Origin of the sequence: Wolbachia endosymbiont (group A) of Volucella inflata (assembly GCF_947250665.1) — a bacterium.
Lineage (GTDB): Bacteria > Pseudomonadota > Alphaproteobacteria > Rickettsiales > Anaplasmataceae > Wolbachia > Wolbachia pipientis.
The window spans coordinates 1153431-1211101 of record NZ_OX366338.1; the positions used below are offsets into that span (position 1 = coordinate 1153431).

Sequence of the window (57671 nt, forward strand, 5' to 3'; positions counted from 1 at the left end):
CTTATTTCATGACTTTCTATTTTTTCCAAAAGAGTGATATTGTGATACCAAGTTAATTGTGCAAGAGGCTCCTGCACAAATTCAACATCAGGATATTCTTCGGCAAACTTACGCATATACTTCAGATTTCTCATGCTAAAGCCTTTCATTTCTGGAAATGTACTTCTCAAATCCTTACTTAATTGATCAATTACCTTAGCTCCCCAGGTATGTTCTTTTTGGCGTTTTAGGATCTCTGTACCAATATGGTGGTAAAGCAAAATAAGCTTACTATTTACTGCAAGTGCTGCTTTATAACGGTTTGTTGCAATATGATCCTTCAACTGCTCTAAAAATTCTGTATATTCTTTTGCTATAATTTTTGTCATACGGTTCCTTTTAATCCATTATACAATTCCTTTGTCTGTCGAGAAGACAATCTTTCGCTTGCCTTCAGCTTTGAAGGGATTCCTTATTGACTTCAAACTCGTCTATCAACTAAAATATATTGACTTTACGTGCAATATTAGCTTTAAACCAGTAAAACAAGCTGCTTAACATATGCGTTTTTTCTATTCGAATTATATTCTTTTTTTGTCTTTATGTTGTTTTTTGCTTTTTTCATTATCTTCAACAAAAGCCCAAACGAATGATACGTTAGCTGTTCCTATACCACAAAGGAAAAAAGAAATAGTTGAGCACACTGTTGTAGCACAACCGAGGCAAATTATCGAAATGCAAGAAGAAGTCATTATTAACGAGGGTAAAGAATTCATTCCAATTCCAAAAAGAAAAAAAAGTGTAGAGAAAAAACTAAGAAGGGATGTTAGAGGGGCAAAAAATGAAATAGGAAACGAAAAAAGCGTTGAGAGTAAAAAGGATGAATTAGTTGTAACAGAAATTATTAACTCTATAAGAGACAAGCTCACAAAATGCTGGAGCATTCCTGAAAGCGTAGCTTACAAAGAAAATTTTAATGTAAAAATTAACTTATTATTGTCCAGTCAAGGCGAGATAATTATGGCCGATGTAGCAGACAGTGATTCCTATCGAAATAATCCACTTTTCAGGTCGATAGCAGATAACGCAATGCGTGCAGTATATAAATGTAGCCCATTGACCGGCTTGCCTACTCAGCACCACCACATTTGGCGTGAAGTAACACTAGATTTTATTCTATAGCTAAAGTAATTCTATAATTTAATAAGCCCACTGTATCCGTTCAGGATAGCAGCAAGGTAGTATAACTATAGAGTAAAAGTGAGTTTACAACAAATGGTGTCATCCCAGTGCTTGACACTGGGATCCAGTTTTCTTTACAAATTCACCAAAAGTGCTTCATTCTATAACGCAAAACCCATACTTACCAAACCCAATGCATTACTTGCAATTAAGTTTCCTGGATTCCAGTGTCAAGCACTGGAATGACACCATAGGGGGGGCTACTTGGATGACGGGAGAAGGAGGTTGCTTGGATGACACCCTGACAACCGTCATCCCGCTACGTGTTAGCGGCTAAGAGATACCGCGGCGGTATGACGGTTAAATAATTCGTCATCCCGCTGCTTGTTAGCGGGATCTCTTGTTAGCGGCTGAGATACCGCGAATGAATCGCGGTATGACGGCTAAGTAGGGTGTCATCCCAGTGCCCAGATACTGGGATCCAGTTTTCTTTACAAATTCACCAAAAGTGCTTCATTCTATAACGCAAAACCCATACTCACCAAACCCAATGCATTACTTGCAATTAAGTTTCCTGGATTCCAGTGTCTGGGCACTGGGATGACGTTATACGGTTCTTGGATGCAAAGAAGAGTGAGAAAAACTCTATAGTTAGCAAACTTTCAATCAGAAACAGCCAAAGATCTCTCTAAGATGTCAGTTTCTTTTGTATCTGCAACTTTACCGTTCTGATCGAATGAAATTTGCAGAGACTTACTACTATACTTCCTTTTTCCTAAAAAGTTGGCTTGTTTAATTTTATATGAGATATAGTACCAAACATTGTCATCGAACTTTGATACTAATGTTGGTGATCCTAAAGTGTGAACCACTTTTTCTTTATCGTCACCTACTTTTATCTTGCTCCACAATTCAACACTAATGCCAGGAGCTCCGTGATTGTGAATAGTGTGAGTGCAGCTCACTGTAAATAATAAAATAAAAGATATTAATACTCGCATTTCTGTTGATAAATTACTTGAAGCTATAATACACTAATAAATTATCTGCCGTCAAATTTCAAAAAAGTTAAATTGACTGATTCTCAATATCACTTAATATAATATTTACTTTAGAAAATAATAGGTGTCTTATGTCATTGTTAGAAGCAGATCCAATATACAAACCTTTTAATTACCCTTGGGCGTATGATGCGTGGCTGCAGCAACAAAGAATCCATTGGATACCTGAGGAAGTTCCGCTTGCTGATGACGTAAAGGATTGGAAAACTAAACTTTCAAACGTAGAGAAAAATCTACTAACTCAGATTTTTAGATTCTTTACTCAGGCAGACATTGAAGTAAATAACTGCTACATGAGGCATTATTCAAATATATTTAAGCCAACAGAAATATGCATGATGCTTGCAAGCTTTTCCAATATGGAAACTATACACATTGCAGCTTATTCTTATCTTTTAGACACAATTGGCATGCCAGAAAGCGAGTATCAAGCATTCTTAAAGTATGATGCTATGAGAAAGAAGTATGAGTATATGCTAGAATTTGAGGAAAGCAAAAAACATGATAAAAAACATGTAGCTAAAACCCTAGCAGTGTTTGGTGCATTTACCGAGGGGTTGCAGTTATTCGCATCGTTTGCAATTTTGCTCAATTTCCAACGCTTTGGAAAAATGAAAGGAATGGGGCAGATAATCGCCTGGTCAGCCCGTGATGAAACTTTGCACACCAATTCAATTATTATGTTATTTAATACATTTATTAAAGAGAATAATGAAATTTGGAACGATGAGTTTAAAGAGGAATTATATTCTGCATGCCGCACTATTGTTGAGCTTGAGGATGAGTTTATAAAGCTTGCTTTTAATTTCGGAGACGTTGAAGGACTATCTGCAGAAGAAGTGCGCAATTACATACGCTACGTAGCAAACAGACGGTTAATGCAATTAGGTCTTGAGTCCATATATGATGTTAATGATAATCCTATTCCGTGGCTTGATGAAATACTAAATGGCGTGGAACATACGAATTTCTTTGAAAATAGAGTAACAGAGTATAGCCGTGCAGCAACTCAAGGCACATGGGAGGAGGCTTTTACTGAAAACGACACGAATAATAAGTGAGTGCTAATTTCACTCTTCTTTGTCATTCCAGTGTCAGCTACTTTCATTACACCATTTGCTGTGCAGTTTAGACAGTTTTGCTTTACTTAACAACTAACTTACCATATATATGTCCATAGGACATTGGTATATAAGAACGTGCTACAACTATTAATCTTACTCACGGTCATCACTTCAGTTGCATTCTTTGGTCATTTAGTTCCAATGGAAGCAAAAACCTTCTTGTACTCAACGAGCCTGAGTATAAAAGAGGTTTTGCTATTTATAATGCCTTTTCTTATTTTTGCGTTAATCTTTAGCAGTGTTAACAATCTTAAGCAGTCAGCTATAAAGTTCATATTGTTACTTATTATAATGATCTTCTTGTCAAATCTGGCTTCAAGTTTAATAGCTTATTCTGTTGGGCATTTCATCATACAAAACACTCATTCAATACAAGATATAACGTATGAAGAAACAATTGTTCCCTTATGGTCGTTTAGGCTGCCTGCATTGCTTTCTAATTTTTATGCCCTTGCCTGTGGATTTGTGTCCAGCATAGTAGTGTCCACACTGCTACCCAAGAAAAGCAAAGAGCTTTCGAACAAAATGTTAGATTTAACTCTCTTTATTTTGAAGACGTTTTTGACGCCGATTATTCCAATATTTGTACTTGGGCTTGCTTTAAAAATGCAGCATGATCAAGTTTTATCTATAATATTTAAGGATTACTCAATAATTTTCATTATTATAGCATCTGCAACCTACCTTTATGTTTTCCTCTTATATGGAGCAGCAAATTCATTCAAGATCACAAGCTGGATAGCTAGTATAGGCAATATGATACCGGCATTTATTACTGCGATGAGCACAATGTCTAGTAATGCAACTATGCCTCTTAGTCTTGAAGGAAGCAAAAAAAATGTAAAGCAACCTGACATAGCATCGTCTGTTGTGCCAATAACTGCTAGCTTTCATTTAGTAGGTGATTGCTTTTTTATCATAATATTATCAATGATAATTGCCTCCGGTTATTCATTGTGCACAACAGACTATGTAACTTTCCTTCTCTATTTTTTGTTATTTAAGTTTGCTATCGTTGCAGTGCCGGCAGGAGGAATTATGGTAATGCTACCTATTCTTGAGAAATACCTCAAATTTTCTCCAGAAATGCTTTCGTTAATCACAGCATTGTATATAGTGTTTGATCCAATAATCACTTCAGCAAATGTTATGGGTAATGGTGCCTTTACTATGATATTTTCAAAACTCTATGATAAGCTTAAGTAATGTCTATTTTAGCGATTGATACTGTAGGTATTGGTAGTTCAATAGCAATCGTTGATTATGATGGTAATTGTTTTGTAGAGCGCAATTCCGCCAGCAACAATCATGCAGAATCATTTTTTCAAATTCTGAATACTTTGTTTGATAAGCACAATTATAATTATGATAAAATAGATCATTTAGCGGTAGTAGTTGGCCCGGGAAGTTTCACTGGAATTAGAGTTGGTATATCAGCAGTACAGGGTATAAATCTTGTTACAAATAAGCCATTATACGGAGTTAGTGCGCTGGAAGTTCAAGCCTACGCAATATCTTTGCTTTGTACGAGCAGCAAAAAAAATATCAGAGCTATAATCAAAAATGCTCAAGGGTTTTATACGCAGTTATTTGATTTCAATTTATTGCCGCTATCTGGTCCAACTGCATCTGGATCCCAGTGTCACGCTACAAGCAGTACACATATGGATTGCAATTTAAATGCTGGCCATGCAGGACTATTGGTTCATTATAGACTGAAGAATAAGCAAAAATTAAATGAAGTTGAGGCTCTATATTTAAATGAGCCTCAGTATATGAAATCATTATAGACTATTCTTTCGCGTATATGCAATATGGCTAAGCTTGTGCATCTGGTTTACTATCTCTTGAGCTACTTCTTTTATACTCATATCTGAATTTTCTATCTCTATAGCACTCGGTGGTGTAAATAAATTGTTAATCCTACATTGCTCTATCATGCTATTTACATTAATCACCTTCCTATTTTTTCTTTGCCTTTTTAATGCAATACGCTTTTGTAATGTCGGTAGATCACACCTAAGTACCACAGGAAGGATTTCTGTGTTCATTTTTTTACTAAGCCTTACTATTGAATCATACATCCTCATGTTCTGGTCATTATTTTCCATCAACTCATCAATAAATATGTAATTTTTTGAGTGAATCGGATGATTTTCTATTACCTGAAGCATAATTTGCATAATGCCATATATTCTATCTTGAACTTCTTTAGGTATTTGATCACGTTCAAAGACACCATCGTATATAGAGCAAGCTTGAACATTGTTATAGAACTTACTATTTACAATTAATGCGTTTATCATATTAGATAATTCTATTGCTGTGGAAAGTTTACCACTTCCCGAAAGACCAGAGAGATATATGAAAAATCCTGCTGGCTGTTTTTTTGTGTTAATATTTACCATATTATTTTCAATCTTGAAACTTACATTTATAATAACATAAAAATGAAGCTTTAAAACATATGAAATATTATATAGAAAATTATTTTTGTAGTTAAGATATTATGTAATTTAAAAACATAAATTCTGTATATAAACTCTATAATAACGATAACTATTTTTAAGCAAGCTACAACACAAAAGTGTTTGGTATTCAGAAAGCAAGACAGAGTGGCATAGACTTATTAGTTTACTACAAGTCTCTTTTCGCGTATAAACCTTCAGAAGATTTTAACAGGGATGTTAACAGAAAGCAAAGTAAAAAGGGATCTGGTTTACGCCTATCAAATTTTGTCCTACCTTAAGTTCGATGATCATACATATACTCACCTTTCAGTGCGTTCTGAAGATCAAAAGTCGTTTTATATTTACCCATTTGGTATACGCTTTAGTGAAGTAAATGAGAATTCATTGATGAGAGTATCACTTGATGGAAATGTGATTGAGGGTGCAGAATATCAATATAATAAAACTGGCTATATAATCCACGGTTTTGTTTATCAAGCAAGGAAAGATATTCAAGCAATTTTTCACTTGCATACACCTTCTATTGTAGCGGTTTCTTCTCTCAAAGATGGGCTGCTTCCTACAAGTCAATGGGCACTGCACTTTTACAATAAAATCTCTTACCATAATTATAATTCCCTAGCACTTAGCGATACAGAAGGAAAGAGGTTAATAGCTGATCTGAAAGAAAATTTTGTCATGTTAATGCGTAATCATGGATCTATAACGTGTGGTCAGACTATACAAGAAGCAATGTTTTACACGTATCATTTAGAACGAGCGTGCAAAACTCAATGTTTAACGTTAGCAATGAATAAGGAGTTATCAATTCCAAGTGAAGAAATTTGCTCAAAAGCTGTAAAGGATCTCCTATCTTTTGAAAGCAATCTTGGTGAGAGGGATTGGCACGCATGGGTTAGACTAATTAAAAGTAAGTTGTAAGAGACTTTCGCACTACTATCTGTCATCCAAGTAGTGACCTTACCCAGAAAAAGTAGAGAGAAAGTTAAGACGTTTTTGGAGTAAAATAAAACGTTTTTTCAAAATATGACAAATAGAAGAGAATATACAGCAGAATTCAAATTAGAAGCTGTTAAGCTGGTTAAAGAAACAGGTCAAGCAAGTACAAAAATAGCAAAAGATCTAGGTGTATGGTCCCAGAGTGTGATGGTGTGGATTTAGTATAAATAATTCTGGAGACTGTGTCCACTGATAACATATAAATTCATAAGGAGTAAGACCCTTAAGAGTTTTGAGTCTCTTTGCATAATTATAAGCCATAACAAAGTTATAAAGGTGTTCTTTAAGTTGCTGGTGCGATTGATAGTAATACTTCTTAACTGTAGCATCCTTTAAAGTTTTATTCATACGCTCGACTTGCCCATTCGTCCAAGGATGGCTAACTTTTGTCAAACGATGTTCAATAACATTCTCTTCGCAAACTCTATCAAATATATGTTGGAAAGCATACTTATGACGCTTCTGGTTTGTAAATTGTATACCGTTATCTGTCAAAATAGTATGGATTTTATACGGTAAAATTCTAATCAAATTACGTAAGAACTCAGCAGCTATGGGTTTTGTAGCACTGTTACGCAACTCAACATAGGTAAATTTGGATGTCCTATCAATAGCAACAAACAAATGTAATTTGCCCTCCTCAGTTCTAACTTCAGCAATATCAATATGAAAGTAACCGATAGGATATTGTTTGAATTTCTTTTTTGACTTAACTTCTCCATCAACAGTTGGTAATCTGCTAATGTTGTGTCTTTGTAAACAACGATGCAAGCTAGAGCGAGTCAAATGCGGAATTGTAGACTGCAGAGCGTAAAGGCAATCATCTAGTGGCAGTAGTGTATACTTGCGAAATGTAACTATTATAGCTTCCTCTTCTAGCGTTAAAACAGTCGATCTTGGACGCTTTGGACCCATATCAGCATCTTTCGTAAATGAACGTTTTCTCCACTTAATAATAGTTTTTGGATTAAGGTTATAATGCTTGGAGAGTTTTGCTATGCTCTCTTTTCTATTTTGTATTGCTCTACGAATCGTCTGTGTTGTTTTGGCGCACCCATGTAATATTTGTCCCATAACTCCTCCTTTGATGGTATTTTTTTCTCATATTTTATCATACCATCACACTCTGGGACTGTACACCTAGGAATAATTGTTCTTCCTGTGTTTTTACGCGTGTTTCCACATTAGATATAAAAAATAACAATACTAAACATGCAATACCAATAATGCTAATATATTTTATAACTTTTCTCATAAGATATTTTACAATGCTTCTAATAATATTAGATATCATCTATAAAATTAAAAAATCCATGAAAGGGGATGAAAATATGTAAAAAAGTATTATTGATTAATTAAAAACAGATTTTGATTTGATAATACTAATAAAATCGATTTATCTTAAATTTACGTTGATTTTTACCTGTTATTTTTTGTAGTTTATCCAACGTAAATTCCAGGTAAAACAAAGTCGTTATCTCCAACCGTTACAACCAACTCTCCTTCTTTAATTTTTATTTGATTAGGTGTATGGTCCCATACCATCACACTCTGGGATCATACACCTAAAGTACTCCAACACTGGGATGACACCCCGGGGTTTCTGGGATGACAAAAAAGAGCCCCCTGAGCAAAAATCTTATAGCCACTTGAATGATAATTGACTTTTTGCCTAAAATAACTAAGAAAGAAACTTCTCATCAAGATAACTTAAATATATACTAATTCTCTTATTTTTAAACGATTTCTCATCATGAATTGCACGATCAAAAACCTGAATTTGACTTGTTATAATGCTACAATTATTACTTGCAACTTCTAATACGCCACTATCAATTACAACCTTCTTTTCTGTTTGGTTACTCATTTTAACAGTAATCATACCAGGCAATAAATAAATTAAGTAAGGAGCATGGTGAGCTAAAATCATAAGCTCCCCTTCGAGCCCAGTTACTGAAAGAGAAACCACTCCACTGAATGAAATTTGATCATCAGGAGAGAAAAATTGCACTTTAAAAGTATTCATAATCTTTAACTTTTATTTAGCTTCAGCTTGTATTAATTCAGCCTTTTTTATTGCTTCATCTATATTCCCCACCATATAAAAAGCAGCCTCTGGTAAGTGATCATATTTGCCTTCAACAATCCCTTTAAAACTGGAAACAGTATCAGAAAGTGAAACAAATTTACCAGGCATGCCAGTAAATATTTCTGCAACGTGAAAAGGTTGAGAAAGAAATTTCTGAATCTTACGAGCCCTATCAACAATAATTTTATCTTCATCAGATAGCTCATCCATACCAAGTATTGCGATAATATCTTGCAGTGATTTATAAGTTTGCAATATACGTTTCACCTCAGAAGCTACCTTATAATGTTCTTCACCAATGATTTCAGCAGATAAAGAATGAGAAGTTGAATCAAGTGGATCAACAGCAGGGTATATTCCCATTTCAGCTATTTGCCTTGACAACACTGTGGTGGCATCAAGGTGAGAGAACGTAGTTGCTGGGGCTGGATCAGTTAAATCGTCCGCAGGAACATATATAGCTTGCACAGAAGTAATAGAGCCAGAAGTTGTTGAAGCTATTCTTTCTTGCATTGCACCCATATCAGTTGCAAGGGTTGGCTGATAACCAACAGCTGACGGTATTCTTCCAAGTAAAGCAGAAATTTCAGAACCAGCTTGTGTAAATCTAAAGATATTATCCACAAAAAATAGAACATCTTGGTTTTCACGGTCACGAAAATACTCTGCCATAGTAAGTGCTGTTAAAGCAACTCTAGCCCTTGCTCCAGGAGGCTCATTCATCTGACCATAAACCAAAACAGCTTGAGATTTTTCATGCTCATTTATATTTATTACATTTGAAGTGATCATCTCGTGATAAAGATCGTTACCTTCACGCGTTCTCTCCCCTACCCCGGCAAACACAGAAAATCCTTTATGAGCTTTTGCTATATTATTAATTAATTCCATTATTAGGACTGTTTTACCAACACCGGCTCCACCAAATAAGCCAATTTTTCCTCCTTTAAGATAAGGTGCAAGAAGATCTATAACTTTTATTCCTGTAACTAAAACTTCTTCCTGTATTCTCTGTTCAGTAAAACTTGGAGGTGCTCTGTGTATAGGCTCTAAGTTATATTTTCCCTTCAGTGGACCACACTCATCTATAAGCTCTCCAACAACATTAAAAATCCTTCCTAAAGTTGAACGCCCAATTGGCACCGATATTGGTGCACCTGTATCAACAAATTCATCCCCCCTTGACATGCCATCTGTGCTATCCATAGCAATACAACGAACTATATTGTCACCTATATGCTGCGAAACTTCTAAAACCAGCTCCTTATCCTTATATTTTAGTTTGCTTTTTAAAGCATTAAATATTTTAGGCAATTCACCTTCAAATTTTATATCAACAACTGCTTGAGTTACCTTAATCGCTCTACCTATATTCATCTCTTTATTTTTATCACCTAACACTATAATTCCATAAAAGAACTTCTAAAGAAAATAAATTTTATATTATTAATAGAAATTTTGCAACATTAAAACGCTTACTAGTTACGCTTCATTACAAACAATGCAAATGCATTTAATAGCCAAGTAATAATAAACAATACTAAACTAAGCGCATAAGCAGCAAGAGTTTGTACACTATTGAAATCCTGATCTCCGGTAAGTAATGTAGCGATCTGCACGGTAATGGTAGTAACTGAATTAAGAGGGTTAAAAGTCAAATTTGCGTTGATTCCCACAGCCATTAGCACAATCATTGTTTCACCTATCACTCTTGAAATTGACAATAAAATTGCACTTAAAATTGTAGGCATTGCATAAGGTATTGTTATATGCCATATAGTTTCCGCTGGAGTTGCACCAAGTGCCATGAAGCCATAACGCAAGCTTTTTGGAACAGATCTTATGGCATCTTCGAGTAAAGAAATAATAAAAGGAAGAATCATTATCCCAATCGATAAACCGGCAACTAAGGCACTTTCTGAGTGTATACTTAAACCAAAAAAATTTGCTACCTGCTTTATAAAGAAAGACAAAAACACAACCGCGAAATATCCATATACAACCGTAGGAATAGCAGACAAAACTTGCAAAGTTGTATTAACAATATAACGCACTTTCTCACTCGCATATTCACTAATATATATTGCAGAAAATAAACCAAGCGGAACGACAACTAATATTGCTATAATAGTTATAAGTAATGTACCAACTAAAAGCGGCGCTATACCAAAACATCCTATCTTCTCTTCATTGATAGTGACTACATTGTGGCCCCATTTCAAGCAGAACAAGAATTCTGAAATAGCTACTTTATTAAAAAAACTAATGGATTGAATAAAAATAGACAGCATTATAAATAAAGTGATAAAAAATGATATGGCCAAAGCCACAAATAACGAAAGTTTTATTATCTTATTTCTTTTATTTTTAAAGATAAAAGCAAGCATGAAAAAAAGTAACGCTATAGAAATAAAAGTTACAAAACAATTATTATAGAATACTAACAACCAAGTTAGCATCCATACACAACTAAGATATAGATAAGATTTAACCTTATTTACTTCTTGAAACCTACTAAAACAAAATAAAAGGATTAGTAAGACAGGTATGACTATCACCAAATTCATTCTTCCATGCATCAAATTTTATTCTACGAAAATGTCATACAAGTTCACCATTATTTGACAATAAAGTAAAACAATTTAAAATAAATAATTATATTAATATAAAAACAATGAAGAGAACATTTCAACCAAAAAATTTGATAAGAAAGCGCAGACACGGATTTCGTTCACGTATGGCAACAAGAGCTGGAAGAAAAATCCTTAATAGGCGCCGTTCATTAGGGTGTAACAAATTATGCGCATAGTAAGTATAAAAAAAAAGATTTTTCTTCTGCTTTCAAAAATAAGTTAGCACTCAACAGTCTTTTTTATCGTGGGCTTTATATATCACTGTACGCTATAAAAGAAAGAGAACCTGAAAAGTACATTCATACTATTAGAGTAGGTCTGGCTATCAGTAAAAAAACCGAAAAAGCAGCAAAAAGAAATAAAATAAAAAGGCAACTACGAATGCTTGCTAAAATTAGCATTTTAAATATAAGTAATATAGGGCACTACTACATAATACTAACTCATAGAAACATTATGCAAGCAAGTTATAAAAACTTACAAAAAGATCTAACTATTTGCTTAAAAAAGATAAAATAAAAAAAATCTCAATTAAGGTATTTACAACTATATTTTTTATGATAATATAGGTAAAATTTTTAAAAATAGTTAATGGCTGTGGTGAATGGTAGAGCATATAAAAGAGGTAAATAACACAGGCTTTGGTCAGATGTATCAATTCTTATTTCTTCCTAAAGGAACAGGAACAGATTGGAGGTCAGCATTTCGCCAACAAGAAGAATTATTTAAAAAAGTGGGAGGTAATGTAATATTACCAGAAATCAGTAATTCTCCTTCAAAAGGGAATCAATTAGGGGAAGTACGAACAATGCTAAATAATGTAGAAAATGACCAAGAACATATAAGAAAAAAAAGATATCGTGGTTAAAGTAAAAACTTAAAGAATAGTAACAAAACAAGAAAGTTAAAATATAAGTACACCTACTGTCTAATTAACAAAGAAATTTTTATAAACTTGGCGGCGACCTACTCTCCCTTTTCAAGTACCATCAGCGCTAAAAAGTTTCACTTCCGAGTTCGAGATGAGATCGGGTGGTTCATTTTTGCTATAGCCACCAAGTCAATAAAAATTTCTAACTTAACAATTTTAACTTAATATTTAACACTGCATACACACATATAGAAAGCAAATAAATCAATCAGGCTATTAGTACTAGTTAGCTTCACATGTTACCATGCTTCCACACCTAGCCTATCAACGTGGTAGTCTTCCACGGCCTTAATTGGGAAATCTTTTTGAAGAGGGCTTCTTGCTTATATGCTTTCAGCAATTATCCCATCTATACATAGCCACCCAGTGATGCTATTGGCATAACAGCTGGTACACCAGAGGTATATCCATCTCGGTCCTCTCGTACTAGAGTCAGACCTTCTCAAATTTCCTTCACCCACGGCAGATAGAAACCGAACTGTCTCACGACGTTCTAAACCCAACTCACGTATCACTTTAATCGGCGAACAGCCGAACCCTTGGGACCTTCTTCAGCCCCAGGATGTGATGAGTCGACATCGAGGTGCCAAACGGTGTCGTCGCTATGAACGCTCGAACACCATCAGCCTGTTATCCCCGGCGTACCTTTTATCCGTTGAGCGATGACCCTTCCATACAGAATCACCGGATCACTATGACCGACTTTCGTCTCTGCTTGGCTTGTCAGCCTCGCAGTCAGGCAAGCTTATGCCATTATACTATCAAGCTGATTTCCGACCAGCTCTAGCTTACCTTCGCACGCCTCCGTTACTTTTTAGGAGGCGACCGCCCCAGTCAAACTACCCACCATACAATGTCCTAGTTCCAGATAATGAAACATAGTTAGATATCAAAAGTGTAAAGGGTGGTATCTCAAGGTTGACTCCATTATAGCTAGCGCCATAACTTCAAAGTCTCCCACCTATCCTGCACATCACACTTTTAATAGCAATGTAAAGCTATAGTAAAGGTGCACGGGGTCTCTTCGTCTAACCGCGGGTACCCCGCATCTGCACGGGGAATTCAATTTCGCTGAAGTGATGTTGGAGACAGTGGAGAAATCGTTACGCCATTCGTGCGGGTCGGAACTTACCCGACAAGGAATTTCGCTACCTTAGGACCGTCAGTGTTACGGCCGCCGTTTACTGGGGCTTCAATTCGGAGCTTGCACCCTTCCTATTAACCTTCCAGCACCGGGCAGGCGTCAGACCCTATACTTCCACTTACGTGTTTGCAGAGTCCTGTGTTTTTAGTAAACAGTCGCTACTCCCTATTTTGTGCCACCTACTCATAGTTGCCTAAAAGCAGGTTACCCTTCTTCCGAAGTTACAGGTATAATTTGCCGAGTTCCTTCAACATCATTCTTTCAACACCTTAGTATACTCTACTCATCCACCAGTGTCGGTTTGCGGTACGGCCTCATAAATATAAGTGCTATTTCCTGGAGCTTCTTTTAAGCATAGATCAATCCAATAAGATCTATACAAATACGAAACCCGTCACACTTAAGAGGTTTAGGAATATTAACCTAATTGCCATCGACTACTCCTTTACGGACTCGCCTTAGGAACCGACTAACCCTACGCAGATTAACTTAACGTAGGAACCCTTAGATTTTTGGTGAGAGTGTTTTTCACACTCTTTTACGCTACTTATGTCAGCATTCTCACTTCCGATATCTCCAGCAGTTTTCACAAACTACCTTCACAGACTTACGGAACGCTCCGCTACCGCGCCTATTGATCGAAATCAATAAGCACTCACATCTTCGGTATACAGCTTTAGCCCCGGTACATTTTCGGCGCAGAAAAACTTATTTAGACAAGTGAGCTGTTACGCTTTCTTTAAAGGATGGCTGCTTCCAAGCCAACCTCCTAGCTGTAATGGTTTTTCTACTTCCTTCCCCACTTAGCTGTAATTTTGGGACCTTAGATAGTGATCTGGGTTGTTTCCCTCTTCACCACGGACTTAGCACCCGTAGTGTGCCTGCTGTATAATTAATTGTTGGTATTCGGAGTTTAGTTAGATTTGGTAAGACGGTGAATCCCCCTAGTCTATCCAGTGCTCTACCCCCAACAACATACATACAACGCTCTACCTAAATAGATTTCGCGGAGAACCAGCTATTTCCAAGTTTGATTGGCCTTTCACCCCTAATCACAACTCATCCAATAATGTTGCAACATTAACTGGTTCGATCCTCCAGTGTGTTTTACCACACCTTCAATCTGGTCATGACTAGATCACTTGGTTTCGGGTCTAATCCATAAAACTAAAACGCCCTATTCAGACTTGCTTTCGCTACGCCTACACCTAACGGCTTAAGCTTGCTTCATAGATTAACTCGCTGACCCATTATGCAAAAGGTACGCTGTCACTCTAAATATCAATAAATTGATATAGAGCTCCAACTGTTTGTAAGCACTTGATTTCAGATTCTATTTCACTCCCCTCCCGGGGTTCTTTTCACCTTTCCCTCACGGTACTTGTTCACTATCGGTCGTTAAGGAGTATTTAGGCTTGGAGGATGGTCCCCCCATATTCAAACAGGATTTCACGTGCCCCGCTCTACTCAAGGATTTAAAAACTTTCTACTTATACAGGACTATCACCTTCTATGGTTACTATTTCCAGAGTATTCTAATTCTTATTCTTAAATCACTAGCCTTTTCCGCTTTCGCTCGTCACTACTAACAGAATCTCGGTTGATTTCTTTTCCTTTGGCTACTTAGATATTTCAGTTCACCAAGTTTGCTTTACATACTTAGTACGTAATAACTAGCTAAACTAGTTGGGTTTCCCCATTCGGAAATCTGCGGATCAAAATTTGTTGACAATTCCCCACAGCTTATCGCAGCCTGCCACGTCCTTCATCGCCTCTTAACGCCAAGGCATCCATCAAGTGCTCTTAATAATTTATTTATCCGACTATATGCAGAATATGCAGAGTTAAATATTATTAAAATTGAATTGAGATTAAATTAATCTCTACCATAAAACTTGTCAAACATCTAAAAGCTAAATTAATCTTTTATATATTATAACCTAATAAACAATATGTCAACGCCTTTTTGCACAAAACATTTACTTATATTATCAACAACAATATATTAGCAATCCTAAACAGTATAATCTGAGAAATATGTGGTAAACTTATATATACAGTAAAAATTAATAAAAAAGATATTTTGTAAGATAAAATGTGTTAAAATCAATTGCCTAAAAATGATAATAAACATTCGGAGTATTTCTAACGTATGAAAAGTAATCTCTCTTTTATAAAAAACGTTGCTTTAAATTGTATGTCTAAGCTCATTGGCGTATTAAATATTAAGAAAGTAAAACACTTCATTGTGAATAAATATAATACTCTTCATAAAGAAATGACAGTGCTTCTTAAAAAATCTAAGAACCTGTTAAACACCAACATTGAAATCGGTTTATATCACTTTTATAAAGGTAGCATATCAGATGCAAAATTACGATTTTGGTTAATTAGCATATTTTACCCCCATTTACCTATAGTCTGGTATAACATCGGAAGGTGTCATTTTGCGGTAGGGAATACTAACAAAGCTTATAATTATTTAACAAGGGCACTAAAATTAGATAATGACCACGAGGAGGCGTCTTACTATATAAAAAAAATGACAAACTCAGCGCCTATTACAGAATTGCCAAAAAACCTCATAAGACAATATTTTGATTACACAGGTGAATATTTTGTTGAGCATTGGTTGATTGCCAAACAATATAGAGGGCATGAACTTGTACACATGATAATTACAAAAATCTTCAACAACTCCACTTCTGAGCTCAATATACTTGACCTTGGTTGTGGAACTGGAATATGTGGTCATTTCTTGAAAATAAATAGTATTGGAAACCATATAACAGGAATTGACATTTCAAGTAGAATGCTAAATATCGCAAGAGGATGCTTTATAAAAGGTAAGCCTGTTTACAATGAATTAATACATATGGAAATGAAAGAGTTTCTTAAACAAGAGAAAAACCAGCAGTATGATGTAATTATCTTTGCTGAAGTGCTACATTATCTACATGACTTTCAAGAAGAATTGGAATTAGCAAAAAGATCTACGAGCAAAAAAGGAGTTATTGTATGTTTAATAAGAAGAAAGGAAGGTGAAGGTATTGACTTTGTAAACAAAGGAGACTATTTTCGTCACTCAGAAAGTTATGTTCAACATGTTGCAAAAGAAATAAATATGCAAATAAGTTATATGAGTTATTGTAAAATATATGGCAGTCAGGTTGACGGTATCTTGTTTGCATTACAGCATCAACAAGAAAGTCCGAAAAACCTAACTTAAAAATTACTCAAAGTGGCTTTTAAGTATCTATATATAATAAAAGAATAAAAGGATAAAAGGAATTTTATGAATAATATTACTATTGATTACGCAAAGGACAGCAAATTAACCGACTTTGGAAAAGCAGTTCTATCAGACAGGTATTTAATAGAAAATGAAAGTTATCAAGACCTCTTTGCACGTATTGCTAATTACTATTCTGATAATAAAGAACATGCACAGCGTCTTTATGACTACATGAGCAACTTGTGGTTCATGCCTTCAACACCAATACTCAGCAATGGTGGCACTAAGAGAGGGTTACCTATCTCTTGCTTTCTTAATGAAACCGAAGACAGCTTGCAGGGAATAGTTGATCTATGGAATGAAAATGTTTGGCTTGCTGCACGTGGTGGTGGAATAGGTAGTTATTGGGGAAATTTACGCTCAATAGGCGAAAGCGTAAAGGGTAGCGGCAAAACATCAGGAATTGTTCCATTTATTGTAGTGCAAAATGCTCTAACGCTTGCAATTAGTCAGGGATCCTTAAGGCGAGGAAGTTCAGCAGTCTATCTTCCTGTATCTCATCCGGAGATAGAAGAGTTTCTGGATTTGCGTAAGCCAACAGGCGGTGACCCAAATCGCAAAGCGTTAAATATACATCATGCTGTAATAGTAACAGATAAATTTATGCAGGCTGTTGAGAATGATCAAGAATGGAATTTAATAAGCCCTCACAACAATAAGGTTATTTCAACTGTAAAAGCGCGGGATATATCGATCAAAATATTAACAGCAAGAGTTGAAACTGGAGAACCTTACATTATTTTCCTTGATGCAACAAATAACAATAAGCCAGAATCTTACAAAAAGCTCAACTTAGACATCAAGATGTCAAATCTATGCAGTGAAATAACTTTAACCACAGGTTATGATCACCTGAATAAGTCACGCACTGCTGTGTGTTGTCTATCATCCGTAAACCTTGAGTACTACGAAGAATGGAAAGACAATAAACTCTTCATAGAAGATATAATGCGCTTTCTTGATAATGTATTGGAAGATTTCATAAATAAAGCACCGAATGAAATGCAGCGAGCAAAATATTCTGCAATAAGAGAACGCAGTATTGGTCTTGGTGTGATGGGCTTTCATTCATTTTTACAAAGCAAAATGGTTCCTTTTGAATCAGTAACAGCACAACAATGGAATAAAAAAATATTTAAGTATTTACGCGAGCAAGCAGATATAGTTTCTAAAAAATTAGCAGAAGAAAAGGGAGCATGTCCTGATGCCAAAGAAGTTGATCTAATGGAAAGGTTTACACACAAGCTCGCTATTGCTCCTACTGCTTCGATCTCCATTATTGCAGGTAATACCTCTCCTGGAATAGAACCATATGCAGCAAACGTATTCATACAAAAGACACTTACAGGTTCATTTGTAGTGCGAAATAAATTCTTGCAAAAACTATTAGCAGAAAAAAATCAAGACAATGATAAAATATGGTCTTCAATTTCAACAAACGAGGGTTCCGTTCAGCATTTAGATTTTCTTAGTGAGCATGAAAAATTGACATTTAAAACAGCGTACGAGCTTGACCAAAGATGGATTATAGAACATGCAAGTGATAGAACTTCGTATATTTGTCAATCTCAATCAGTAAATCTGTTCTTACCTGCCAACGTACATAAACGTTACTTGCACAAAATACACATGCTTGCTTGGAAAAAAGGATTGAAGAGCTTATATTACTGCAGATCACAATCAATGCAGAGAGCCGATAAGGTCTCGCATGACATATTCAAAAAAAGTGAAATATTGCAACAAAAAACAGATATTGACTACGATGAATGTCTGTCATGCCAATAGCGGCCTTACTCAGAAAAAGTAGAGAGAAAGTTAAGCAAATGGGTAAATAGACTTCTTGCATAACCATATAACGCACTTTTATTGGGAATAGAAACGAAAAAACTTCCTTGACAAGCTTCGCCAGCCCCCTTATCATGATAATGAAGGTATTCATTTATCTTCAATCTGTGCAGATTAAACGACAACAGTATTACGTAGTTGGCGTCTTATTTTTAATTTTTTGCACTATGCACACCTTACGTCTTCACAACATTTTTAGGTTTTTACCTATATAAGCTGAAACGCGCTTATAAGTCGTTTAAGACAGTATAGTACGCCGATTTGCAGGATTAGAGAGTGACAACTAGCTAACACGGGGTTTTTTTGCCTTTTTCCTGCTTAGTAAATTTCTTAAACATTTAAACTAAGGTGAGTTGCATTAAAAAGCAGCTAAATTGCAGCGTTTAAGACTTAAAAAACGCCAATACTAAAAATAGACAATGACTAGGGTTTCTTTTGCCTTTTTTTTATTTGGTAAATTTTTTAATATTTATACGGAAGGTGTCATTCCAGCGCGTGACGCTGGAATCCAGCCTTTCTGCAATCTCATCGAAAACGTTTTTCTATGCTAATTTGCTTGCTCACAAGCAAACTTTCCTGGATCCCAGTGTCAAGCACTGGGATGACAGCTAGCCTGACAACCGTCATCCCGCTACTTGTTAGCGGCTGAGATACTGCGGCGGTATGACGTAGATTGCTGTCATTCCGCTACTAGTTAGCGCCGCAGTGGTATGGTGTAGGAAAATTAGCTATATAGCTAACTTGCACCACACGTTAAAGCTTTTAAAGAGGTCTTGGTTTACTTACTCCATTATTTTCTTTATTATCAGATATCACTTTTAAATAACATGGAGGAGCAAATTGTCAGCAATTGCCATTATTGATTTTGGTTCACAGTTTACACAGCTTATTGCAAGACAAGTAAGAGGAATGGGCGTTTATTGTGAAATATTTCCAAACAACATCAGTTTTGAAACAATATCAAAATTCAATGGGTTTATTCTCTCTGGAGGACCACAATCTGTAAATGATGATTGTTCTGAAACAAGTAGAGTAGTACATGAAATTATAAAACTTAATGAAGCAACAAACGTTCCTATACTTGGAATATGCTATGGACAGCAACTCATTTGTCATTATTTTGGAGCAAAAGTAAAAGAGAGTTTCAAACAGGAGTTTGGCAGAACTAAAATCAGGATACTAAAAGAATCCCCCATTATAAAGGATACCTGGGATGTTAATTCTGAAGTGGATGTATTAATGAACCATGCGGACAGTGTTGATACTATACCACAGGGATTTACTGTTATCGCATCAGGTGTGATAAATCAAACAATTGCAATGATTGTTAACGAACAGCGGAAGATTTACTGTACTCAATTCCATCCTGAAGTGAAGCCCACAACAAATGGCAGTAAATTGCTCTCTAACTTCTTGGATATTGCAAATTGCGAAAGAGACTGGACAATGAAGTCGTTTATTGAGGAGCAAAAGGAAAAAATCAAAAATGTAGTAGGAGAGAAAAAAGTAATCGCTGCAGTAAGTGGTGGGGTTGATTCAAGTGTTGCAGCGGCTCTCACACATAAAGCTATAGGAAAACAATTGAACTGTATTTTCATTGATACTGGGTTATTACGCAAGAACCAAACCATTGCTATGTTGAAAGAGATTCCGATAAATTACGTTGATAAATCAAATTTATTTTTGAGTAGGTTGAAGGGAATAACTGATCCAGAAGAAAAGCGAAAAATTATCGGTAACACTTTTATTGCAGTGTTTGAAGAAGAAGCAAAAAAAATAGGTGATGTGGATTTTTTGATGCAAGGTACCATCTACTCTGATGTAGTTGAGTCAGGGCATGCCTCAGACAACACTAGTACAATTAAGTCTCACCATAATGTTGGTGGGTTGCCAGAAAAGATGAATCTGAAGTTAGTGGAGCCTTTACGTTACCTCTTTAAAGATGAGGTAAGGCTACTTGGAAAAGAAATTGGGCTTTCAGATGAGATAATATTTCAACATCCATTTCCTGGACCCGGACTTGCAGTGAGGATTATAAGTGAAGTCGATGAAGAAAAGGTGCGAATATTGCAAGAAGTAGATGAAATATATATTAATACGATGAAAAATTACGATCTATATGACAAGATATGGCAAGCTTTTGCTGTATTATTACCAATAAAAACTGTAGGCGTTATGGGAGATGGTCGTACGTATGGATATGTTTGTGCTTTAAGGGCTGTAACATCATCTGATGGTATGACAGCCGATGCATTTCCATTTGAAGATAAGGATCAACACTTGCTAGTATTTTGGGATTTTTTACGCAATGTCGGCAGTATAATTGTTAATAATGTTCCCGGAGTAAATAGAGTTGTTTATGATATCACTTCTAAACCACCCGCAACTATTGAGTGGGAGTAAATCAAAAAGATCCCGCTGCTTGTTAGCTGGATCTAGAGATACCGCGAATGAATCGCGGTATGACGGTTCGCGGCAACATGACGATAACCTCGTCATCCCGCTGCTTGCTAGCGGCTGAGATACCGCGAATGAATCGCGGTATGACGGTTAATTTTCTTTATTTTGCTTATAATTTCCACAAGCAGTGCAAACATAAATGAAGAATACAAATATCCTTTTGGTAATTCTATATGAAATCCATGAAGTATGAGGTACACACCGACAAGTAAAATAAATAAAATGGCGATTATTTTTAACCCTGGGTTAGATTTGATTAACTGGGCGGTATAACTTGATAAAAACAGCATTGCTAGTATGGAAAATGTAAATGCTGTAGCAATTATTACCATGTTATAAGTTAGTGCTATAGCAGTTAATATCGAATCAACCGAAAAAACTAAATCTATTAATATAATTTGTAGCACAACTAAAAAAAATTTTGATTTAACGTTTGCTTTCTTTTTATTTTTCTTACATACAAAGATGTCATCCCGTAACTCCATAGAGCTTTTAACAATAAGGAATAATCCCCCTGCGATCATAAGTAAATCCCTTGCTGATGCAGTGTGAAATATAGGTTTTTGCATTGACAATATAGATGATGTAAAAAATAGTATTATAAAACGCATTAATAGTGCTAATCCAAGGCCCATAAGGCGCACTCTTTCTCTCAGCGCATTTGGTACCTTATCTATTGCTAGAGAAATAAAGATTAAATTGTCTACACTAAGTATAGTTTCAAGTAGTGTAAGTGTCAGTAAAGTCCAAGCATCAGTTAGCATTTTTGTTTCAAATTCGGTTCTTCTTACTCTACAATAGATGTGTAAAAATTAAGTGACTTCACTCAGAAGTTTTATAGCAGTTCTCCAGAAAAACAGGATATATAAAGTTCAGCAGCTTCTTCTATTTTCGTTTTTGAGCAAAATCAATAATAAGAGAGTTTCTTATTTTCATGCACGCAAATAAGATAAAGCCTTATTTTCATTTTTGACTTTATTTGAAAATAATATATACTATAAAAATAGTGTGCTAGGCTCTGTGGACAAAAAATATGAAAAGAGAGAAAAAGATGGTAGTTTAGCCTAATAGGTAAAAAATGGAGAAACTACCATATGCAATATTACATCAAAGAGGAAAATTGGAAACAAATTTTAGAGTTCATAAAAAGCGTAAAAGGAATGCACAGCAAAGATGAAAAACGTTTAAGAATATTCATAGAGGCAGTGTGGTACATAGTGCGAAGTGGTTGCCAATGGAGACTTTTACCAAAAACTTATGGTAATTACAGGAGTATACATAAGCGATTTAAAAGATGGTGTGAAAGAGATGTCTGGAAAAAATTGCTTGAATATACTAAACAAGAGCCTGATTTAGAAGTTGCTATAATCGACGGTACGATCATCCGAGGCCATCCATGTTCATCTGGATATACAAAAAACTCCAAGGATCAAGAAGCTTTAGGGAGGAGCAAAGGTGGCTTTACAACTAAAATACATGCGCTTGTCGATGCACTTGGAAATCCACTTAAATTTACTCTGACTCCTGGTCAAAGAAATGAAATTACGCAGGCACAAGTGTTGACCGAAAGTATCTATAACTCTACTGTAGTAGCTGACAAGGGCTACGATAGCAATGCCTTTGTTATAAGTCTTGAAGACAAGGGATGTACAGTAGTTATTCCGCCAAAACGGAATCGAAAAGTGCAAAGGTATTACGATGAGCATATCTACAAAGAACGTCATTTGATTGAGTGTTTTTTTGGTAAAATTAAAAATTTTAGGCGCATTTTTTCCAGATTTGATAAAACTGCTGAGGTTTTTATGGGTTTTCTCAATTTTGTTGGAGCTCTTGTATGGCTTCTCTAAAATTTTGTCCACAGAGCCTAGTTTCTGTATTTATTTTAAATTGAAGGAAGCTCAAATGAAAGATCGTGTTTTGCTAAAAATCACAGAATGCAGTCTGGTTACCTTAATTAGAAGTTTAGCTTTAACTTTAAATGGACTACTCAACCGTGACAGACTTAGCTAAATTTCTTGGACAATCTGCATCTAACCCTTTTTTTGCTGCAGTAAAGTAAGCAAGGAATTGCATAGCAACACTGTAGATGATTGGAGAGATAAAATTATCAGTGTCTGGAAGTTGCACCACATCTGCGCAAACTCCCCTTAGGAATGGCGCTCCTTGTTTATCACTGAAGGCAATTACTTTGCCTTTTCTTGCAATAATCTCTTGTATATTAGATAGCGTTTTAAAGAATAAATCATCATAAGGGATAATTGCTATAACAAGCACAGTAGAGTCTATTAAAGCAATAGAACCATGCTTCATTTCTCCCGCTGCAATACCAGTTGTATTGATATATGAAAGCTCTTTTATTTTCAATGCGCCTTCCATTGCAACTCCGTATGAACTTCCTCTGCCGATTAAAATAACGTTATTGTGTTCTAATATACTGCCCGATATATGTTGTATTTTCATCACATTCAAAACGTGCTCAACATACTCGGGAATAGAATTGATAGCACTGCTTAGCTGTTTTATTCTCTCTCCACCCAGTATACCTTTTATTTTTCCAAGCTCCACGGCAAAGCATGCTAAAGTTGCAAGTTGCGCAGAAAAGGTTTTTGTTGAAGCAACACCAATTTCTTGCCCAGCAAGAGTATGTAACACAATATCTGAGATCTTTTCAATGCTGCTGCTAAATGTATTAATTATACTTATGATTGTTTGCTTCTGTGATTTCGCATAACGCAGCGCTTCTATGGTATCTGCAGTTTCGCCAGATTGAGAGATAAATAACCCAATGCTGCCTTCTTCCAGCTTGACGTTGCTATACCTAAATTCTGATGAGATTTCTAGATATACTCGAACTTGAGCGACACTTTCCAGCCAATACTTTGCTATTAGCCCAGCAAAATAAGATGACCCGCATCCAACTATAGTAATGTAACTCAGCTCAGAAAACAATTTTTTGTTAGCAAATATTACCTCTTTATATTGCTTGTAAAATTGATTTATTGTTTTGTTTAATGCAGGCGGTTGCTCAAAAATCTCTTTTAACATGAAGCTAGGGTAACCATTTTTGCTAATTAGAAAATCACTTGGACTACTATTTTCTATACTACGTTTAACTTGTGTACCATTGTTGTATATACTAACTCCACTAGATTTTATCACTGCAATGTCATCATCTTCCAAATGCGATATTTTTTCCACAAATGCACTTAAAGCATTAGAGTCAGATGCAGCAAACACTGTGTTACAGTTATAGCCTATTGCTAAAGGCAAATTTCTCTTCGCAACAAATAAGGCGTCTGGATATTCTGCAAATAATAAGACCAAGGCAAATGAGCCGTGTAGGTTGTTTAAACACTTAAATAGAGAATCAACTGGCGACAATCCTTCATCAAGATATAAGGTTAGCATGTTTGGTATGATCTCTGTGTCAGTGTCAGTATGGAATGACATTCCCCTTTCTTCTAGACCCTTTTTTAGCAGATTGTAATTCTCAATTATGCCGTTATGAGCAACAACAACATTATTTGTACGAATGGGGTGAGCATTTTTAAGGCCTGGAACTCCATGTGTAGCCCAGCGAGTATGTGCTATACCAACTGTACTGTGAGACATCTTGCTATCATCAACAACTTCACATAACCTTTCGACTTTACCTTCTGATTTTTTGACTTCTATCTTACCTTCGTTATTTATGATTGCTATACCTGAAGAGTCATATCCCCTATATTCCAATTTTTGCAACCCAGTTAGTAAAGTTGGTACTACTGAATCACCGCTACTTACTACACCAAATATTCCGCACACAACCAAATGAACCTTTTTTTAGAGTTATGAGGCATTTTTACCTTTATCGTCTTTTCCCTTTATACTTTCCTCTGGTTGATTTTTATTTTTTCTATCATTCTTTTCGATTTTGCCTTTTTCAATTGGTTTAGCTGCCACTTTTTGAGTTTCTTTGTTTAAAACTTCAGATATAGCGGACTTTAGGACTTTTATCTCAACTTTTGGTGCTATTTCTATTATAAATTGTGCACTTGCCTCATCAACTTTATTAACTTCACCTATTATTCCACCAGAAGTAATGACTGTATCACCACGTTTTATTTGATCTATCATCTTTCTATGTTCTTTTAGTTTTTTGTGGTTTGGGCGAATAATAAGAAAATAAAATACTACAAATATTAAAATCAATGGAATAAAACTAGCAAAAGATGCGCCGATACTTGATGCATTGCTAGTTGCATCTGCTGCAAAAACTTCAGAAATGAACATATTTAATCCTAATTGTTAACGATAAAAATAAACCTATTTAAGTATTAATTGCAATACCATACCATGTCAAGTTTGGTGAAAGCATTTCTCAATACCGGTTGCGAATTCTAAGTTATGCTAAAACTAATATGGCGGGAGTGATGAGACTTGAACTCACGACCTCATGCGTGACAGGCATGCGCTCTAACCAACTGAGCTACACCCCCCTAATTTCTTTTTAGCGTTTTCGGGCTTCAACTTTAAAGCTAATAAACATGTTGCCCTTTGTCAATATTTTTTGTTTGCGCTTTGCTGTCTTTTCTATTACTATGTAAATAATTTAATTTCACACATGGCTTGTACAAGTAGTCCCATTAGGGTTATGCCATGGAAGATAAACTATTTGGAGGAATGATATATGACAAATTTGCCTAAGGTCACTGTACGTGATTTAGCCGAATCTGGTGTACATTTTGGTCACAAAATTAGTCGCTGGAACGCAAAAATGGCTCCATACATATATGGAGTGCATCAAGAAAATCGTATACATATAATTGATTTGCGAAAAACACTACCATTGCTACAGGTGGCCATGAAGGCTTTATATGACGTTGCATTTCAAGGTGGTCGCATTCTATTTGTTGGTACAAAGTTTCAAGCTTTTGATATTATTGCAAGTGAAGCGATTCGTTGTGGTCAATATTATGTGAATCATCGTTGGCTTGGTGGTATGCTTACTAATTGGGGCACTGTTTCTTCTTCGATAAAAACCTTGATGCAATATGAGAAAATATTAAATGACGAGGATAGCATTTTAACAAAGAAAGAATTGGGAAACATTGAAAAGAAAAAGCAAAAGCTTGATAAGGCGCTTGGCGGTATTAGAGAAATGGGAGCAATTCCTGATATCTTATTCATCATTGATACTAATAAAGAGCATATAGCGGTTAAGGAGGCTAAGAAGTTAGGAATTCCAATAGTTGCAATACTTGATACTAATTCTGATCCAGATGGTATTACTTATCTAATACCTGGAAATGATGACTCAAGAAAATCAATAGAGCTCTATTGTAAATTAGCTACCGACTCTATATTAGCTGGAATAGAGTCTAGTCTAGCAAAATCTGGAGTTAAGATTGATGATATAAGGGGTGATGAGTTTATTCAAGAAAAAGAGGACGGTATTGTGCAAACTAAAAGGAGACGTAATAAAGTTTACAAAGAAGAAGAAAGGGAGGTAGTAACAAATGAAGATGAATCCAGATGATATAAGAGAATTACGTGATAGAACAGGGCTTGGCTTGAGTGACTGTAAAAAAGCATTAGAAGAATGTGATGGTGACATCAAGAAGGCTGTTGATAAGTTACGTACAATAGGTCTTGCTAAAGCTGACAAAAAATCTGATAGAATAGCTTCAGATGGACTCGTTGCTATGTGTTTGACTGAAAATTATGGTGCATTGGTTGAACTCAATTGCGAAACAGATTTTGTTGCAAGGAATGAGAAATTTATAGAGTTAGTTTCAAATTTAGCATCAATTGCTCATCAAGAACGCTGTACTAGCGTTGATGAGTTAAAAAATGCCAAGTATGAAAGCATTGGCACAGTGCAGGAAGCTATTATGAATGGTACATCAGTTCTTGGTGAGAAGCTAGAGTTAAGCAAGCTTTGTTACTTAGAAGCTAAGGATGGAGTTATTGCTGGCTACGTACATGGTGATGTGTGTGGCTTAGGTAAGATTGGTGCTTTAATTGCATTGCAATCATCTGGTGATAAGGCGAAGTTACAAGAGATTGGGAAACAAATAGCTATGCATGTAGTTGCTATGAAGCCTGAAGCTTTGTCTATAGATGATTTAGATCAAATGAAGTTGAAAAATGAACGTTCTATAATTGAAGAGCAAGTGAGGGGCTTAAATAAACCTGAAGAAGTAGCAAAAAAAATAGTAGATGGACGAATGGCTAAGTACTATGAAGAAGTTGTTTTACTAGAACAAAAGTTCATAAAGGATGATAAAATGAAGGTTTCTGATTTTATAAAATCAAGCGAGGTGAGTGCTATTAAATTATCTAATTACAAGTTACTTGTTTTGGGTGGTGCAAACTAAATGGTAAAAAATGTTTCCCTCAACAAATGAAAAAAGCGAAATAAAATATTCCAGAGTGTTATTTAAAATCTCTGGTGAAGCTTTAATGGGGTCACAGTCTTTTGGCTATGATATGGGAATAATAAGCCAATTGTGCAAAGATATAGCTGATATTAACAGGCTTGGAGTTCAGGTATGTATTGTTGTTGGTGGTGGTAATATCTTTCGTGGCACATCTGCGTCTTTAAGTGGCTGTGAAAGAGCAAGTAGTGATTATATTGGAATGCTTGCAACTATAATCAATGCTTTAATTTTACAAAACTTTTTAGAAAAAAATTTAATAGCTTCTAGGGTATTATCTGCAATACCCATGGCCACTGTATGTGAACCTTACATAAGAAGGAAAGCTATTCGTCATTTAGAAAAAGGTAGAGTGGTAATTTTTGCAGCAGGCACAGGCAACCCATTTTTTACTACAGATACAGCTGCAGCCTTACGTGCTGTTGAAATGAATTGTGATGTTATTCTAAAGGGTACGCAAGTAAATGGTGTATACTCCGCTGATCCGAAAAAAAATGAGGATGCTGTAATGTATGATAGGCTTTCTTACACGGATTTATTGACTCGTGATTTAAAAGTTATGGATGCATCAGCAATTTCACTTGCTCGTGAGAATTCTATTCCAATTATAGTTTTTTCTTTGAAGGGAGAAAAAATAGTCAATATTATTAAGGGTCAAGGTACTTATACTATAGTTTCAGATTGTAAACAGTAGGTAATTTATGTTAAATGAAATAAAAGCTAAAACAAAAGAAAGAATGCTAAAAACTATTCAGTCCTTTCATGATGATATTAAAGGCGTACGCACTGGTAGAGCTAGCGCATCGTTGCTTGATGGTATAGTTGTAAATATCTATGGTGGACATCAAAAGTTAAATCAGGTTGCAGGTGTTTCGGTTATAGATAACAAAACTCTATCAATTAAAATTTGGGATATTAATGTTGTCGGTGAAGTGAAAAATGCTATATTAAATGCCAACTTGAATTTAAATCCTGTTGTTGAGGGCAATACCATACGTATAGCTCTTCCGGACTTAACACAAGAAACCCGTGAAAAATTAGTGAAATTATTGCATCAGTTTGCTGAAAATGCACGGATTGCCATTAGAAATATACGTAGAGATATTATGGAAGAAACAGAAAAAATGAAGGAAAATAAAGAAATCTCAGAAGATGATTTTCATGGTGCTAAAAAGGAAATACAAAATATTACTGATGATAATATAAAAAAGATTGATGGTGAATTATCCATCAAAGGAAAGGATATACTGAATCACTAAATGATATGGAGAAAGCTTACATAGCAAATGATGTCATTCCAGTGCTTGACACTGGAATCCAGTCTTTACTATACAACTATCTGATGCACTTGTTTGAAATCAAATTTCCTGGATCCCAGTGTCGGAGCACTGGGATGACACCAATTTTGCATTCAAGTATCAACTATTGGTGTCACTACAGTAACTCTCTTCCTGTCATGCAAGTAGCTGACACCTTCCAGGTGTCCATTGAAATCCAAAAAATTTCACTCAAGTCAAAATTAGGTTAAATTTAAATGTTGAATCAAGAATCTTTACCGAAACATTTAGCAATTATTATGGATGGTAATGGTAGATGGGCGAACAATCAAGGAAGGGTAAAAATTGATGGTTATAAAAAGGGCAGTGAAGTTGCATACGATATTGCCAAGTATTGTACGGACTTAACCATACCCTACTTAACTTTGTATGCATTCTCTATGGAGAATTGGCTTAGACCCAAAAACGAAACTGACTGTCTATTTGATTTATTTTACTCTGTCTTAACTAATGAAGATAAAGTCAATTTTATTTGCAACTGTAACATTAAGTTGAATTTTATTGGCAATTTAAGTCTGTTATCCAGTAAAATATTGGATCAAATTAAAAAAGCAGAAGAAATGACACATAAGAACGATGGTTTATTACTCACTGTGGCAGTCAGTTACGGAGCAAAGCAAGAAATTACACAAGCTATAAGCAATATTATAAAAGAAAATATTGCTTATGTATCAGAAGAGGAATTTGAAAAATTTCTATATACTAAAGATTTGCCAAAATTGGATTTATTAATTCGCACTGGCGGCGAAAAAAGGTTAAGCAACTTTTTATTATGGCAAGCAGCTTATGCTGAATTGTATTTTTGTGATACTTTATGGCCTGATTTTTCTTGTCAAGATTTGAGTAAAGCATTAGAAGATTATACAAAAAGAGAGAAAAAATATGGTAGATAATAATTTTATAATTAGAATGTTGTCCTCAATAGTAATATTATTCATATTTTCCTTTGCTACATATTTCAGTGATTTATCGTTTTACCTATTGATTTTTTCAATAGCAGTTTTATCTTCTTTTGAATGGTATAATCTAACCCAAGGAAATAAAATTTTATACGTTTTTGCATTATTATTGATTGCACTACCAAGCGCCTCATTAATATATTTATATAATCTACCACAGGGAAAATACGCATTAGTATGGTTCGTCTTAACCATTTGGGGAATTGACGTTACTGCCTACCTATTTGGTAAGAATTTTGGTGGAGCTAAAATTTGCCCAATTATTAGCCCTGGAAAAACTTGGGCAGGGCTTCTTGGTGCGATTTTAGCTGGAGTAGTGTGCACAATTTTTGGATCAATATTTTTTGGTCTATTTTCAATTTTTTATTCTCCAATCATTGGCCTTGCAATTGCTATTCTAGCGCAACTTGGCGATTTCACTGAGTCGCTTGTTAAAAGAGCTTACGGTGTTAAAGATAGTGGAAATATGATACCTGGCCATGGGGGAGTGCTCGACCGTATGGACAGTTTCATTTTTACTGCCCCTCTTATTGCTATTTACATAAGCTAAGTCTGCAGAAGTGCCATTAGAGATCATCCCTAGTCAGCTCCCCAACCGCTTCTACAGTACAGTCATGGACAAACGTCTTTTCACAATAAGGGCAGGCTATTTCCTCTTCTTCTCCCATATCTAAATATATTAATGGATGGCCGGAACCATCATCATTTTCATCACCATGACAACAAACTTTTCTATTATTAACCCTCACTTTTGACATGCTACTCCTTTAGCTTATAACATTTATATATTAAATATACTCATTCAGAAATAAAAGACAACAAGCACTATTCTCCATTTTTTACCCTATTCAGGTTAATCAATTCGTTTTGAACGCCTTTTGATACAAATTTGCTAACATCTTCTCCTAATCTTGCTATCAACTATGTTTTTTTAAATTTTTTGAATTTAGTCTTATTACAACTCTTGTTTATAACTTTGTATTTTTATTCAATTAAAAAATGTATTTTTGGCAATAAAAACCCTAGGCTCTGTGGACAAAATTTTAGAGAAGCCATACAAGAGCTCCAACAAAATTGAGAAAACCCATAAAAACCTCAGCAGTTTTATCAAATCTGGAAAAAATGCGCCTAAAATTTTTAATTTTACCAAAAAAACACTCAATCAAATGACGTTCTTTGTAGATATGCTCATCGTAATACCTTTGCACTTTTCGATTCCGTTTTGGCGGAATAACTACTGTACATCCCTTGTCTTCAAGACTTGTAACAAAGGCATTGCTATCGTAGCCCTTGTCAGCTACTACAGTAGAGTTATAGATACTTTCGGTCAACACTTGTGCCTGCGTAATTTCATTTCTTTGACCAGGAGTCAGAGTAAATTTAAGTGGATTTCCAAGTGCATCGACAAGCGCATGTATTTTAGTTGTAAAGCCACCTTTGCTCCTCCCTAAAGCTTCTTGATCCTTGGAGTTTTTTGTATATCCAGATGAACATGGATGGCCTCGGATGATCGTACCGTCGATTATAGCAACTTCTAAATCAGGCTCTTGTTTAGTATATTCAAGCAATTTTTTCCAGACATCTCTTTCACACCATCTTTTAAATCGCTTATGTATACTCCTGTAATTACCATAAGTTTTTGGTAAAAGTCTCCATTGGCAACCACTTCGCACTATGTACCACACTGCCTCTATGAATATTCTTAAACGTTTTTCATCTTTGCTGTGCATTCCTTTTACGCTTTTTATGAACTCTAAAATTTGTTTCCAATTTTCCTCTTTGATGTAATATTGCATATGGTAGTTTCTCCATTTTTTACCTATTAGGCTAAACTACCATCTTTTTCTCTCTTTTCATATTTTTTGTCCACAGAGCCTAGTTGTATGGTCCCAGAGTGTGATGGTGTGGATTTAGTATAAATAATTCTGGAGACTGTGTCCACTGATAACATATAAATTCATAAGGAGTAAGACCCTTAAGAGTTTTGAGTCTCTTTGCATAATTATAAGCCATAACAAAGTTATAAAGGTGTTCTTTAAGTTGCTGGTGCGATTGATAGTAATACTTCTTAACTGTAGCATCCTTTAAAGTTTTATTCATACGCTCGACTTGCCCATTCGTCCAAGGATGGCTAACTTTTGTCAAACGATGTTCAATAACATTCTCTTCGCAAACTCTATCAAATATATGTTGGAAAGCATACTTATGACGCTTCTGGTTTGTAAATTGTATACCGTTATCTGTCAAAATAGTATGGATTTTATACGGTAAAATTCTAATCAAATTACGTAAGAACTCAGCAGCTATGGGTTTTGTAGCACTGTTACGCAACTCAACATAGGTAAATTTGGATGTCCTATCAATAGCAACAAACAAATGTAATTTGCCCTCCTCAGTTCTAACTTCAGCAATATCAATATGAAAGTAACCGATAGGATATTGTTTGAATTTCTTTTTTGACTTAACTTCTCCATCAACAGTTGGTAATCTGCTAATGTTGTGTCTTTGTAAACAACGATGCAAGCTAGAGCGAGTCAAATGCGGAATTGTAGACTGCAGAGCGTAAAGGCAATCATCTAGTGGCAGTAGTGTATACTTGCGAAATGTAACTATTATAGCTTCCTCTTCTAGCGTTAAAACAGTCGATCTTGGACGCTTTGGACCCATATCAGCATCTTTCGTAAATGAACGTTTTCTCCACTTAATAATAGTTTTTGGATTAAGGTTATAATGCTTGGAGAGTTTTGCTATGCTCTCTTTTCTATTTTGTATTGCTCTACGAATCGTCTGTGTTGTTTTGGCGCACCCATGTAATATTTGTCCCATAACTCCTCCTTTGATGGTATTTTTTTCTCATATTTTATCATACCATCACACTCTGGGACTGTACACCTAGTGGCTACTATAAGTGGACCACAAGAAAAATAAGCAGTAGAGAATCAGCAAATAAAGAGCTACTCGCAGCTATTCAAAAAATATATCAAGTTTCTAAATGTAGATATGGAGCTCCTAAAATTCATGCTGAATTGAAGGCTTTGGGTAAAAGTTGCAATTTGAAAACGGTGCAAAGTATTATGCAGAAAAATGACATCAGGGCTATACTGAGAAGAAAGTTTAAAATTAAAAAACAACAAACAGATAATAGAGCTGTAGCTCCCAATATACCAGATCAAAACTTTATTGTTGATCAACCAAATAAAGTATGGGATTACTTACATCAAAACCAAGGAGGGATGGCTATATTTGGCAGCAATAATTCTCACGTATGGTAGTTAATGAGTAGTGCAATAAATAAACAATTGGTTATGAACTCTTTATTAATGGCCATTAATAGGCGTAAACCTGTTAAAAATCTACTGCTGCACAGTGACCAAGGTTCACAATATACTGCGCAAGGGTATCAATATCTCTTAGCTGTAAAGAATATAGATGAATAATAAAGGCTGTTGTTACGACAATTCTGTTGCAGAAAGCTTCTTTAGCTCATTGAAAAGAGAAATACTTATTGATACTTCACAACACTCTGCTCAACAAACTAGAACTGCAATATTTGAATACATAGAAATTTTTTATAACAAACAACGTCACTATTAACTATTGCATTCCAGAACAATTTGATGCATCATTCTTTTTGTAAAAAACATTCCAAACTTTCTCTCCACTTTTTCTGGGTAAGGTCAATCTTCACATGACCAGTAATAGCAGCTAAAATAAATAATGTTCTATGATGGATTTCCACTTGGTTACGTATGGATGGTAAGCCAAAAAATCCAGGTTCTGTGCAACTACTAGTATACTCTATATTTAAGCAGGTGAGACTCGCATCAAAACTAGTTTCGCTCAACTGAGTATATTCATCTGAATATCGTGACAATTTCTCTCTAATTTTCTCAATTACATTGTCCTTACTTAAATTCCCTTCTTCATTAACTGTACTTAATATTCTTTTTCACTGATCATATTTAATCGCCATAACTTTACTCCTACTTTAACAATATTTTAATTATCATATATTATGGCAAGAAAGTCAACCCTACCTAATTTTGCTTAGTGAGCACACTAACTATGAAACAATCTATATTACCATCAAAAACAGAATTTATATTGCCCACTTCATGTCCGGTTCTTAAATCCTTCACCATTTGATATGGATGCATAACGTACGATCTGATCTGATTGCCCCAGCCTATATCGCATTTTTTACCATATTCTTCAGCCATTTTCTGTTCTTTTTTTTCCAGTTCAATTTGGTATAAACGTCCTTTAAGTAATTTTAACGCCTCATCTTTATTTCTGTGTTGAGAACGACCATTTTGGCATTGAACTATAACACCAGTTGGAATATGCGTAATGCGTACCGCACTTTCAGTCTTGTTCACGTGCTGACCGCCTGCTCCAGAAGCTCGGTAGGTGTCGATCTTTAGATCCTTTTCATCCACAGCAATATCAATTGAATCTTCTATCACTGGAGTTACTCCTACACTTGCAAAACTGGTATGACGTTTACCATTTGCATCAAACGGAGATATTCTAACCAGCCTGTGAATTCCACTTTCACTTTTTGCCCACCCATAAGCTTTTTCTCCAACGATTTTTATCATTGCAGACTTTATACCAACCGCATCACCATCTAATTTTTCTACAACTTCAACTTTAAAGTTGTGATAAATTTCTGCCCACCTTGTATACATGCGCATCAGCATTTCAGCCCAATCATTGCTCTCTGTTCCACCAGCTCCTGAGTGAATTTCTAAAAAGCAGTCATTATTATCTGCTTCGCCAGTAAATAAGGATTCTGTTTCTTTACACTTGATTAATTTCTCTAGCTTAGCTAATTCATTTTCAACTTCAGAGAAAAATTCTTCATCATTTTCATCAATAGCAGACTTCATTAAGCTGATGGCATCGTTGTAATCGCTTTCCAGCTTTAAAAACGACTCTACGTCATTCTTAATTTTAGAACGTTCTTTTAAAACTTCTTGTGCTTTTTGGTTATCTTGCCATAGGTCATCATTCGACGCTTGGGAGTCAAGCTCTTCAAGACGCAACTTTAATTTTTCTATGTCAAAGACACCTCCTGATAAGAGAAATACTTTTATTTAAGCTTTGAAAGTGTTCAAGAATTTCTGGATAAGTTTTCATTATACTTTAGATTTTAATATATTTACTATCAATAACAATAACAGTAAACAAAATAGAAATTTAACCATATGATAGTTAATTTAAATAATTTCATTATACTTTAATGTTTAAGGAAATCAAGCGCGTATATTTATTAAAAAATAAGGTAAAGTAATGAATATTAAAATAAGTTCTCATTATGGTTTAGACAAAAAGGCTATTGATGACTTAATAGAGTCACTTGATAACGATGAGCTAGAAAATGTTCGTAATATTGTAAAAACGATAGATAGCGTTCAGTTAGCTTATTTTTTATCTACTTCAATCAGTGATCACAGGGAGAAATTAGTTAATATCCTCGATCAACATTTGTTAAGTGATGCCCTAGTGCATGTAGTGCCAGATTTACAAATAGAGATCATAGAAACATTGGGAATAGAAAATACAGCAAAGTTACTAATGCTCCTTGATGTAGAAGATATAGTAACCATAGTGAAAGATTTAGATAGAAAGTCTGTAGAAAATATACTTTACTATTTGCCCAGCAAAACTCAGAAATCGGTAGAGGAGTTGCTATCATATCCAGAAGAAAGTGCAGGAAGGTTAATACATAAAGATATGGTTATAGCTCCATATTATTGGACAATAAATCAACTGACAGAATTTGTGTGCAACTATAAAAAAATACCAGAAAGATTTCACCAGATATTTATTATCAACTCAAAATTAGAGCCTATAGGCAGTGTTAATTTAAATAAGGTAATATCTCACTCAGGAGACACAATAATAAAAGAGATAATGGATCATGACATAAAAATCATTAAAACTGGAGTAGACCAAGAGGAAGTAGCAAGAATATTTAAAGACTACTCTCTATTATCAGCTCCGGTCGTAAATAAGAATGGTAAAATTATTGGTGTGATCTTAATTGAAGATGTGATAAAAGTTGTTCAACAAGAAACAGAAGAGGATGTACTCAAAATAAGCGGTGTATCTTCTAAAGCCGATATAAATGCCCCTATACATAAAACTATAATTAAAAGGCTACCTTGGTTACTGTTTAACCTCTTAGCTGCAACAATGTGTTCCATAGTAGTTGGCTTTTTCGATGATGTAATAAAAAGTTTTATAGTACTGCCAATAATCATGCCGATAATTGCATCAATGAGCGGAAATGCAGGATCCCAAACAGTAACGTTAACCATCCGGGCAATCGCAACAAAATATCTAACTGAGCAAAATGCAAAAAGAATACTGATGAAAGAATTTTTAATAGGTCTTATAAACGGGGTGATCTTATCTACTATTTCATTAGTAGTGTTAGCAATAAGGTTTCACAGCTTCAAAGTGGAGATGATTTTTGTGGTCTCCATGATTATGATGTCAATTATTGCAACGTTTATCGGAACTTTCATTCCTATAATGCTTCATCGCTTAAAGTCTGACCCTGCCGTTTCTTCTTCAATCCTAACATCGGCAACAACTGATATTCTCTCAGCTCTTATATTTCTTGGTTTAGCTACGATCTTTTTATTAAACAGTTGACACTATCTATAGCTATACCGCGATTTATTCCAGTTATCTAAGTGGAGAAAGTCACCTCTCCCCACTCGACTTCAAAACCGGACTTGTGACTTTCACCACATCCGGCTTCTCTCTAACTTGGTGTTTGTCATACATACTTCTCCATGTAATTAACATTTCAAAGCTTGGTAAATTTGTTTTTATAGCTTAAATACAGCATTCTCTATATTACTAGGCTCTGTGGACAAAAAATATGAAAAGAGAGAAAAAGATGGTAGTTTAGCCTAATAGGTAAAAAATGGAGAAACTACCATATGCAATATTACATCAAAGAGGAAAATTGGAAACAAATTTTAGAGTTCATAAAAAGCGTAAAAGGAATGCACAGCAAAGATGAAAAACGTTTAAGAATATTCATAGAGGCAGTGTGGTACATAGTGCGAAGTGGTTGCCAATGGAGACTTTTACCAAAAACTTATGGTAATTACAGGAGTATACATAAGCGATTTAAAAGATGGTGTGAAAGAGATGTCTGGAAAAAATTGCTTGAATATACTAAACAAGAGCCTGATTTAGAAGTTGCTATAATCGACGGTACGATCATCCGAGCCCATCCATGTTCATCTGGATATACAAAAAACTCCAAGGATCAAGAAGCTTTAGGGAGGAGCAAAGGTGGCTTTACAACTAAAATACATGCGCTTGTCGATGCACTTGGAAATCCACTTAAATTTACTCTGACTCCTGGTCAAAGAAATGAAATTACGCAGGCACAAGTGTTGACCGAAAGTATCTATAACTCTACTGTAGTAGCTGACAAGGGCTACGATAGCAATGCCTTTGTTACAAGTCTTGAAGACAAGGGATGTACAGTAGTTATTCCGCCAAAACGGAATCGAAAAGTGCAAAGGTATTACGATGAGCATATCTACAAAGAACGTCATTTGATTGAGTGTTTTTTTGGTAAAATTAAAAATTTTAGGCGCATTTTTTCCAGATTTGATAAAACTGCTGAGGTTTTTATGGGTTTTCTCAATTTTGTTGGAGCTCTTGTATGGCTTCTCTAAAATTTTGTCCACAGAGCCTGGTGTACAGTCCCAGAGTGTGATGGTATGATAAAATATGAGAAAAAAATACCATCAAAGGAGGAGTTATGGGACAAATATTACATGGGTGCGCCAAAACAACACAGACGATTCGTAGAGCAATACAAAATAGAAAAGAGAGCATAGCAAAACTCTCCAAGCATTATAACCTTAATCCAAAAACTATTATTAAGTGGAGAAAACGTTCATTTACGAAAGATGCTGATATGGGTCCAAAGCGTCCAAGATCGACTGTTTTAACGCTAGAAGAGGAAGCTATAATGTTACATTTCGCAAGTATACACTACTGCCACTAGATGATTGCCTTTACGCTCTGCAGTCTACAATTCCGCATTTGACTCGCTCTAGCTTGCATCGTTGTTTACAAAGACACAACATTAGCAGATTACCAACTGTTGATGGAGAAGTTAAGTCAAAAAAGAAATTCAAACAATATCCTATCGGTTACTTTCATATTGATATTGCTGAAGTTAGAACTGAGGAGGGCAAATTACATTTGTTTGTTGCTATTGATAGGACATCCAAATTTACCTATGTTGAGTTGCGTAACAGTGCTACAAAACCCATAGCTGCTGAGTTCTTACGTAATTTGATTAGAATTTTACCGTATAAAATCCATACTATTTTGACAGATAACGGTATACAATTTACAAACCAGAAGCGTCATAAGTATGCTTTCCAACATATATTTGATAGAGTTTGCGAAGAGAATGTTATTGAACATCGTTTGACAAAAGTTAGCCATCCTTGGACGAATGGGCAAGTCGAGCGTATGAATAAAACTTTAAAGGATGCTACAGTTAAGAAGTATTACTATCAATCGCACCAGCAACTTAAAGAACACCTTTATAACTTTGTTATGGCTTATAATTATGCAAAGAGACTCAAAACTCTTAAGGGTCTTACTCCTTATGAATTTATATGTTATCAGTGGACACAGTCTCCAGAATTATTTATACTAAATCCACACCATCACACTCTGGGACCATACACCTAGGTTGAATTAATGTATATTAAAGGATCACCATCAGGCAAAGTATTCGCTGGTTATCAGGCATTTATACCAAGCCCCTTGCCACCAAAATTTGAATGGGACAATGATTTAGTTAATAGTCTTTAAACCCTTACTTTACTATAAGGAAAGTGGTTGAAAACTTAGGTGTCGTATTTACAACAGCCCAAAGAGCAATCGTAAAGCTTGAAGATTTAGGCATCGTTTCACAAACTTCTCAAGGAAAGAGAGATCGGTTTTATTGTGCAACTGATATTTTGAATATTCTAGAAGAACCAACTAAGATTACAGAGAACTTCGATAGCACATTGTAGCTATTGTGATGAATAAATTCAGCAAACAGCAAGCTTAAAGAGTCTGATCCAATGGACATGCTGAACAAAAAGTAAGGAGCTCCTTTTGGAGGATTATATTAACTTATTAATCAATTGCTTGACTTTTAGCAGGATTTATTATATTATTTATTAATGAGCAATGCAATCAAACCAAGGAGGATAGCATGACTGGTGACAATAACAGAAAAACTTTACAATCGATAATTACTAGCGAAAATAACAGTATAAATAGAGTTAGAAAGTTAAAAGATTTCCTTAAACAAAACAAAGAAATAACTATTAATAAAGACACATTTGCATGTGCTTTACGATGCCCAAAAACTACAAAGGAAGCGATAGTACACGAAATTCTGCTTCATTTTATACAAAATCCTGGCGAGCAATCACTAGAACAAGTAATACAATACTTAGATGGAGCAATACAATCTAGGATATATGCAAAAAACAACCCAATAAGAAATCTAGATGAAGAATTTCGTACTCATATAAACTTTAAAGATGAAGAGGGAAATACATTACTACATCATGCAGTTATAGGTAATAAAACTGAAGAAATAACCACCCTTCTTGTTACATATAGTGCAAATCCTTTGATACAAAACGCGGATAATAAAATTCCTTCAGATTTAGCTCAAGGAAAAACAAAAGAAGTGCTTATTAAAAGTATGAAAAAACAAGCTAATACGAAAAAAGAAAGCGCTATGGTAGGCAGTTTGGTGCCTGGCATAATGATTGGTGGTTTTCTTGGTGTTGTACTTGGAGCTGGTGTGTATGTTGCAGTAAGTCTTTCTAGTGGTATGATACTAGGTGTAATGATAGCATCTGTTCTTGTTGCTAGTATAGCTGTTGGGCTGGCCATGTATTTTTTGAGTCAAGACTATGAACAGGCTAAAGCGATAGAAAAAACTATTAGCACTGTTAGCTCTGAAATATCTGTTGATGATACAACTGCCGCTAATAAAAATAATAAAGAAGGGCCACAACTTACATATAGCTGACCCAAGCAACACGTCATACCGCGATTCATTCGCGGTATAGATTCCGCTAACTAGTAGCGGAATGACGAATGTGTCGTTTTTCAAATTGTCGTAAGTCACTTTAGCTATAATACACACAAGGAGGGTGTCATCCCAGCGCCCCTATGATGTCATCCCAGTGCTTGACACTGGGATCCAGAAAAGTTTGCTTGTGAACAAGCAAACTAGCATGGAAAGTAGCTGATCTTACACTAAATGAATGTTTTTGATGAGGTTGCATAGAAGCTGGATTCCAGCGTCACGCGCTGGAATGACAACTGCGTTTTTTGTTTTTTTGTCATCAAATACTCCTACTCTTTATGTCATCCAAGTGTCCTGACTACTTGGATCCAAGAAATTTAATTGTTTTAAATTTTTCCCTCTATACACCTATTTAAAATTTATGTTATCCACATGTGCAATATAATCTATAATAACGTTTATCAATACAATATATTAAAAAATATTATGAGCTTCGTGAAAGAAAAAAACACCCCTGTGATGGAGCAGTATTTGAACCTGAAAGCTCAATACAAGGATCATCTGCTATTTTATAGGCTAGGAGATTTTTATGAATTGTTTTTCGATGATGCTATTAAAGCTGCGAAATTGCTGAATATAGTGCTAACCAAGAGAGGTAATTCGTGTGGGCAGGACATACCAATGTGTGGAGTGCCAGCACACAGTAGTGAATCTTACCTACACAAGCTAATAGATTTAGGATTCAAAGTAGCAATCTGTGACCAATTAGAAACTGCTGATGAAGCAAAAAAGAGGGGCTATAAATCCATAGTAAAACGTGATGTAGTGCGAGTTGTAACTCCAGGTACAATTATAGAAGATTCACTACTGGAGGATAAAAGCAATAATTATCTCGCGTCCATAGTTGAACAAAATGACGAATATGCTATTAGTTGGCTTGAATTATCGACGGGAAAATTTTTTCACACTTTAACGAGTTTGAAAGCTCTAGATAGTGATTTATTGCGTATATCACCAAGAGAATTATTAATTTCTGAAAAATTCACTGAGGACGAAAAAATTAGATCGATTTTAAAAAATTATAAAATATCAATTACGCAACACGCACAGAGCTTTTTTGAGTATAGTAAATCTCACAGAACATTATGCGAGTTTTATAAAATCAGGGAACTTGGGAGTATAGGAAATTTCAGCAAAGTAGAAATCATGGCGTGTGGTGCACTGCTTGAATATGTCAGAGTAACACAAAGGGGCTCCATTCCAAGGCTTGAATTCCCAAAAACCTATAAGCAACAAAATTTCATGCTTATTGATGCTTCAGCAAGGAGAAATCTTGAGTTGTTTTCAACTCAATTTGGTGAAAAGAAAGGTTCACTAATTTCAGTTATTGATCATACAGTTACAGCTTCTGGTGGACGCCTGCTCAAACAAATGCTCGCTTCACCCCTTGCTTGCTCCAAGGCAATCAATTTGAGGCTCAGCACCGCTCAATTTTTTGTAAATAATCATGAGCCACGCAGAAAAATACGAGAGATATTATCTAACATTCCGGATATTGAAAGGTCTTTATCGCGCTTAATACTAGGGCGTGGTTCACCAAAGGATATGAACCTATTGAAAATAGGCCTAGGAAAGACTTTAGAATTGTCTGAGTTCTTATGTAAAATTGAATCAGGTGAAAATGGATCTCTCCCCCAACAATATGTCATCCAAACTGAGATCCAGCCAGCGTCACGCGCTGGAATGACAGTAAAATCAGACGAGAGTGAACTAAGCACAATACATAAAAGCCTTGGCAATGATAAAGACCTATTTGAACTGTTAAATAGTGCTATACTCGATAATAACCTCAGTTCCGTGAAAGAAGGAGGATTTATTCACTCAAAATACAACTCAGAATTATCTGAGTTATCCTACATATTAAATAATAGTAATAAACTAATAACCAAACTCCGTGAATCTTATCGCGACCTAACTGGCATTGCCGCACTCAAAATATTACACAACAACATACTTGGTTATTACGTTGAAGTGTCGGCAAATCACAAAATAACTTCGGATATATTTATTCATAGGCAAAGCTTAGCAAATAGCATGCGCTACACTACTAATGAATTGAAAGAACTAGAAAATAAAATTCTTACGGCACGTGATGCTGCAATCGGCTTAGAAATGAAAATTTTTAGTGAACTGTGTAGTGAAGTCGCTAAAGAATCTGAAAAAATTGCTCTTGCTGCAAATGCTTTGGCAAAACTTGATATTAGAACCGCATTTGCAGAGCTTGCAGTGCAAAATAATTACGTAAAACCCATTATTGATAACAGCAAAGAGTTCAATATCTGTAGCGGAAGACATCCAGTGGTTGAAGTTAACGATAAATTCATTGCAAATAGCATCAATTTAGCTGGTATACATCTAATTACTGGTCCTAATATGGCTGGAAAAAGCACTTTCTTGAGGCAAAACGCTCTCATTGCAATTTTAGCTCACATGGGGTCATTTGTGCCAGCAGAGAGTGCACATATTGGAGTGATTGACAAGATATTCAGCAGGGTTGGCGCAACGGATAATATAACAGCTGGTTATTCTACCTTCATGGTAGAGATGATCGAAACAGCAACGATAGTAAATCAGGCAACGGACCGTTCCTTGGTGATACTTGATGAAATTGGTAGGGGCACAGGGGTGTATGATGGATTATCTATTGCACAGGCAGTGATTGAACATATTCACAATGTAAATAAGTGCCGCGCCATTTTTGCAACTCATTATCATGAATTAACTAAAGTAAGCAAATACTTGAAGAACGTGAAATGTTTTTGTGTAAAAATAAGAGAGTGGAACGGAGAGGTTATTTTTCTACATGAAGTAATTGAAGGCATTGCAGATGAGTCATATGGAATACATGTAGCAAAACTTGCTGGTTTTCCTGATTCTGTTTTAAATAGAGCAAGTGAAGTGTTTGAGGAGCTGAAGGCTTGAATCATTATTATAAGTGAAGAATTACCTATACAATCGTGGTAGTAGCTATAGAAACGAAAAACTTACTTGACACCCTTCGCCAGCGCCCTTATCATGATAGTGAAGCTATTGTATTTGCTTTCGCCAATCTGCAGATTAAAAGGTAAGGATTACTTAATGTATCGGCGTCTTATGTTTAATTTTTTGCAGTATATAGATACTGTATGTCTTTACAAAACTTCATCTACATCTAGATTTTTATCTAAATAAGCTGAACGCGCTTATAAAGCGTTACAAGACATCAAAAAATGCCAATACTCGACAGAGATAGTAAAAGACTAGCTAACTCGGGGATTCTTTGTCTTTTTTTCTGCTTAGTAAACTTCTTAAACATTTGCAGCGTAAGTTAGTTGCAATTAAAAGCAGCTTAATCTTGCTTGTCAAGCGTTTAAAACATAAAAAACGCCAATATTTTAAAGCGGATAATAACCCCAGGGCTTCTTTTGCCTTTTTTTTTATTTGGTAAATTTCTTAATATTTATAGCTAAACGACAATCGTCATCCCGCTACTTGTTAGCGGGATCTAGAGATACCGCGGCGGTATGACGTAGGACTGCTGTCATCCCAGTCTGGGATCTATTTTGCATGTAACTCCAATTGTGTTTTGGCATAAAACGCGACGCGTATTAGACTTATTTGCAAGCAAAGCTTGCTAGGCTCTGTGGACAAAATTTTAGAGAAGCCATACAAGAGCTCCAACAAAATTGAGAAAACCCATAAAAACCTCAGCAGTTTTATCAAATCTGGAAAAAATGCGCCTAAAATTTTTAATTTTACCAAAAAAACACTCAATCAAATGACGTTCTTTGTAGATATGCTCATCGTAATACCTTTGCACTTTTCGATTCCGTTTTGGCGGAATAACTACTGTACATCCCTTGTCTTCAAGACTTGTAACAAAGGCATTGCTATCGTAGCCCTTGTCAGCTACTACAGTAGAGTTATAGATACTTTCGGTCAACACTTGTGCCTGCGTAATTTCATTTCTTTGACCAGGAGTCAGAGTAAATTTAAGTGGATTTCCAAGTGCATCGACAATCGCATGTATTTTAGTTGTAAAGCCACCTTTGCTCCTCCCTAAAGCTTCTTGATCCTTGGAGTTTTTTGTATATCCAGATGAACATGGATGGCCTCGGATGATCGTACCGTCGATTATAGCAACTTCTAAATCAGGCTCTTGTTTAGTATATTCAAGCAATTTTTTCCAGACATCTCTTTCACACCATCTTTTAAATCGCTTATGTATACTCCTGTAATTACCATAAGTTTTTGGTAAAAGTCTCCATTGGCAACCACTTCGCACTATGTACCACACTGCCTCTATGAATATTCTTAAACGTTTTTCATCTTTGCTGTGCATTCCTTTTACGCTTTTTATGAACTCTAAAATTTGTTTCCAATTTTCCTCTTTGATGTAATATTGCATATGGTAGTTTCTCCATTTTTTACCTATTAGGCTAAACTACCATCTTTTTCTCTCTTTTCATATTTTTTGTCCACAGAGCCTAGATCCAAGTAGTCAGGGCACTGGGATGACAGGAGAAGGAAGCACTGGGATTGGGATGGAAAAGGCTATTTGTGTGATGCCAATGAGTGATAGAAAGTTCTGCAAGAAGTCATTAATTGCAAAAATTTAATATAAGTGGTAAAGTAGAACCACTGAATAAAAAACATATGTTAATTAATACAACGTCGGAGCTGGAGGACATATGTGAGGGGTTGATAGCAAAAAAGCCAAAATTTATAGCAGTTGACACGGAGTTCATTAGAAATAATTTAATCTACTACCCAAAATTATCGTTAATTCAAATTTCTTACGGAGAGAAGAGTTTTATTGTAGACGCATTAGTGCCAGAAATTGATTTATCATTCATTAAGAAAATAATGCTAAATCAGGGGATAACCAAAGTGTTTCATAGCTGCCGGCAGGATATAGAATCCTTACTCACTGTGTTTAAATGTATTCCCACTCCCATTTTTGATACCCAAGTTGCTGCTATGTTTTGTCATTATTATCATGACTTTATTGGTTACTCAAAAGTAGTGGAGCAATATCAAGGAATAGCACTGGATAAAATTAAAGCTAAAAATTCAGATTGGTTAAGGCGTCCGTTGTCCGAAGATCAGTTAGATTATGCAGTAAACGACGTGGTACACCTATATGACCTATACCAAATATTGTGCAATAAACTTGAAGAAAATAATAGGATGGGTTGGTTTCAAGAAGAGATGGAATCAATAGTTGATATAAATAAGTATTTACATAGCCCAAAAGATGCATGGAAGAGGATTAAATTTAATTATGGAGTAAATCCAAGATTGATACTAACTGTTAAAGCAGTTAGTGAGTGGCAAGAAACCTTAGCACAGCGCTATAATATGAACCGTAATAAAATAATCAATAATGCTGTAATAGCTGATTTTATTGAAAAAAATGTAGAGCATGTTGATGAGATTTTAGATGATCTCAAGAGGAATACAAAAAATATAAAAGATGCGGATTTACTAGAGTTTGTGAATATTTTTAATGAAAATGAGAGAAATTGGATGCAGCAAAACAACACCTTATCGAGTAATTATGACAAATCTGTACTTGATATACTCTCAATTATTTTAGATAGTAAATGTAAAGAAAGTAACATATCAAGGAAATTAGTTTCTTCAAAAGATGAGTTAACCGGGTCAATATCTGGACAGACAGATAAATTATTCAAGGGATGGAGATATGATTTTTTTGGCAGGTCAGTTGAATCATTTTTGAACACAAGCTCAAAATTTGAGATTTCAGCAGTGAAATCCGCAAATAATATAACCAAAATTCAGAGTAATTTAGTGGAGAATAACTGTTGCTAAAGTAACTTAGATTTATCGACAATCGTCATCCCGCTACGTGTTAGTGGCTAAGAGATACCGCGGCGGTATGACGGTTAAGTAGGGTGTCATCCCAGTGCCCTGACTACTTGGATCCAGGAAAATTGATTGTGCACTATACAACATAAAAGCTAGATTCCAGACTGGGATGACACCACCTACAAATTGCAATGTTCGTATAGTTAGTGCGACCCGAAAGTCGTGATTTTGTGATGGTTAAATTCCATCTTCCCTAGACATCGGGGATAATGTATGTCTCACATTTTAGAGAGTGGCAACCTCTAGGATGCAAGCATGAGATAAAAGCAGGTAACACTAAACCTTATAGTGAATCCCTGCAAACAGAGTTAGATATGGTTACGAGAGGAACCAATGCCTGAATTGTCGTAACGAACGATATGCGAAATAAGGTTGGTTAACGCATAGACCAAAAGGTACGGAGAAAGTGGATAATTAGAACTTGACTGGTCTGATTAAGATGTTTCCCATCTCCCGGCAAAAAGTTGGAACCTAAGTCTAACATGAAACAATTTCATGGAACGGAGTAACATTATAGATGCTCTTATTCTTTAAGCAGGGAGCCACCCGTATGCACCTATAATGAGGGATTGTCTAAGAAGCCAAGGCCTAAAGTAATGTTTAGGATATGCTGACGTGGACACTGTAATTTGGAAGGTAAAGTTGTGAGTAGTGGTTAATATGTTATGAGCCAACATTAAGTGTTAGGTATGAATGAATACGACTTCTCTAGGCTCTGTGGACAAAATTTTAGAGAAGCCATACAAGAGCTCCAACAAAATTGAGAAAACCCATAAAAACCTCAGCAGTTTTATCAAATCTGGAAAAAATGCGCCTAAAATTTTTAATTTTACCAAAAAAACACTCAATCAAATGACGTTCTTTGTAGATATGCTCATCGTAATACCTTTGCACTTTTCGATTCCGTTTTGGCGGAATAACTACTGTACATCCCTTGTCTTCAAGACTTGTAACAAAGGCATTGCTATCGTAGCCCTTGTCAGCTACTACAGTAGAGTTATAGATACTTTCGGTCAACACTTGTGCCTGCGTAATTTCATTTCTTTGACCAGGAGTCAGAGTAAATTTAAGTGGATTTCCAAGTGCATCGACAAGCGCATGTATTTTAGTTGTAAAGCCACCTTTGCTCCTCCCTAAAGCTTCTTGATCCTTGGAGTTTTTTGTATATCCAGATGAACATGGATGGCCTCGGATGATCGTACCGTCGATTATAGCAACTTCTAAATCAGGCTCTTGTTTAGTATATTCAAGCAATTTTTTCCAGACATCTCTTTCACACCATCTTTTAAATCGCTTATGTATACTCCTGTAATTACCATAAGTTTTTGGTAAAAGTCTCCATTGGCAACCACTTCGCACTATGTACCACACTGCCTCTATGAATATTCTTAAACGTTTTTCATCTTTGCTGTGCATTCCTTTTACGCTTTTTATGAACTCTAAAATTTGTTTCCAATTTTCCTCTTTGATGTAATATTGCATATGGTAGTTTCTCCATTTTTTACCTATTAGGCTAAACTACCATCTTTTTCTCTCTTTTCATATTTTTTGTCCACAGAGCCTAGTAATATAGAGAATGCTGTATTTAAGCTATAAAAACAAATTTACCAAGCTTTGAAATGTTAATTACATGGAGAAGTATGTATGACAAACACCAAGTTAGAGAGAAGCCGGATGTGGTGAAAGTCACAAGTCCGGTTTTGAAGTCGAGTGGGGAGAGGTGACTTTCTCCACTTAGATAACTGTGCTTGACACTGGGATCTAGAAAATCTAGTTAATATATATAGAGAAACCTTAGCTATAGTTTCAAAAGAAGTCGAATGTATTTTGTTATATGATTATAAGTCTAACAGGCGGAATTGGGGTAGGAAAGAGCTTTGTAGCTAATTGCTTTCAAGAGTTTGGTGCTGTTGTATTTGATGCTGATTCTGTTGTACACCAACTTTATAAAGTGGATAAAAACATAATAAGTTATGCAGAGAAAAATTTTCCTGGAGTGGTAGTAAATGGTGAAATAGATAGAACAGTACTGTCTAAATATTTCTTAGCCTACGATGAAAATTGGAAACAATTTCAATCTTTGGTTCACTCTGCTGTGCTGCGTGAATTAGAATTTTTTATTGCCAAGGAAAAAAAGATCGATAGAAAACTTTTAGTTTTAGATGTGCCACTTCTATTAGAAACAAAATTTTATTTATATTGCGACCTTATTGTTTTTGTTCATGCAGATAGCGTTGTGCAAGCTCAAAGACTTAACGAACGCAACATAGATAAAGAAAAGCTTAATCTAATCTCCGATGTTCAGTTATCTATTGAGGAGAAAAGGAAGATGAGTGACTTTATTATCGATACCAGTGTAAGCAAAGAGTATGTTTTTTCTCAAGTAAAAGATATAGTGGATTCATTAAACCTAAACACGTAGCTCTAGGTGTATGGTCCCAGAGTGTGATGGTGTGGATTTAGTATAAATAATTCTGGAGACTGTGTCCACTGATAACATATAAATTCATAAGGAGTAAGACCCTTAAGAGTTTTGAGTCTCTTTGCATAATTATAAGCCATAACAAAGTTATAAAGGTGTTCTTTAAGTTGCTGGTGCGATTGATAGTAATACTTCTTAACTGTAGCATCCTTTAAAGTTTTATTCATACGCTCGACTTGCCCATTCGTCCAAGGATGGCTAACTTTTGTCAAACGATGTTCAATAACATTCTCTTCGCAAACTCTATCAAATATATGTTGGAAAGCATACTTATGACGCTTCTGGTTTGTAAATTGTATACCGTTATCTGTCAAAATAGTATGGATTTTATACGGTAAAATTCTAATCAAATTACGTAAGAACTCAGCAGCTATGGGTTTTGTAGCACTGTTACGCAACTCAACATAGGTAAATTTGGATGTCCTATCAATAGCAACAAACAAATGTAATTTGCCCTCCTCAGTTCTAACTTCAGCAATATCAATATGAAAGTAACCGATAGGATATTGTTTGAATTTCTTTTTTGACTTAACTTCTCCATCAACAGTTGGTAATCTGCTAATGTTGTGTCTTTGTAAACAACGATACAAGCTAGAGCGAGTCAAATGCGGAATTGTAGACTGCAGAGCGTAAAGGCAATCATCTAGTGGCAGTAGTGTATACTTGCGAAATGTAACTATTATAGCTTCCTCTTCTAGCGTTAAAACAGTCGATCTTGGACGCTTTGGACCCATATCAGCATCTTTCGTAAATGAACGTTTTCTCCACTTAATAATAGTTTTTGGATTAAGGTTATAATGCTTGGAGAGTTTTGCTATGCTCTCTTTTCTATTTTGTATTGCTCTACGAATCGTCTGTGTTGTTTTGGCGCACCCATGTAATATTTGTCCCATAACTCCTCCTTTGATGGTATTTTTTTCTCATATTTTATCATACCATCACACTCTGGGACTGTACACCTACGTCATACCGCCGCGGTATCTCTAGATCCCGCTAACAAGCAGCGGGATAACGGTTGTCAGGGTAGCTGTCATCCCAGCAGCCTCCCTCCCCTGTCATCCAAGTAGCCCCCTATGGTGTCATCCCAGTGCCCAGACACTGGGATCCAGGAAAATTGATTGTGCACTATAGCAACATTTTTGATCAAAAACTGGATTCCAGTGTCAAGCACTGGAATGACACCCTTCCGGTGGGAACTGCTCTCAAACTACAACAGCGTGAGTAGCTATAGAAGCTTTAATGATACAAGCATCGAACAGACGAAATCTGTCAAATCAGAAAGAAACACACAAATTTAAGTTTTTAGTAGTTTTCAAGTATAGTTGTACAGGGAGCGCCTTTGCAGTTATGACCGACATTTTCAATGGTGCCTAAGTGCCCGTATGCAAGGATGGTTTTGGAAGGAACGGTCAAATCATTGATGGAGTCATTTAGACTACCTCGGTTAGGAGATTGTACTATCAACCGTTCCAAGCTGAAGCGTTTCCCTATTACAAATTATATGTAGGAGTTGTAAGTTAAAAACGTGATATAAAAGAGATAAGAGAGAAAGATAACCCTGCTCACTAGGAATAGGGCTATCACGGGCGTGCGCGACCGAAAGGAAATTGGTATTACAACCGTTGGTATCAAGGTACGCTAGCCCTATCTCTCGATACGTTTGAATAGTTGCTTGGGACATATATATGCACCCGTTTACAATCTTAAATTAACTAAAACTATCGAGGTTTATTATGGTTACATCTTATCAAAATTTTATTGGCATTGACATCGGAAAATTTAAAAATGTCGTTGCAATTCACAAACAGAAGAATGCTGTCGAATTTGATAATAATGCTTCTGGTTGGCAACAATTATTTCAAGAGTTTTCAGATATTCTACCTAATGCTTTAGTGACTTTAGAAAATACAGGGAAATATGAGCTTGGCTTATCACATTTTCTTACCGACAAAAATATTGCCGTGCATCGAGCTAATACTCGTAAAGTAAAAAGCTTTATTTTATCTCACGGAACTTTAGGCTCTGTGGACAAAATTTTAGAGAAGCCATACAAGAGCTCCAACAAAATTGAGAAAACCCATAAAAACCTCAGCAGTTTTATCAAATCTGGAAAAAATGCGCCTAAAATTTTTAATTTTACCAAAAAAACACTCAATCAAATGACGTTCTTTGTAGATATGCTCATCGTAATACCTTTGCACTTTTCGATTCCGTTTTGGCGGAATAACTACTGTACATCCCTTGTCTTCAAGACTTGTAACAAAGGCATTGCTATCGTAGCCCTTGTCAGCTACTACAGTAGAGTTATAGATACTTTCGGTCAACACTTGTGCCTGCGTAATTTCATTTCTTTGACCAGGAGTCAGAGTAAATTTAAGTGGATTTCCAAGTGCATCGACAATCGCATGTATTTTAGTTGTAAAGCCACCTTTGCTCCTCCCTAAAGCTTCTTGATCCTTGGAGTTTTTTGTATATCCAGATGAACATGGATGGCCTCGGATGATCGTACCGTCGATTATAGCAACTTCTAAATCAGGCTCTTGTTTAGTATATTCAAGCAATTTTTTCCAGACATCTCTTTCACACCATCTTTTAAATCGCTTATGTATACTCCTGTAATTACCATAAGTTTTTGGTAAAAGTCTCCATTGGCAACCACTTCGCACTATGTACCACACTGCCTCTATGAATATTCTTAAACGTTTTTCATCTTTGCTGTGCATTCCTTTTACGCTTTTTATGAACTCTAAAATTTGTTTCCAATTTTCCTCTTTGATGTAATATTGCATATGGTAGTTTCTCCATTTTTTACCTATTAGGCTAAACTACCATCTTTTTCTCTCTTTTCATATTTTTTGTCCACAGAGCCTAGCAAAGTCTGATAGATCAGATGCAAGAGCTCTTGCTCAATATGGATTTGAACGCCATAGAACTATCTCTCTATTTGTACCTACCTCTACAGAACAATCAACTTTGGCTGCACTTTGTCAACGTCGTGATGATATTACGCAAATGAGAACTCAAGAAAAATGCAGACTTGAAGCACCGGAAAATGATCATATAAAAGAAAGCTGTCAAAAGACCATTGAGTTTTTCGATAGTCAAATAAACGAACTCAATGATACTATACAAAAGATTATTGATGAAAGCCGCGAATTACAACAACGCCAAAAAATTCTTAAAACAGTTCCTGGAATAGGTAAAAAGTTATCACAAGATTTTTTGTGTTTAATGCCAGAGCTTGGTTACTTAAACAGAAAAGAAGTAGCAAGTCTTGCCGGAGTTGCACCGCATCCAAAAGAAAGTGGTAAAGCTGTTGGTTACCGAAGGATTACAGGTGGTAGAAGTAACGTTCGTTCAAAGCTCTTTACAGCCGCTATGGCTGCTACAAGGTCAAAATCTATACTTGGCGCCTTTTATTCTAAGCTTGTTGAAAGTGGTAAGAAGAAGATGGTGGCTATAACAGCCCTAATGCTTAAAATTATAGTAATTGCTAATACAAGACTTAAAGAAGCAATTAATTTGCATACTTAAAAATCTTCACAACGGTAACTGAAATCGGCTAATGAATATGTGCGTCCACACAGACTTAAAGCACATATTCATTAGCTTAAGCAGAAATTGCTGTGGTAGCTGTTTGATATAAAATTCTATTTCTATGACAAACGGGTTTTTATTGCCCATATAATTTGCAAAATTACACAAATAAAAAAATTTTTAAAAAACATAGTTGATATCAACTATACTTCTTTTTACCATTGTTTATATTTCCTATTCACATATATTAATATTTTACTCACTTAAAGTAAGCTAACTACCGTTATTAATATTTTTGTAATAAAAATTGTATATGGTGCATATAATCAAATTAAGAGGAAGATTGTGGAAATTACGCCATCAATAAAAAAAGAATTGAAGCAAAGTACTCTATATATTTGTCTAGAAAAATGCAAAAGTGCATTTTGGTTCATCTTTTGGTTTAGTGCGGGAATCAATTTATTAATGTTATTCCTACCACTTTATACCTCTCAAGTGCTTGATCGGGTGATATCAAGCGAAAGTGTGTCAACATTAACTATGCTGACAATTATCACTTTATCTGCATTTGCATGTTCTGCAATGCTTGAAACTTGTCGATATTTAGCCATGGCAAAAATAGGTGATTGGATCGATAAAACTGCAACACCAGATCTGATAGTAAGGTCAATCAGGCTAACGTCAGTGCAGAGCTCAACTTCAAGTGGTGAAGCAATACGAGATCTCGGGGTAATAAAAAATTTCATTACAGGAAATGGTATATTCTCACTGTTTGATACTCCATGGTCGTTAATTTACCTTGTTGTGATTTTCATGATACACACCTCCACGGGGTTTATAGCTATTGCTGGAATTATTATATTAGTCTCTATGGCAATATGGAATGAACTTGCCACTAAACGAATATTACAAGAAACCAACGAAGAAACTATACGGAATATCAATGCTATAGATGTTGCAACAAGAAATGCAGAAGTAGTTGAAGCTATGGGCATGTCAGAATTCATAGTCTCTGATTGGTGTAAACGAAATGATCAGAATCGAGCAATGCAAATTAAAGCACAAAATCGCTCTAATGTAATTACTGGAATCACTAAGTTTTTGCGCTCAACTCTGCAAATATCAGTAATTGGAACAGGTGCATTACTTGCAATTACAGCTCATAAAACTGCTGGTAGCATCATCGCTGCTTCAATTTTAATGGGTAGAGTGTTAGCACCATTTGACGCTGCGGTTCATACTTGGAAGTTTTTAAATCAGGCTAGAATGTCATATGGAAGGCTACAAAGACTTATATTAACATCGCCAAAAAGAGAGCAAACGATGGCTCTACCAGAACCTGAAGGAAAATTGGAATTTGATAGAGTATTTTTTACTCCTTATGGAAGCAATAAGCCAACAGTAAAAGGAATATCATTTATTATAGAACCAGGGGACGTAGTAGGTGTGATTGGTGCAAGTGCTTCTGGTAAATCCACTATCGCAAAATTAACTGTTGGTGTATGGAAGCCAATATCTGGTGTAGTCAGACTAGATGGCGCTGATGTATATACTTGGAATCGAGAAAATTTTGGTAATTATGTTGGCTACTTACCTCAAGATATTGAGTTATTTAACACTAGTATCAAAGCTAATATTGCTCGCATGAGACCAGATCCAAATCCTGAAGAAATAATCAAAGCAGCAAAAATTGCAGGAATACATGAACTAATACTAAGCTTACCAAATGGATATGATACAACAATAGGAGGTCTTGGAGGAGTAACGCTCTCTGGCGGCCAAAAACAGCTTCTTGGACTTGCCAGAGCTTTTTATGGTCACACAAAACTTTTAGTACTTGATGAACCAAACGCTAACTTAGATAGCAATGGAGAGGCATGCTTAATTAATGCAATTGGCATTGCAAGAAAGCAAAATACTACTACTGTTATCATCACTCACAAGCTACCGTTATTGTCCGTAGTTGATAAGGTGATCCTCATGTCAGATGGTGTTATTTACGCTATGGGCCCAAAAGATGAGATTTTGAGCAAATTAGTTGCTCCATCATCAAGTACCACAGAAGATGAGAGCTCTTCAGCAAATGGTTAGTTTACTTACAATAAATTCTGTATCTGAAATAACAACTGTTCCAGAAAAATATATATTTCTTTACCATTAGAAATAATATTACAAGAATAGTAAATAGATTAATAACTCTTATTAATTAAAGTCAATCGGCAGATATAGCTAAAGTGGCTTAGGTTTACCTACAATTTGAAAAACAACAAATTCTTCTTAATGAATTTTCTTAATTTGTTATCTAAATAACTTAATATTAGTGGTAATTTTATAAAAAAATTATAATATAAATAATGTTGCTGCGAAAATTTATAACAATATTTCCCTCTAACGTTTAATGAATTTCAATAAATTGCCTTTTTAATTCTAGGCTCTGTGGACAAAAAATATGAAAAGAGAGAAAAAGATGGTAGTTTAGCCTAATAGGTAAAAAATGGAGAAACTACCATATGCAATATTACATCAAAGAGGAAAATTGGAAACAAATTTTAGAGTTCATAAAAAGCGTAAAAGGAATGCACAGCAAAGATGAAAAACGTTTAAGAATATTCATAGAGGCAGTGTGGTACATAGTGCGAAGTGGTTGCCAATGGAGACTTTTACCAAAAACTTATGGTAATTACAGGAGTATACATAAGCGATTTAAAAGATGGTGTGAAAGAGATGTCTGGAAAAAATTGCTTGAATATACTAAACAAGAGCCTGATTTAGAAGTTGCTATAATCGACGGTACGATCATCCGAGCCCATCCATGTTCATCTGGATATACAAAAAACTCCAAGGATCAAGAAGCTTTAGGGAGGAGCAAAGGTGGCTTTACAACTAAAATACATGCGCTTGTCGATGCACTTGGAAATCCACTTAAATTTACTCTGACTCCTGGTCAAAGAAATGAAATTACGCAGGCACAAGTGTTGACCGAAAGTATCTATAACTCTACTGTAGTAGCTGACAAGGGCTACGATAGCAATGCCTTTGTTACAAGTCTTGAAGACAAGGGATGTACAGTAGTTATTCCGCCAAAACGGAATCGAAAAGTGCAAAGGTATTACGATGAGCATATCTACAAAGAACGTCATTTGATTGAGTGTTTTTTTGGTAAAATTAAAAATTTTAGGCGCATTTTTTCCAGATTTGATAAAACTGCTGAGGTTTTTATGGGTTTTCTCAATTTTGTTGGAGCTCTTGTATGGCTTCTCTAAAATTTTGTCCACAGAGCCTAGATAAGTATATGCTTTGTTAATATGTTTAGTTCAAAATCCAAAAGTAAGTTTATGCTTTCTATTGGAGAAGAAGGCATAATGTTACTATATTTTAAAAATAATACTTTAAATAAAAGGTATTTTGTTAAGGGCAAAAACGATAAAGCAGTTTCCGATTTAATTTCATGTCTTTCGTCAGATAAAAAAGCACCTTTATACCTGGTGCTTAATCATGCAGATCAAAATTACTCGCTACAGTTTATTACAAGGGCAAACAAGATTAGTGCCTATCTATCAGCAAAAACAAAGATGGAGCATTTTTCTCGTAATAATGACATAAGTTCAGTTTTTTTGGTTGAGAAGCCAAACAAATTCAATCAAAACTGGTGCTATCTTCTTGTTTCATCAAAAGCAAAGCATTTAGTAGAATATTGGTTGAATGTGTTTATTGAGATAGGCTCCAACTTTAAGGGAATATTAATGTTTCCTATAGAAATAAGTAATATAACAAAAAAGATTCTACATAAAGATCCTAATAATTGGAAAATTATAGTTGCTGCAACTAAAACGGGAGGCTATAGACAAGTGGTTCTTAAAGAGAATAAAATGGTATTTACGCGTTTAACATCATTTACTAATGATAATTTACCAGGAATTATCGCTGGTGGAATATATCAGGAAGTGCAAGATACTATTCGATCCTTAACTAAGTTTGGGTTTGAAAAAAATAACCCTATCGACCTTTGTATCATAGTGTCAGAAGATATTAAAGCTAGTTTATCAGTCATAAATTTTTCAGAGAACAGTGTGAACATATTAACTCCATATGAGTTAGGCAAACTATTAGGAGCAGAACTAGCTATAAGTGAAAAAGATAACTTTTGCGATACCATAATTTTGTTTCATAGCTTTAAGAATAAATTAGCAGCTATTTTTAATACAAAGGAAACTAAAGAATTTTATCTATTCAATTACCTTTATTTAAACTCTCCTCGAATTTTTCTATACTTCGCCCTGGTTTTAGTTATAACAAACACCCTTTGTTTGCTAAATTTGTATTCAAATTTTAATGTCGCTGATAATTTATCAGCAAAGCAGAACACCTTAAATAACCAATTAACAAAACTTAGCCAAAGCTATAATGTAAAAAAAATAGATGAAATTTATGATTTTATTAATATCAATAATATTTTATCAAAAATAGAATACTCTCCTCTTACACAAGTTAAGTATGTAGAAAAGTTAAAAATACCAGGTATAGAGCTTCGATCATTTGAATGGAATTATAATGAGGCAAAAAGTTATATTACCACAACTTTAAAGTTTAATTTTCAATCCGGTAAAAATATTTCTCATCAATACGAGAAACTACGAAAAAATTTAAACGATAATTTTCGTACCTATGACATTAATATTTCTAGCTTACCTGCTGCCAAAGAGCAAAATCTATCTATTGATGTTGAAATAGGAGAGGCAATGTAGATTAATGACTATCTCTCAATTAAAAAGAAAAGCTACAATTCAGTTTATATCGTATTTGTTATTATCTGTTGGATTAATAGGGTTATTAACATATGTTGTTATCTATAACGAAAAGATTTATAATAAAAACCAAATTGCGATTGATAAAATACGTTCTATTAATTTACAGATTACTGGAATTCAAAAAAAGGAAGTTGTTCTAAATAAAAACCTAGATTTATGGAAAAAAATTTCTTCTTCAAATTTACACAGTAGCAGATACATTGCAAATTTAAATTTCGAGCTTAGCAAGTTATATAAAAAGTACTATATATTAGAACCTGAAATATCAATTTCTATACCCGAAGAAGTTGAGCTCCACAACAAAAGTGAACGCACAAAAGTAATAAAAAGTGAAGTGGTCCTAAATTTAAGCTCAATCAGCGATAAGCATATTTTTTTATTTCTACAGTCTATTCCAAATCTGCCCGGTTATGTTATGATCAAATCTCTTATTTTAAATAAGCAGAGAAATATTGATGCTGCAACTATGAATCAGATTTTGAATGGTAATATGATAGAGATAGTGAGAGCTAATATAGTCTTTGATTGGTATACTATATTAAGTAGATAAGGTGATGAACATAAAGCTGTTTTTTATTTTTACGCTACTCATTTCCAATGTTAATGCATATTGCAGTTGTGAAGATATCATAGAAAGCATAGCAATTTGTAAGGAGTATTCTTGCCGACAATATATTGGCAATGAAGATTTTATTGAGCATAAAATATTAGGATTAAATAGTGGAAATTTATGCGTATATATAGAAAAACAAGGTGATGATGAAATGGTTTGTCATCATTCTCAGTATGGAATGATGATAGAAAAAAGATATTTTGAAAGTATTCTTAAAGTTGGCAATCAAGAAATTGATGATTTTATTGATATAGCAAATTTGCGTGCAAAAGAGTG

At 35.1% G+C, this 57671-nt stretch carries 46 protein-coding genes, 1 tRNA gene, 2 rRNA genes and 7 pseudogenes (2 of these 56 cut by a window edge); 34 read left to right on the plus strand and 22 right to left on the minus strand.

All coding sequences use genetic code 11. The features are described from left to right. On the minus strand, positions 1-368 hold the start of the coding sequence (locus tag OOK85_RS05940) for a PDDEXK nuclease domain-containing protein (protein WP_264702746.1). The gene continues 664 nt to the left of window position 1, outside the view; only the first 368 of its 1032 coding nucleotides appear in the window; its start codon is at positions 366-368; the stop codon falls past the left edge of the window. Positions 369-540: 172 nt separating this feature from the next. On the opposite strand from OOK85_RS05940, the gene OOK85_RS05945 reads away from it, so the two are divergent. Beyond that, a complete protein-coding gene (locus OOK85_RS05945) occupies positions 541-1161 on the plus strand; it encodes a hypothetical protein (protein ID WP_264702749.1) in 621 nt (206 codons plus the stop codon). A gap of 662 nt (positions 1162-1823) precedes the next feature. Here OOK85_RS05945 and OOK85_RS05950 read toward each other — a convergent pair. Continuing rightward, positions 1824-2162: an outer membrane protein assembly factor BamE gene (locus tag OOK85_RS05950; RefSeq protein ID WP_264702751.1), complete on the minus strand. Its 339-nt coding sequence runs from the start codon at positions 2160-2162 to the stop codon at positions 1824-1826. A gap of 131 nt (positions 2163-2293) precedes the next feature. Here OOK85_RS05950 and OOK85_RS05955 point away from each other — a divergent pair, with 131 nt between their 5' ends. The 3 genes from OOK85_RS05955 to tsaB all read left to right on the plus strand — a co-directional run bounded on the left by OOK85_RS05955 (position 2294) and on the right by tsaB (position 5136). Then, positions 2294-3283: a ribonucleotide-diphosphate reductase subunit beta gene (locus OOK85_RS05955; protein WP_065094944.1), complete on the plus strand. Its 990-nt coding sequence runs from the start codon at positions 2294-2296 to the stop codon at positions 3281-3283. A 138-nt stretch (positions 3284-3421) separates the two neighbouring features. After that, a complete protein-coding gene (locus tag OOK85_RS05960) occupies positions 3422-4552 on the plus strand; it encodes a dicarboxylate/amino acid:cation symporter (protein WP_264702754.1) in 1131 nt (376 codons plus the stop codon). Next, positions 4552-5136: a tRNA (adenosine(37)-N6)-threonylcarbamoyltransferase complex dimerization subunit type 1 TsaB gene (gene tsaB, locus OOK85_RS05965; protein ID WP_264702756.1), complete on the plus strand. Its 585-nt coding sequence runs from the start codon at positions 4552-4554 to the stop codon at positions 5134-5136. Before OOK85_RS05960 ends, tsaB begins: the two co-directional genes overlap by 1 nt. On the opposite strand, the gene OOK85_RS05970 is transcribed toward tsaB, so the two are convergent. Continuing rightward, positions 5131-5754 carry an AAA family ATPase gene (locus tag OOK85_RS05970; protein ID WP_264702758.1) on the minus strand — a complete coding sequence of 208 codons (624 nt, stop codon included), beginning with the start codon at positions 5752-5754 and terminating at the stop codon, positions 5131-5133. The two genes, tsaB and OOK85_RS05970, sit on opposite strands and share 6 nt — an antisense overlap. Before the next feature lie 276 nt (positions 5755-6030). Between OOK85_RS05970 and OOK85_RS05975 the strand changes: the two genes are divergently transcribed. Then, on the plus strand, positions 6031-6738 hold the full coding sequence (locus OOK85_RS05975) for a class II aldolase/adducin family protein (protein WP_264338544.1): 708 nt from the start codon (positions 6031-6033) through the stop codon (positions 6736-6738). A 105-nt stretch (positions 6739-6843) separates the two neighbouring features. Further along, a pseudogene (locus OOK85_RS07900) lies at positions 6844-6975 on the plus strand (transposase); the annotation flags it as partial. Here the strand turns inward: OOK85_RS07900 and OOK85_RS05980 are convergent. From OOK85_RS05980 to pstC, 4 genes are all read right to left on the minus strand, one after another. After that, positions 6940-7890, minus strand: coding sequence for an IS481 family transposase (locus tag OOK85_RS05980; protein WP_264702189.1), 951 nt, complete (start codon positions 7888-7890; stop codon positions 6940-6942). The pseudogene OOK85_RS07900 and the gene OOK85_RS05980 sit on opposite strands and share 36 nt — an antisense overlap. 607 nt (positions 7891-8497) lie before the next feature. Next, positions 8498-8842, minus strand: coding sequence for a F0F1 ATP synthase subunit epsilon (locus OOK85_RS05985; protein WP_065095371.1), 345 nt, complete (start codon positions 8840-8842; stop codon positions 8498-8500). A gap of 12 nt (positions 8843-8854) precedes the next feature. Beyond that, the gene (gene atpD / locus OOK85_RS05990; RefSeq protein WP_264704211.1) at positions 8855-10282 is read right to left on the minus strand and encodes a F0F1 ATP synthase subunit beta; all 1428 of its coding nucleotides are present in this window, start codon (positions 10280-10282) and stop codon (positions 8855-8857) included. Between the two features lie 101 nt (positions 10283-10383). Continuing rightward, a complete protein-coding gene (gene pstC, locus OOK85_RS05995; RefSeq protein WP_264704213.1) occupies positions 10384-11472 on the minus strand; it encodes a phosphate ABC transporter permease subunit PstC in 1089 nt (362 codons plus the stop codon). A 107-nt stretch (positions 11473-11579) separates the two neighbouring features. Between pstC and rpmH the strand changes: the two genes are divergently transcribed. The 3 genes and pseudogenes from rpmH (at position 11580) to OOK85_RS06010 (ending at position 12406) form a co-directional block, all read left to right on the plus strand. Then, complete coding sequence (gene rpmH / locus OOK85_RS06000; RefSeq protein ID WP_006279898.1) at positions 11580-11714, plus strand: 50S ribosomal protein L34; 135 nt, start codon at positions 11580-11582, stop codon at positions 11712-11714. A gap of 67 nt (positions 11715-11781) precedes the next feature. Then, positions 11782-12057, plus strand: a pseudogene (rnpA, locus tag OOK85_RS06005) (ribonuclease P protein component); the annotation flags it as partial. Between the two features lie 85 nt (positions 12058-12142). Continuing rightward, the gene (locus OOK85_RS06010) at positions 12143-12406 is read left to right on the plus strand and encodes a hypothetical protein (protein WP_264702762.1); all 264 of its coding nucleotides are present in this window, start codon (positions 12143-12145) and stop codon (positions 12404-12406) included. An 85-nt stretch (positions 12407-12491) separates the two neighbouring features. Here OOK85_RS06010 and rrf read toward each other — a convergent pair. Both rrf and OOK85_RS06020 read right to left on the minus strand, forming a co-directional pair. After that, positions 12492-12598 (minus strand): 5S ribosomal RNA (gene rrf, locus OOK85_RS06015). A gap of 66 nt (positions 12599-12664) precedes the next feature. After that, positions 12665-15430 (minus strand): 23S ribosomal RNA (locus tag OOK85_RS06020). A gap of 335 nt (positions 15431-15765) precedes the next feature. On the opposite strand from OOK85_RS06020, the gene OOK85_RS06025 reads away from it, so the two are divergent. From OOK85_RS06025 to guaA, 3 genes are all read left to right on the plus strand, one after another. Further along, the gene (locus OOK85_RS06025; protein WP_264702764.1) at positions 15766-16842 is read left to right on the plus strand and encodes a methyltransferase domain-containing protein; all 1077 of its coding nucleotides are present in this window, start codon (positions 15766-15768) and stop codon (positions 16840-16842) included. A 66-nt stretch (positions 16843-16908) separates the two neighbouring features. Next, the gene (locus OOK85_RS06030; RefSeq protein WP_264702766.1) at positions 16909-18693 is read left to right on the plus strand and encodes a ribonucleoside-diphosphate reductase subunit alpha; all 1785 of its coding nucleotides are present in this window, start codon (positions 16909-16911) and stop codon (positions 18691-18693) included. Positions 18694-19593: 900 nt separating this feature from the next. After that, on the plus strand, positions 19594-21156 hold the full coding sequence (guaA, locus tag OOK85_RS06035; protein WP_264702767.1) for a glutamine-hydrolyzing GMP synthase: 1563 nt from the start codon (positions 19594-19596) through the stop codon (positions 21154-21156). Positions 21157-21263: 107 nt separating this feature from the next. On the opposite strand, the gene OOK85_RS06040 is transcribed toward guaA, so the two are convergent. Beyond that, positions 21264-21977: a TerC family protein gene (locus OOK85_RS06040; protein WP_264702769.1), complete on the minus strand. Its 714-nt coding sequence runs from the start codon at positions 21975-21977 to the stop codon at positions 21264-21266. A 330-nt stretch (positions 21978-22307) separates the two neighbouring features. On the opposite strand from OOK85_RS06040, the gene OOK85_RS06045 reads away from it, so the two are divergent. Then, entirely contained in the window at positions 22308-23060 is a 753-nt protein-coding gene (locus tag OOK85_RS06045; protein WP_264702480.1) for an IS5 family transposase, read from the plus strand. A 136-nt stretch (positions 23061-23196) separates the two neighbouring features. Here OOK85_RS06045 and glmS read toward each other — a convergent pair whose 3' ends face one another. From glmS to OOK85_RS06060, 3 genes are all read right to left on the minus strand, one after another. After that, entirely contained in the window at positions 23197-25017 is a 1821-nt protein-coding gene (gene glmS, locus OOK85_RS06050) for a glutamine--fructose-6-phosphate transaminase (isomerizing) (protein ID WP_264704214.1), read from the minus strand. Between the two features lie 24 nt (positions 25018-25041). After that, entirely contained in the window at positions 25042-25485 is a 444-nt protein-coding gene (gene yajC / locus OOK85_RS06055) for a preprotein translocase subunit YajC (protein WP_264702771.1), read from the minus strand. Between the two features lie 129 nt (positions 25486-25614). Beyond that, positions 25615-25691 (minus strand) — tRNA-Asp (locus OOK85_RS06060). A 191-nt stretch (positions 25692-25882) separates the two neighbouring features. On the opposite strand from OOK85_RS06060, the gene rpsB reads away from it, so the two are divergent. The 6 genes from rpsB (at position 25883) to OOK85_RS06090 (ending at position 30478) form a co-directional block, all read left to right on the plus strand. Further along, positions 25883-26731, plus strand: coding sequence for a 30S ribosomal protein S2 (gene rpsB, locus OOK85_RS06065; protein ID WP_264702773.1), 849 nt, complete (start codon positions 25883-25885; stop codon positions 26729-26731). Continuing rightward, on the plus strand, positions 26712-27572 hold the full coding sequence (tsf, locus tag OOK85_RS06070; RefSeq protein ID WP_264702775.1) for a translation elongation factor Ts: 861 nt from the start codon (positions 26712-26714) through the stop codon (positions 27570-27572). The genes rpsB and tsf overlap by 20 nt, the downstream gene beginning before the upstream one ends. Before the next feature lie 10 nt (positions 27573-27582). Continuing rightward, the gene (pyrH, locus tag OOK85_RS06075; protein ID WP_264702777.1) at positions 27583-28326 is read left to right on the plus strand and encodes a UMP kinase; all 744 of its coding nucleotides are present in this window, start codon (positions 27583-27585) and stop codon (positions 28324-28326) included. A gap of 7 nt (positions 28327-28333) precedes the next feature. Further along, complete coding sequence (gene frr, locus OOK85_RS06080) at positions 28334-28891, plus strand: ribosome recycling factor (protein WP_264702779.1); 558 nt, start codon at positions 28334-28336, stop codon at positions 28889-28891. Between the two features lie 275 nt (positions 28892-29166). Then, positions 29167-29862, plus strand: a complete 696-nt coding sequence (uppS, locus tag OOK85_RS06085; RefSeq protein ID WP_174515980.1) for a polyprenyl diphosphate synthase — start codon at positions 29167-29169, stop codon at positions 29860-29862. Continuing rightward, positions 29852-30478: a phosphatidate cytidylyltransferase gene (locus OOK85_RS06090; RefSeq protein WP_010082212.1), complete on the plus strand. Its 627-nt coding sequence runs from the start codon at positions 29852-29854 to the stop codon at positions 30476-30478. Before uppS ends, OOK85_RS06090 begins: the two co-directional genes overlap by 11 nt. A 16-nt stretch (positions 30479-30494) precedes the next feature. Here the strand turns inward: OOK85_RS06090 and OOK85_RS06095 are convergent, their stop codons facing one another. The 4 genes and pseudogenes from OOK85_RS06095 to OOK85_RS06110 all read right to left on the minus strand — a co-directional run bounded on the left by OOK85_RS06095 (position 30495) and on the right by OOK85_RS06110 (position 32754). Further along, positions 30495-30686 carry a zinc-finger domain-containing protein gene (locus OOK85_RS06095; protein WP_264702483.1) on the minus strand — a complete coding sequence of 64 codons (192 nt, stop codon included), beginning with the start codon at positions 30684-30686 and terminating at the stop codon, positions 30495-30497. A gap of 67 nt (positions 30687-30753) precedes the next feature. Continuing rightward, a pseudogene (locus OOK85_RS06100) lies at positions 30754-30846 on the minus strand (pantetheine-phosphate adenylyltransferase); the annotation flags it as partial. A 125-nt stretch (positions 30847-30971) separates the two neighbouring features. Beyond that, positions 30972-31724 carry an IS5 family transposase gene (locus OOK85_RS06105; RefSeq protein WP_264702164.1) on the minus strand — a complete coding sequence of 251 codons (753 nt, stop codon included), beginning with the start codon at positions 31722-31724 and terminating at the stop codon, positions 30972-30974. Positions 31725-31803: 79 nt separating this feature from the next. Beyond that, positions 31804-32754: an IS481 family transposase gene (locus OOK85_RS06110; protein ID WP_264702783.1), complete on the minus strand. Its 951-nt coding sequence runs from the start codon at positions 32752-32754 to the stop codon at positions 31804-31806. 71 nt (positions 32755-32825) lie between these two features. On the opposite strand from OOK85_RS06110, the pseudogene OOK85_RS08035 reads away from it, so the two are divergent. Beyond that, positions 32826-33565 (plus strand): annotated as a pseudogene (locus OOK85_RS08035) (IS3 family transposase); the annotation flags it as partial. A 400-nt stretch (positions 33566-33965) separates the two neighbouring features. Here OOK85_RS08035 and prfB read toward each other — a convergent pair. After that, a protein-coding gene (prfB, locus tag OOK85_RS06125; RefSeq protein ID WP_264702607.1) for a peptide chain release factor 2 occupies positions 33966-35070 on the minus strand; the annotation gives its coding sequence in 2 pieces (ribosomal slippage) (positions 33966-34994 and positions 34996-35070; 1104 coding nt in all). Positions 35071-35223: 153 nt separating this feature from the next. Here prfB and mgtE point away from each other — a divergent pair. The 5 genes and pseudogenes from mgtE (at position 35224) to mutS (ending at position 43006) form a co-directional block, all read left to right on the plus strand. Next, positions 35224-36594 (plus strand): magnesium transporter, encoded by a 1371-nt coding sequence (gene mgtE, locus OOK85_RS06130; protein ID WP_264702609.1) that lies wholly within the window; start codon positions 35224-35226, stop codon positions 36592-36594. 293 nt (positions 36595-36887) lie between these two features. Then, complete coding sequence (locus OOK85_RS06135) at positions 36888-37640, plus strand: IS5 family transposase (protein WP_264702259.1); 753 nt, start codon at positions 36888-36890, stop codon at positions 37638-37640. An 86-nt stretch (positions 37641-37726) separates the two neighbouring features. Next, a pseudogene (locus tag OOK85_RS06140) lies at positions 37727-38676 on the plus strand (IS481 family transposase). Between the two features lie 514 nt (positions 38677-39190). Further along, positions 39191-40024: an ankyrin repeat domain-containing protein gene (locus OOK85_RS06145; RefSeq protein WP_264702785.1), complete on the plus strand. Its 834-nt coding sequence runs from the start codon at positions 39191-39193 to the stop codon at positions 40022-40024. 486 nt (positions 40025-40510) lie between these two features. Beyond that, the gene (mutS, locus tag OOK85_RS06150) at positions 40511-43006 is read left to right on the plus strand and encodes a DNA mismatch repair protein MutS (RefSeq protein WP_264702787.1); all 2496 of its coding nucleotides are present in this window, start codon (positions 40511-40513) and stop codon (positions 43004-43006) included. A gap of 712 nt (positions 43007-43718) precedes the next feature. Here the strand turns inward: mutS and OOK85_RS06155 are convergent. Next, the gene (locus OOK85_RS06155) at positions 43719-44471 is read right to left on the minus strand and encodes an IS5 family transposase (protein ID WP_264702789.1); all 753 of its coding nucleotides are present in this window, start codon (positions 44469-44471) and stop codon (positions 43719-43721) included. 248 nt (positions 44472-44719) lie between these two features. Between OOK85_RS06155 and OOK85_RS06160 the strand changes: the two genes are divergently transcribed. Further along, a complete protein-coding gene (locus OOK85_RS06160) occupies positions 44720-45898 on the plus strand; it encodes a ribonuclease D (protein ID WP_264702791.1) in 1179 nt (392 codons plus the stop codon). A gap of 786 nt (positions 45899-46684) precedes the next feature. On the opposite strand, the gene OOK85_RS06165 is transcribed toward OOK85_RS06160, so the two are convergent. Further along, positions 46685-47437 (minus strand): IS5 family transposase, encoded by a 753-nt coding sequence (locus tag OOK85_RS06165; protein WP_264702164.1) that lies wholly within the window; start codon positions 47435-47437, stop codon positions 46685-46687. Between the two features lie 352 nt (positions 47438-47789). Between OOK85_RS06165 and coaE the strand changes: the two genes are divergently transcribed. After that, positions 47790-48377 carry a dephospho-CoA kinase gene (coaE, locus tag OOK85_RS06170; protein WP_264702793.1) on the plus strand — a complete coding sequence of 196 codons (588 nt, stop codon included), beginning with the start codon at positions 47790-47792 and terminating at the stop codon, positions 48375-48377. A gap of 2 nt (positions 48378-48379) precedes the next feature. Here coaE and OOK85_RS06175 read toward each other — a convergent pair whose 3' ends face one another. Continuing rightward, a complete protein-coding gene (locus OOK85_RS06175; protein ID WP_264702795.1) occupies positions 48380-49330 on the minus strand; it encodes an IS481 family transposase in 951 nt (316 codons plus the stop codon). 840 nt (positions 49331-50170) lie between these two features. Here OOK85_RS06175 and OOK85_RS06180 point away from each other — a divergent pair. Beyond that, positions 50171-50470 (plus strand): annotated as a pseudogene (locus OOK85_RS06180) (IS110 family transposase); the annotation flags it as partial. Between the two features lie 3 nt (positions 50471-50473). On the opposite strand, the gene OOK85_RS06185 reads toward OOK85_RS06180, so the two are convergent. After that, positions 50474-51226: an IS5 family transposase gene (locus OOK85_RS06185; RefSeq protein ID WP_264702789.1), complete on the minus strand. Its 753-nt coding sequence runs from the start codon at positions 51224-51226 to the stop codon at positions 50474-50476. A gap of 10 nt (positions 51227-51236) precedes the next feature. Here OOK85_RS06185 and OOK85_RS06190 point away from each other — a divergent pair. From OOK85_RS06190 to OOK85_RS06215, 6 genes and pseudogenes are all read left to right on the plus strand, one after another. Next, positions 51237-51971, plus strand: a pseudogene (locus OOK85_RS06190) (transposase); the annotation flags it as partial. Between the two features lie 348 nt (positions 51972-52319). Further along, positions 52320-54065, plus strand: coding sequence for a type I secretion system permease/ATPase (locus tag OOK85_RS06195; protein WP_264702797.1), 1746 nt, complete (start codon positions 52320-52322; stop codon positions 54063-54065). 419 nt (positions 54066-54484) lie between these two features. After that, positions 54485-55237 carry an IS5 family transposase gene (locus OOK85_RS06200; RefSeq protein ID WP_264702259.1) on the plus strand — a complete coding sequence of 251 codons (753 nt, stop codon included), beginning with the start codon at positions 54485-54487 and terminating at the stop codon, positions 55235-55237. 42 nt (positions 55238-55279) lie between these two features. Continuing rightward, complete coding sequence (locus OOK85_RS06205) at positions 55280-56719, plus strand: hypothetical protein (RefSeq protein ID WP_015589193.1); 1440 nt, start codon at positions 55280-55282, stop codon at positions 56717-56719. Positions 56720-56723: 4 nt separating this feature from the next. Continuing rightward, the gene (locus OOK85_RS06210) at positions 56724-57332 is read left to right on the plus strand and encodes a hypothetical protein (protein WP_065094800.1); all 609 of its coding nucleotides are present in this window, start codon (positions 56724-56726) and stop codon (positions 57330-57332) included. Positions 57333-57336: 4 nt separating this feature from the next. After that, a protein-coding gene (locus OOK85_RS06215) for a hypothetical protein (protein ID WP_264704215.1) crosses the window boundary here: on the plus strand, positions 57337-57671 show its beginning. 481 nt of this gene lie beyond the right edge of the window; 335 of the gene's 816 nt are visible here — the first part of the coding sequence; it begins with the start codon at positions 57337-57339; the stop codon falls past the right edge of the window.

Bases quoted from the DNA above. Each gene is read 5' to 3' on its own strand.
- OOK85_RS06185 (WP_264702789.1), bottom strand. From the start codon at position 51,226: ATGCAATATTACATCAAAGAGGAAAATTGGAAACAAATTTTAGAGTTC.
- frr (WP_264702779.1), top strand. From the start codon at position 28,334: ATGTTAAATGAAATAAAAGCTAAAACAAAAGAAAGAATGCTAAAAACT.
- OOK85_RS05980 (WP_264702189.1), bottom strand. From the start codon at position 7,890: ATGGGACAAATATTACATGGGTGCGCCAAAACAACACAGACGATTCGT.
- OOK85_RS06025 (WP_264702764.1), top strand. From the start codon at position 15,766: ATGAAAAGTAATCTCTCTTTTATAAAAAACGTTGCTTTAAATTGTATG.
- OOK85_RS06210 (WP_065094800.1), top strand. From the start codon at position 56,724: ATGACTATCTCTCAATTAAAAAGAAAAGCTACAATTCAGTTTATATCG.
- OOK85_RS06160 (WP_264702791.1), top strand. From the start codon at position 44,720: ATGTTAATTAATACAACGTCGGAGCTGGAGGACATATGTGAGGGGTTG.
- pstC (WP_264704213.1), bottom strand. From the start codon at position 11,472: ATGAATTTGGTGATAGTCATACCTGTCTTACTAATCCTTTTATTTTGT.
- OOK85_RS06040 (WP_264702769.1), bottom strand. From the start codon at position 21,977: ATGCTAACTGATGCTTGGACTTTACTGACACTTACACTACTTGAAACT.
- OOK85_RS05975 (WP_264338544.1), top strand. From the start codon at position 6,031: ATGTTAACAGAAAGCAAAGTAAAAAGGGATCTGGTTTACGCCTATCAA.
- OOK85_RS05950 (WP_264702751.1), bottom strand. From the start codon at position 2,162: ATGCGAGTATTAATATCTTTTATTTTATTATTTACAGTGAGCTGCACT.
- rpmH (WP_006279898.1), top strand. From the start codon at position 11,580: ATGAAGAGAACATTTCAACCAAAAAATTTGATAAGAAAGCGCAGACAC.
- OOK85_RS06045 (WP_264702480.1), top strand. From the start codon at position 22,308: ATGCAATATTACATCAAAGAGGAAAATTGGAAACAAATTTTAGAGTTC.
- OOK85_RS06095 (WP_264702483.1), bottom strand. From the start codon at position 30,686: ATGTCAAAAGTGAGGGTTAATAATAGAAAAGTTTGTTGTCATGGTGAT.
- yajC (WP_264702771.1), bottom strand. From the start codon at position 25,485: ATGTTCATTTCTGAAGTTTTTGCAGCAGATGCAACTAGCAATGCATCA.
- atpD (WP_264704211.1), bottom strand. From the start codon at position 10,282: ATGAATATAGGTAGAGCGATTAAGGTAACTCAAGCAGTTGTTGATATA.
- mgtE (WP_264702609.1), top strand. From the start codon at position 35,224: ATGAATATTAAAATAAGTTCTCATTATGGTTTAGACAAAAAGGCTATT.
- OOK85_RS06010 (WP_264702762.1), top strand. From the start codon at position 12,143: ATGGTAGAGCATATAAAAGAGGTAAATAACACAGGCTTTGGTCAGATG.
- pyrH (WP_264702777.1), top strand. From the start codon at position 27,583: ATGTTTCCCTCAACAAATGAAAAAAGCGAAATAAAATATTCCAGAGTG.
- OOK85_RS05955 (WP_065094944.1), top strand. From the start codon at position 2,294: ATGTCATTGTTAGAAGCAGATCCAATATACAAACCTTTTAATTACCCT.
- OOK85_RS06110 (WP_264702783.1), bottom strand. From the start codon at position 32,754: ATGGGACAAATATTACATGGGTGCGCCAAAACAACACAGACGATTCGT.
- OOK85_RS06030 (WP_264702766.1), top strand. From the start codon at position 16,909: ATGAATAATATTACTATTGATTACGCAAAGGACAGCAAATTAACCGAC.
- OOK85_RS06205 (WP_015589193.1), top strand. From the start codon at position 55,280: ATGTTTAGTTCAAAATCCAAAAGTAAGTTTATGCTTTCTATTGGAGAA.
- OOK85_RS06200 (WP_264702259.1), top strand. From the start codon at position 54,485: ATGCAATATTACATCAAAGAGGAAAATTGGAAACAAATTTTAGAGTTC.
- uppS (WP_174515980.1), top strand. From the start codon at position 29,167: ATGTTGAATCAAGAATCTTTACCGAAACATTTAGCAATTATTATGGAT.
- mutS (WP_264702787.1), top strand. From the start codon at position 40,511: ATGAGCTTCGTGAAAGAAAAAAACACCCCTGTGATGGAGCAGTATTTG.
- OOK85_RS06090 (WP_010082212.1), top strand. From the start codon at position 29,852: ATGGTAGATAATAATTTTATAATTAGAATGTTGTCCTCAATAGTAATA.
- tsaB (WP_264702756.1), top strand. From the start codon at position 4,552: ATGTCTATTTTAGCGATTGATACTGTAGGTATTGGTAGTTCAATAGCA.
- OOK85_RS06135 (WP_264702259.1), top strand. From the start codon at position 36,888: ATGCAATATTACATCAAAGAGGAAAATTGGAAACAAATTTTAGAGTTC.
- tsf (WP_264702775.1), top strand. From the start codon at position 26,712: ATGAAGATGAATCCAGATGATATAAGAGAATTACGTGATAGAACAGGG.
- rpsB (WP_264702773.1), top strand. From the start codon at position 25,883: ATGACAAATTTGCCTAAGGTCACTGTACGTGATTTAGCCGAATCTGGT.
- OOK85_RS05985 (WP_065095371.1), bottom strand. From the start codon at position 8,842: ATGAATACTTTTAAAGTGCAATTTTTCTCTCCTGATGATCAAATTTCA.
- OOK85_RS06155 (WP_264702789.1), bottom strand. From the start codon at position 44,471: ATGCAATATTACATCAAAGAGGAAAATTGGAAACAAATTTTAGAGTTC.
- OOK85_RS06165 (WP_264702164.1), bottom strand. From the start codon at position 47,437: ATGCAATATTACATCAAAGAGGAAAATTGGAAACAAATTTTAGAGTTC.
- OOK85_RS06145 (WP_264702785.1), top strand. From the start codon at position 39,191: ATGACTGGTGACAATAACAGAAAAACTTTACAATCGATAATTACTAGC.
- coaE (WP_264702793.1), top strand. From the start codon at position 47,790: ATGATTATAAGTCTAACAGGCGGAATTGGGGTAGGAAAGAGCTTTGTA.
- OOK85_RS05945 (WP_264702749.1), top strand. From the start codon at position 541: ATGCGTTTTTTCTATTCGAATTATATTCTTTTTTTGTCTTTATGTTGT.
- OOK85_RS05970 (WP_264702758.1), bottom strand. From the start codon at position 5,754: ATGGTAAATATTAACACAAAAAAACAGCCAGCAGGATTTTTCATATAT.
- OOK85_RS06175 (WP_264702795.1), bottom strand. From the start codon at position 49,330: ATGGGACAAATATTACATGGGTGCGCCAAAACAACACAGACGATTCGT.
- OOK85_RS06105 (WP_264702164.1), bottom strand. From the start codon at position 31,724: ATGCAATATTACATCAAAGAGGAAAATTGGAAACAAATTTTAGAGTTC.